This window comes from Citrobacter sp. Cf072, assembly GCF_030334485.1.
GTDB lineage: Bacteria > Pseudomonadota > Gammaproteobacteria > Enterobacterales > Enterobacteriaceae > Citrobacter > Citrobacter freundii.
On sequence record NZ_JAOWDX010000034.1, the window covers coordinates 56,993 to 114,663 of the forward strand.

Here is a 57,671-nt window from a genome sequence, read left to right on the forward strand (position 1 = left end):
GACGGCACGCTGCTCGACCTGGCATTCGATAACTATTTCTGGCAAAAACTGGTACCGGAAACCTATGGCGCGAAGCAGGGTATCTCTCCCCAGGAAGCCCAGGACTATATTCGTCAGCAGTATCATGCCGTGCAGCATACGCTAAACTGGTACTGCCTGGATTACTGGAGCGAGTGCCTGGATCTGGATATTTGCGCCATGACAACGGAACAGGGACCACGCGCCGTTTTGCGTGAAGATACCGTACCGTTTCTTGATGCCTTAAAAGCCAGCGGCAAGCGCCGTATTTTGCTCACCAACGCGCATCCGCATAATCTGGCGGTGAAGCTGGAGCATACCGGTCTGGCCTCACACCTTGATTTATTACTTTCCACCCACACATTTGGTTATCCCAAAGAGGATCAGCGGTTATGGCACGCTGTGGCTGAAGAAACGGGAATGAGTGCAGAGAAGACGCTGTTTATTGACGACAGCGAACCCATTCTCGACGCCGCTGCTCTGTACGGTATTCGTTACTGCCTCGGCGTAACCAATCCCGACTCCGGCATCGCCGAAAAGCAGTACGCACGCCATCCGTCACTGAATGACTACCGCCGACTGATCCCCTCACTGATGTGAAGGAGACGCCATGAAAGAAAAGCCCTCTGCTGAAGTCAGGCTGGATAAATGGCTGTGGGCTGCACGCTTTTACAAAACGCGTGCGCTAGCCCGCGAAATGGTTGAAGGCGGTAAGGTGCACTACAACGGCCAGCGCAGTAAGCCGAGCAAGATTGTCGAGCTGAACGCCACCCTCACCCTTCGCCAGGGAAATGACGAGCGAACGGTCATTATCAAGGCCATTACCGAGCAGCGTCGCCCGGCAACGGAAGCCGTTACGCTGTATGAAGAAACCGCGGAAAGCGTGGAAAAACGCGAAAAAATGGCGCTGGCGCGTAAACTTAACGCGTTAACCATGCCGCACCCGGACAGACGACCGGACAAGAAAGAGCGCCGCGACCTGTTACGATTTAAACATGGCGACAGCGAGTGACTGTCACCTGCAAGAGAGATGATTATGCCGCAACATGACCAATTACATCGTTATCTGTTTGAAAACTTTGCCGTGCGCGGCGAGCTGGTGACCGTTTCGGAAACCCTGCAACAGATCCTCGAAAATCATACTTATCCGCAGCCGGTCAAAAACGTACTGGCTGAGCTGCTGGTTGCCACCAGCCTGCTCACCGCTACGCTGAAGTTTGCCGGTGATATCACTGTGCAGTTGCAGGGTGATGGTCCGCTGAGCCTGGCCGTCATCAACGGCAACAACAATCAGCAGATGCGCGGCGTGGCCCGCATGCAGGGTGATATTCCTGAAGATGCCGATTTGAAAACCCTGGTGGGCAACGGCTACCTGGTGATCACCATTACCCCGGAAGAAGGCGAGCGTTATCAGGGCGTGGTCGGTCTGGAAGGTGACACGCTGGCAGCCTGTCTGGAAGACTACTTCATGCGTTCCGAACAGCTGCCGACACGCCTGTTCATCCGCACTGGCGATGTTGATGGCAAACCCGCTGCTGGCGGAATGCTGCTGCAAGTGATGCCGGCGCAAAACGCACAGGCAGATGATTTCGATCACCTGACCGCCCTGACCGAAACCATCAAGGCCGAAGAGCTGCTGACGCTGCCGGCCAACGAAGTGCTGTGGCGCCTATACCACGAAGAAGAGGTTACTCTCTACGATCCGCAGGACGTTGAGTTCAAATGCACCTGTTCACGCGAACGCTGCGCAGGCGCACTGAAAACGTTGCCGGACGAAGAAGTTGACAGCATTCTGACGGAAGAAGGCGAGATCGATATGCACTGCGATTACTGCGGTAGCCACTATCTGTTTAACGCCATGGATATTGCAGAGATCCGCAGCAACGCCTCCCCTGCCGATCCACAGGTGCATTAATCACCGTCTTGCCTGAAGGCGCGGCGCTTATCAGGCCTACGGAAAAACTGTCGTAGGCCGGATAAGGCGTTCGCGCTGCTATCCGGCAAAAACGCGGTCGGCAACACACTCACTCGGTGTAATAAGTCATCGGTAGTCTTTTGCCATCAATAGTGATATCCCGCCAGATTCTGGGGGCTGACCCCAGTTGCTGATTCGCCACCGCCTGCAGCAATTTATCCTGATTGAATCCTTCAGGTAGCCTGGCAACAGCTAACAAATCCCATTTGTTTTTCTGCATGCCGAAGACCAGACTCTCCCCATCGCCAAAAGCATATAGCACCTGCTCAGGATGACCATCCGCATTGAGGTCCTGACTCACCAATACGCACGCATTCTGCTCAGCACAAGAGGTGATGCGATACCCCTGTGCTTTGACAAACGTCCAGAACGCATCGTCTGGCTTCTCGCTCCCCGGAGCAATCACAACCTTCGATACTAACTGTGTTGCGGTTAGCTCTTTAACCGGATCCCGGCTCCCTTGCAGCAGAGAATTCAAGTCGCGTCTGCGCTTACTGTCTTGATTAAACGCCACATCTTTTTGTAATGCTTCCAACGCTGCGCGCCCCGGTTTTCCGCTGTGATCCAACATATACAGGCTGACCTGATCCGGTTTGATTTTCCCGCTGTGATACAGCCCCATATGGCTGTTAACGCTGATACGCCATGCATCAATAACCGGCGACGACAGCAGAACCAACAGCCCCAACGCCAGCAACGAAACGCCGAGAATGACCTTTCCCTGAATCTCAAGTGGGTTGTGTCCCCGGCGTAAAATGCTGGCCAGATAGCCAAACGACCATACCAGCAGTACCACGACCACCAGCACGCCATACAAACGCTCAGGCGTCCAACCGTACTGCTGTATTCGCACCCACAGTGACCAACCGGCAATCAGCATATAGATGGGCGCGACAACCAGAGAGCATTTGATCAGGTAGCGTAACGCGCCAGGATAGGGTAACGCCTCTTTTTGCGGTTCACGCACGATAGCCATCAACAGCAACAGGAGCAGCGTCAGCGTTGACATCAATCCGGCCGCAGACACGCGTTGCGAAATAGCCTCCAGTCCGGTGAAGGGCAAGGTCAGTATGAACATCAGCGCCAACAGCGCGACCAGAGGTAACAGACCGGTGGCAATAAACGTCAGTAATTTTTGTACCGCCGTGACCAGACGCGACTGTGTACGAGCCAGTACCACTGCCAGTGCGGTAATCAGACCAAAGGCCACATAGCCAAACCAGTCGGTATCAAAGAAGAGCGTGCTGAAGAAGGGAATACCGACCAGCTTAAACATCTCGCTCCATAGCAGGAGCACCAGCCAGAACAGACCGTTGGCGACAAAGACAATCAGCAACGTCAACGCATTAAGCCACAATTGCCGATAAAAATGCGGGTAACGCGCCTGCTCACGAGAGACATGAAGCGAGTACTGAATCCAGGGCAAGGCAAGCATCGCCATCAGCAGTAAGCGCCAACCGTAGAACATAAAAACTTCATGTTGCCGCCACTTATCACTGTCCTCGACTTGCCACTTTAGCCAGACGCTCATCGCCAGCACCACAACAAAGATCAGCGCCATCCAATACCACAGCGCGCGTTGTTTGAAAGAAACGACAGTAAGCAAAAGTGCCGAGGTGATCGCAATCGTCGCTGGCATGCCATAGAACAGCCAGCCGTCGTTATGGGGCACCAGATATGTCATCAGCAGGTAGCATAATGCCCCCTGCAGCAGGCCGATAAATATCATGCCCAAACGCGTCGTACGTGAAATTTCAGCACTATCCATGTCAGTTTCCAGAATGAAGGGAAAAGCTAATTATCGCATCAACTTCACAATTTTGAGCATTGGTAGGCTGATTTCAGACTAACGCGACGGGAAGTGAATCGATATTGTATATGTATGAGTTACGTTATTTTCTTACGTGAATGCGATTACACTCACAAGATTCCCGCCAAAAACACTCTTCATTAACGTTTTAAGAACATTTTCCACAACAAAAAAGGGTTTCCTGCCATAATATCCGCCTCTTTGTGACAGGAGTCGCAGCGTATTCGGTAACCCGTGATTTTCCCGGATGCGTAAATCTATGAGCCTTGTCGCGGTTAGCAATCCCTAAAAAACCTTACTATTCCAGGTAATACATATTGGCTAAGGAGCAGTGAAATGCGTGTGAACAACAGTTTAACCCCGCAAGATCTCAAGGCTTATGGTATCAATGACGTTCAGGATATCGTTTACAATCCAGACTACGACACGCTTTTCCAGGAAGAACTTGATCCAAACCTGGAAGGTTATGAACGTGGCGTGTTAACGAATCTGGGCGCCGTTGCCGTTGATACCGGTATCTTTACCGGACGTTCGCCAAAGGATAAGTACATTGTCCGTGACGACACCACGCGCGACACGCTCTGGTGGTCAGACAAAGGTAAAGGTAAGAACGACAACAAACCGCTCTCCCCGGAAACCTGGCAGCATCTGAAAGGATTAGTTACCCAGCAACTTTCCGGCAAGCGCCTGTTTATCATTGATGCATTCTGCGGCGCTAACGCCGATACCCGTCTTTCCGTGCGCTTCATTACCGAAGTTGCCTGGCAGGCGCATTTCGTCAAAAACATGTTCATCCGCCCAAGCGACGAAGAGCTGGTTGATTTTAAACCGGATTTCATCGTGATGAACGGCGCTAAGTGCACCAACCCACAATGGAAAGAGCAGGGTCTGAACTCTGAAAACTTCGTGGCTTTCAACCTGACTGAGCGTATCCAGCTGATTGGCGGCACCTGGTACGGCGGCGAAATGAAGAAAGGTATGTTCTCCGTGATGAACTACCTGCTGCCGCTGAAAGGCATTGCCTCCATGCACTGCTCGGCAAACGTCGGGGAAAAAGGTGATGTGGCAGTCTTCTTTGGCCTGTCCGGTACCGGTAAAACAACGCTGTCCACCGATCCGAAACGCCGCCTGATTGGCGATGACGAACACGGCTGGGATGACGACGGCGTGTTTAACTTCGAAGGCGGTTGCTACGCGAAGACCATCAAACTGTCTAAAGATGCCGAGCCGGAAATCTACAACGCGATCCGTCGTGACGCGCTGCTGGAAAACGTCACCGTGCGCGAAGATGGTTCCATCGACTTCGACGACGGTTCCAAAACTGAAAACACCCGCGTTTCCTACCCGATTTATCACATCGATAATATCGTTAAGCCAGTGTCAAAAGCGGGTCATGCGACCAAAGTGATCTTCCTGACTGCCGACGCATTTGGCGTGCTACCGCCGGTTTCTCGCCTGACAGCAGACCAAACTCAGTACCATTTCCTGTCTGGCTTCACCGCCAAACTGGCCGGTACCGAACGCGGCGTTACCGAACCGACCCCAACCTTCTCTGCCTGCTTCGGCGCAGCATTCCTGTCTCTGCACCCAACGCAGTATGCAGAAGTGCTGGTGAAACGTATGCAGGCGGCAGGTGCGCAGGCGTATCTGGTTAACACCGGCTGGAACGGTACTGGCAAACGTATCTCTATCAAAGATACCCGTGCGATTATTGACGCCATCCTGAACGGTTCGCTGGATGACGCAGAAACGTTCCGTCTGCCGATGTTTGACCTGGCTATCCCGACCGAGTTGCCGGGCGTGGATACGCGCATTCTCGATCCGCGTAATACCTACGCGTCTCCAGAGCAGTGGCAGGAAAAAGCCAATGCACTGGCGAAACTGTTTATCGAGAACTTCGAGAAATACACCGACACCCCTGCGGGTGAAGCGCTGGTTAGCGCCGGACCGAAGCTGTAACGAAAAATGCCGGATGGCGGTTGCCACATATCCGGCCTACAGCAACAAAAAGGGAGGCATTTCGCCTCCCTTTCTTATACGTCTTTCGTGATACCCTGCGCGCGAGTGAAAGGAACCGGAAGCCATGCACGAATCGACAACCCACCACGTTCACTGGTACCAATCTCCAGCATGCCGTTATGGTTATCGATAATACGTTGCACAATCGCCAGACCCAGCCCCGTGCCGCTGGTACTGCGCGCGCTGTCGCCGCGGACAAATGGCTGGAACAGGTGCTTACGCTGCTCCGGCTTGATGCCCGGACCATCATCTTCTACCTGGAACCAGGCGCGATGCGTCTCCGTACCGCTACTGACCTTAATCCAGCCGTTGCCGTAACGGGCGGCGTTAACCACCATATTGGCAACCGCACGCTTGATCGACAGCGGGTGCATCTTCACCTGAATGGCGCCAGGCTGCAGCGCAGTTTCGATTTCACGTTCGTAGCCGCTTTCTGCCGCAACCACTTCACCCAGCACCGAGTTCAGATCCGCCATCTCCATCGGCATCTCCTGACCGGTACGCAGGTAATCGATGAACTGCTCGATGATGGCGTTACACTCTTCGATGTCCTTATTGATGGACTCCGCAAGATAACCGTCCTCTTCGCCCATCATTTCCGTTGCCAGACGAATACGCGTCAGCGGAGTACGTAAATCGTGGCTCACGCCCGCCATTAACAGCGTACGGTCATCGGCCAACTGCTTCACACCTGCGGCCATATGGTTAAAGGCTCGGGTTACGGAGCGCACCTCTGAAGCGCCATACTCCCGCAACGGCGGTGGAATGATACCTTTCCCCACCTGCAGCGCCGCATGTTCAAGATCCACCAACGGTCGGTTCTGGATACGGATAAACAGCCACGCGCCACCGATAGCCAGCAGCATAATCGCCAGCGTATAGCGGAACAGCGGTGAGAAATCGCCTTGATGAATTTCCGTAAGCGGCACACGTACCCAGATGTTGGGCGACAGCCAGGTTTTCAGCCATACAACCGGCGAGCTTTTGTTTACCTCAACGCGGACTTCCGTTGGGCCACCCAACTGCTGCGCCATCTGATGGCTTAAGAATTCATAGTGTTGCGCCCAACGCAGTCCGGCTTCTTCAGCGGCCTCGTTGGAATAGAGGGAAATACCCAGCTCACGATAAATTTCCCGACGGAATGCGGGCGGCACCACCAGTTGCGTACCGTCCTCCAGCTGTAGTTTATCGGTCATCAGCATACGAACTTCGTAGGCCAGGACCTTATTAAACTGCTGGAGGCTCGGCAGAATCGCGAAGTTCAGCACTACCAGGTAAGTCGTCACCAGGCTGGCAAACAGCAAGGTGACGATGAGCAATAACGTGCGGGCAAACGAACTTCGTGGCGAGAAGCGCATTCGCCTCATGCTTTAGAACCGTCCGGAACAAAGACGTAGCCCAGACCCCATACGGTCTGAATGTAGCGTGGATGCGCCGGATCTTCTTCCACCATGCGACGCAGACGGGAAATCTGGACGTCGATAGAACGTTCCATCGCAGAATATTCACGACCACGGGCCAGGTTCATCAACTTGTCGCGGGACAGCGGCTCACGCGGATGGCTAACCAGTGCTTTCAGCACTGCAAACTCACCGCTGGTGAGCGGCATAGGCTCATCTTCACGGAACATTTCACGCGTACCGAGGTTCAGTTTGAACTTACCAAACGCAATGACCGCTTCTTCCTGAGAAGGCGCGCCCGGCAGTTCATTCGCCTGACGGCGCAGGACTGCGCGAATACGTGCCAGCAGTTCACGCGGGTTAAACGGTTTCGGAATGTAATCGTCAGCGCCGATTTCCAGTCCAACGATACGGTCCACTTCTTCGCCCTTCGCCGTAACCATAATGATCGGCATCGGGTTGCTTTGGCTGCGCAGGCGACGGCAAATAGACAGGCCATCTTCTCCCGGCAGCATTAAATCCAGCACCATCAGGTGGAAAGACTCACGGGTCAGCAGACGATCCATCTGCTCAGCGTTTGCGACGCTTCGAACCTGGAAGCCCTGCTCGGTCAGATAACGCTCCAGAAGCGCACGTAAGCGCATGTCGTCATCGACCACCAGAATCTTATAGTTCTCTTGCATTGTTATTACTCCCAAAGGTTCGCAACAATTAAGTGTATATTCTTAAGAAAGCTAACGTGAGTCACCAGCGAATTCTGGTATGAATTCCAGGCTAAATTGTTACAAAGCATATTAAACAGCAGCTTAAGTATACAATGTTTCTCGCAATACATTATTTATTCTGTTGATATGCTCACGTAATACTAATTGTGCGCATCATCACAGAGTCGAAGGTAAAACAATAAGATGAAAACGCCCCTGATAACCCGTGAAGGGTATGAAAAACTCAAACAAGAGCTGAATTATCTCTGGCGTGAAGAGCGCCCGGAAGTCACCAAAAAAGTTACCTGGGCCGCAAGTCTGGGTGACCGCAGCGAAAATGCCGACTACCAGTATAATAAAAAGCGCCTGCGTGAGATCGACCGCCGCGTCCGATATTTGACCAAGTGCATGGAGAATCTGAAAATCGTCGATTACTCCCCGCAGCAGGAGGGCAAAGTCTTCTTTGGCGCATGGGTTGAGATTGAAAATGACGATGGCGACATCCGCAAATTCCGTATTGTTGGCTACGATGAGATCTTCGGTCGTAAAGATTACATCTCTATCGACTCACCAATGGCGCGAGCGCTGCTGAAAAAAGAAGTCGGCGATCTCGCAGTAGTAAACACTCCTGGTGGCGAAGCCAGCTGGTACGTGAACGAGATTGAATACGTTAAGTGAGACCGGAACAATCCGAAGCCCCGGCAGATGGCTGGCATTTTTGTCAGTCAATCCGTATAACTATCCCCTGATTTTTTATCCTATAGACGAAGCTATCCATGATGAATGATTCTTTCTGCCGCATTATCGCAGGTGAAATTCAGGCTCGTGCTGAACAGGTAGAAGCTGCCGTTCGCCTGCTTGACGAAGGGAACACCGTGCCGTTTATCGCACGATATCGTAAGGAAATCACCGGCGGTCTGGACGATACGCAACTGCGTAATCTGGAAACCCGTCTGGGATATCTGCGTGAACTGGAAGACCGCCGTCAGGCAATCCTGAAATCTATCGGCGAGCAAGGCAAACTGACCGACGACCTGGCGAAAGCGATCAACGGCACGTTAAGTAAGACCGAACTCGAAGATCTCTATCTGCCGTACAAACCTAAGCGCCGTACCCGTGGACAGATCGCCATTGAAGCAGGCCTTGAGCCGCTGGCAGACCTGCTGTGGAACGAGCCGTCTCACGACCCGGAAACAGAAGCCGCTAAATATCTCAACGCCGACAACGGCGTGGCGGATACCAAAGCGGCCCTCGACGGCGCACGTTACATCCTGATGGAACGCTTCGCTGAAGATGCCGCGCTGCTGGCGAAAGTGCGTGACTATCTGTGGAAGAACGCGCATTTGGTTTCCACCGTGGTAAGCGGTAAAGAAGAGGAAGGCGCGAAATTCCGCGACTACTTCGATCACCACGAACCGATCTCTACCGTGCCATCCCACCGTGCGCTGGCCATGTTCCGTGGCCGTAACGAGGGCGTGCTTCAGCTTTCGCTGAATGCCGATCCGCAGTTCGATGAGCCACCGAAAGAGAGCCACGGCGAGCAAATCATTCAGGATCACCTTGGCCTGCGACTGAACAACGCACCGGCAGACAGCTGGCGTAAAGGCGTTGTAAGCTGGACATGGCGAATTAAGGTGCTGATGCACCTCGAAACCGAACTGATGGGCACCGTGCGCGAACGCGCGGAAGATGAAGCAATCAACGTCTTTGCCCGTAACCTGCATGACCTGCTAATGGCGGCTCCGGCCGGCCTGCGCGCCACCATGGGCCTCGATCCCGGCCTGCGTACCGGCGTGAAGGTGGCGGTTGTTGACGGTACCGGTAAGCTGGTCGCGACCGACACCATTTATCCACACACCGGTCAGGCCGCCAAAGCCGCCGTTGCCGTTGCGGCGCTGTGTGAAAAATACAACGTTGAGCTGGTGGCGATTGGTAACGGTACAGCGTCGCGCGAAACCGAGCGCTTCTTCCTCGACGTGCAGAAACAGTTCCCGAAAGTCACCGCGCAGAAAGTGATCGTCAGCGAAGCCGGGGCATCGGTTTACTCGGCTTCCGAGCTGGCGGCGCAAGAGTTCCCGGATCTCGACGTTTCATTGCGTGGCGCAGTGTCTATCGCCCGTCGTCTGCAGGATCCGCTGGCTGAGCTGGTGAAAATCGATCCGAAATCGATCGGTGTGGGCCAGTATCAACACGACGTTAGCCAGACACAACTGGCGCGTAAGCTGGACGCGGTGGTGGAAGACTGTGTGAACGCCGTCGGCGTCGATCTAAATACCGCTTCCGTTCCGCTGTTGACCCGCGTGGCCGGCCTGACACGCATGATGGCGCAAAACATCGTCGCCTGGCGCGATGAGAACGGTCAGTTCCAGAACCGTCAGCAACTGCTGAAAGTCAGCCGTCTGGGGCCAAAAGCCTTTGAACAGTGCGCAGGCTTCCTGCGCATCAACCATGGCGATAACCCACTGGATGCCTCCACCGTTCACCCGGAAGCCTATCCGATTGTGGAACGCATTCTGGCCGCTACCGAGCAATCGCTGCGTGACCTGATGGGCAACAGCAACGAACTGCGCAATCTGAAAGCCGCCGATTTTACTGACGAACGCTTCGGGGTGCCGACCGTCACCGACATCATCAAAGAGCTGGAAAAGCCGGGTCGCGATCCGCGTCCTGAATTTAAAACCGCGCAGTTTGCCGATGGTGTCGAAACCATGAACGATCTGCTGCCGGGAATGATCCTGGAAGGGGCGGTCACCAACGTCACCAATTTCGGCGCGTTTGTTGATATCGGCGTTCATCAGGATGGCCTGGTGCATATCTCTTCGCTGTCGAATAAGTTCGTCGACGATCCACACACCGTGGTGAAAGCGGGCGACATTGTGAAGGTGAAAGTGCTGGAAGTGGACCTGCAACGTAAGCGTATCGCGCTGACCATGCGTCTGGACGAGCAGCCGGGTGAAACCAATGCGCGTCGCGGCGGCGGGAATAACGATCGCACTCAGGGCAATCGCCCAGCGCCAAAAGCGGCGAAACCGCGTGGTCGTGACGCCCAGCCTGCGGGCAACAGCGCGATGATGGATGCGCTGGCGGCGGCAATGGGTAAAAAGCGCTAAGTTTAAACCGTGTGCCGGATGACGGAATCAATACCTTATCCGGCATATTTAATATATCCCCCGCTTTTCACCACAATATATTTATCACTTTATTAACAGATGAAACCTTAATTAAACATTAAGATTCTCAATAATTACCTCCGCGAACCATTCTTTCCCTACCAGAATAAATATTGAGGAATATCAAAATTGGCTCAAATTATTATCCAATTGTACATTCCGTCACATTTATTCTATTGATGATAGAAACCATTCTCATTATCATTGTTTTGTTGATTATTTACTCTTTCCTTACGTTGGCTAATCATCTGGTCTCATGCCGCCCTATCGCCCCATGAGGTAATCATCCAGTTAGCGAGATATAAGTAGGTCCCTATGCAATTCACTCCTGACAGTGCGTGGAAAATTACCGGCTTTGCCCGTGAAATCAGCCCGGCTTATCGTCAGAAACTGTTGTCACTTGGCATGCTGCCCGGCTCCTCCTTCAACGTGGTACGCGTCGCCCCGCTCGGCGATCCTATCCATATCGAAACGCGTCGCGTAAGTCTGGTATTGCGTAAAAAGGATTTGGCGTTATTAGAAGTGGAAGCGGTTTCCTGTTAATACAGTGAGTCTATAAAAATGAAAAAACTAACCATTGGTTTAATTGGTAATCCTAATTCCGGCAAGACAACCTTATTCAACCAACTCACCGGCGCGCGCCAGCGTGTAGGCAACTGGGCTGGCGTTACCGTGGAGCGTAAAGAAGGTCATTTCGCCACAACGGACCATCAGGTCACGCTGGTGGATTTACCCGACACCTATTCTCTGACGACAATCTCATCCCAGACCTCTCTCGATGAGCAGATTGCCTGCCACTATATTTTAAGCGGCGACGCGGATCTGTTGATCAACGTGGTCGATGCTTCAAACCTTGAACGCAACCTCTATCTGACGTTGCAACTGCTTGAGTTGGGCATCCCCTGCATCGTCGCGTTGAATATGCTGGATATCGCTGAAAAACAGCAAATCCGTATTGATATCGACGCCCTCTCAGCACGTCTTGGCTGCCCGGTGGTTCCGCTGGTTTCCACCCGCGCCCGCGGCATTGAAGCGCTGAAGCTGGCGATCGATCGCTACAAAGAAAACGACACTGTCGAGCTGGTCCATTATGCCCAGCCGTTGCTGCAGGAAGCGGATTCCCTCGCCGACGCGATGGCCAAAGATATGCCGCTCAAACAGCGCCGCTGGCTGGGCCTGCAGATGCTGGAAGGCGATATCTACAGCCGCGCATATGCGGGTGATGCCGCGCAAAATCTCGATGCCTCCATCGCACGCCTGAGCGAGACTATGGACGATCCGGCGCTGCACATCGCCGATGCGCGCTATCAGTGCATTGCCGCTATCTGCGATACCGTCAGCAATACTCTGACGGCAGAACCGAGCCGTTTCACCACCGCGGTAGATAAAATCGTTCTCAACCGCTTCCTCGGGCTGCCGATTTTCCTGTTCGTGATGTACCTGATGTTCCTGCTCGCCATTAACATCGGCGGCGCGCTGCAACCATTGTTTGACGTTGGCTCCGTAGCACTCTTTATCCATGGTATTCAGTGGATTGGCTACACGCTGCACTTCCCGGACTGGCTCACTATCTTCCTGGCCCAGGGCCTTGGCGGCGGGATTAACACCGTGCTGCCGCTGGTACCGCAAATCGGCATGATGTACCTGTTCCTCTCCTTCCTTGAAGACTCCGGCTACATGGCGCGCGCCGCGTTTGTGATGGACCGTCTGATGCAGGCGCTGGGACTGCCGGGCAAATCGTTCGTCCCGCTGATCGTCGGCTTTGGCTGTAACGTACCGTCCGTGATGGGCGCACGTACGCTGGACGCCCCGCGTGAGCGTCTGATGACCATCATGATGGCGCCGTTTATGTCCTGCGGCGCACGTCTGGCGATTTTCGCCGTCTTTGCCGCGGCGTTCTTTGGTCAGAACGGCGCACTGGCGGTCTTCTCGCTGTACGTACTGGGTATCGTGATGGCTGTGTTGACGGGCCTGATGCTCAAACACACCATCATGCGTGGTGAAGCAACACCGTTCGTGATGGAGCTGCCGGTATACCACGTGCCGCACATCAAGAGTCTGATCATTCAGACCTGGCAGCGCCTGAAAGGCTTCGTTCTGCGTGCAGGTAAAGTCATCATCATCGTCAGCATTTTCCTCAGCGCGTTTAACAGTTTCTCGCTGAGCGGGAAAATCGTCGATAACATCAACGACTCTGCTCTGGCCTCCGTTAGCCGTGTTATTACTCCTGTGTTTAAACCGATTGGCGTTCACGAAGATAACTGGCAGGCAACCGTAGGTTTGTTCACCGGCGCGATGGCGAAAGAAGTGGTGGTGGGTACGCTGAACACGCTCTATACCGCGGAAAACATTCAGGAAGAAGAGTTCAACCCGGCAGATTTCCACCTTGGTGACGAGCTGCTCGGCGCAGTGGATGAAACCTGGCAAAGCCTGAAAGACACCTTCAGCCTGAGCGTACTGGCTAACCCTATCGAAGCCAGCAAGGGCGACGGCGAAATGGCGACGGGCGCAATGGGCGTGATGGGCGAGAAATTTGGCAGCGCCGCCGCCGCGTACAGCTACCTGATCTTTGTTCTGCTGTATGTGCCGTGCATTTCAGTGATGGGCGCTATCGCACGTGAATCCAGCCGTGGCTGGATGAGTTTCTCGATTCTGTGGGGGCTGAATATCGCTTATTCACTGTCAACGCTGTTTTATCAGACGGTCAGCTACAAAGAGCACCCGACCTACAGCCTGGTGTGCATTTTAGCGGTCATCCTGTTTAACATCGTGTTGCTGGGCCTGCTGCGTCGAGCTCGCAGCCGCGTGGACCTCGCACTGCTGGCAACCAACAGAACGGCGAGTTCCTGCTGTTCCAGCACGACTGGCGATTGCCACTAAGGTTATCGACAATGGCATCACTTATTCAGGTTCGTGATTTATTGGCTTTGCGGGGGCGCATGGAGGCGACACAAATAAGCCACACGCTGCATACCCCGCAGCCCATGATTGACGCCATGCTGAATCAGTTAGAAAAGATGGGCAAAGCGGTGCGGATTCAGGAAGATGCCGACGGGTGTCTTTCCGGAAGCTGCAAAAGTTGCCCGGAAGGTAAAGCCTGCCTGCGCGAGTGGTGGGCTTTGCGCTAATCAGATGCTCTTTGCCGGATGGCGCTACGCTTATCCGGCCTACAAATGATGCAAACGTCCAGGCCGGATAATTCGTTTATGCAGATATCCGGCTTTTTTGCGTAATGGATTCCACATAGATTTCATTATTTCAGCAAAAAAGATCTATCCTCCAGCCAGCTACCCGCGAAGGTGATGGTTACATTTACACCATTATTGAACATCAAAGCAGCGCCGATGCTCACATGGCATTTCGGCTAATGCGCTATGCCATTGCCGTAATGCAGAGGCATCTGGACGCGGGCCATAAGAAACTACCGTTGGTGATCCCCCTACTTTTTTATCATGGTACCGTCAGCCCATATCCCTATTCACTTTGTTGGCTGGACGAGTTTGATGACCCGGAGTCCGCAAGACAACTTTATAGCACCGCGTTTCCACTGATCGATATCACCGTTGTGCCCGATGACGAGATTATGCAGCACCGCCGGATGGCGCTGCTGGAGCTCATCCAAAAACATATCCGTAAACGCGATTTGATGGGGTTAGTAGAAAAACTCGCCATCCTGCTTGTTAAAGGACACGCTAATGACAACCAGTTGAAAGCCCTGTTTAATTACCTGATGCAGGCCGGGGACACCGCGCGTTTTAGCGAATTTATTCACCAGGTCGCCGAACGTTTACCTCAACACAAGGAAAAGTTGATGACTATTGCCGAAAGATTACGTCAGGAAGGGCACCTTAATGGTCTTCAGGAAGGTCACAGGAAAGGGTTACAAGAGGGGTTACAAACGGGCAAACGAGAGGAAGCTTTGCGCATCGCGACGACCATGCTAGCGGATGGTATCGACAGATTAACAATACTCAGAATTACCGGGCTTAGCGCTGAAGACCTGCCAGCACAACCCCATTAATTTCATGCCCGGCAAGCGCGACGCTACCGGGCAAATCAACAGGGGCTATAGCTGGTGTTTTAACGCCACCAGCGCTGAGCAGAACTCCGCCGGATGCGAGATAAACGGCGCATGCGCCGCCTTAGCAAACACCAACGACTCGCTCTGCGGCCACAGGGCATCCAGCATCGGGACGACTTTGCGCGGCACCAGGCCATCAAGATGGCCGTATAGCCGCAGGAAAGGCATTTCCACCATGCACAGCGGTTCTCGCAGATCGACCGTTTTCAGGATCTCCAGCCCGCCATTAAGCACCTCGACGTCCGGCATGGGTAAAGCCAGCACCGTTTTCTTCAACGCTCGCGCATCCTGACGCGCGGTTTCCGTACCCATCGTTTGCAATGCCAGAAAACGCTCCACTGTACGCTGGAAATCTTCGCTCAGCTGCTGCTGGAAGCCTGCCAGCACCTCTGGCTTGATACCCGGCCACTCATCCCGCGCGCTAAAGCAAGGGGAAGACGCGACGGTCACCAGCGCCTGAACACGCTCAGGATGCGTTAGGGCTACCTGACTCGCGACCAGCCCGCCCAAACTCCAGCCGAGCCAGATAGCTTTCTCCGGTGCCTGTTTCAATACCCGCTCAGCCATCTCTTCCAGCGACATTGCACCGAAACCCTGGCTACGACCAAATCCCGGTAAGTCGACAAGATGCAGCGTAAAATGCGAACTCAGTTCCTCGCTTATGCAATGCCACACTTGCGCATTCAGTCCCCATCCGTGCAGCAGCACAAGATGGCAATTTCCCGAACCCTGGGTCTGCCACCAGATGTCATTCATCAGTTATTGTTCTCTTTTAGCCTGAAAGGATGCATCTATGCTAACAGTACCGGGATTGTGCTGGCTATGCCGAATGCCCCTGACGTTAGGGCATTGGGGGATCTGCTCAGTCTGTACGCGGGCAACGCGCCAACACGCCAGCCTATGCCCCCAATGTGGACTCCCTGCCGCTCATACCGTCATTCCCTGTGGGCGCTGCCTGCAAAAACCGCCGCCGTGGCAGCGGCTGGTCACCGTCAGCGACTATGTTCCGCCGTTGAGCGGGCTTATCCACCAGCTCAAGTTTTCGCGACGCAGCGAAACAGCCTCCGCTCTTTCGCGTTTGCTGTTGCTGGAGGTACTACAGGCCCGGCGCGTCAGCGCCCTTCCTCTGCCGGACAGGCTGGTCAGCGTCCCGCTCTGGCAACGTCGACACTGGCGCAGAGGGTTTAATCAGAGCGATTTACTGTGCCGTCCGCTTGCACGCTGGCTGGGTTGCGACTGGGACAGCCAGACCGTCTCGCGGGTTCGGGCAACCGCCACGCAGCACCATCTCAGCGCCCGATTACGTAAACGTAACCTGAAAAATGCCTTTCGCCTTGAATTGCCGGTGCAGGGACTCCATATGGTTATTGTGGATGATGTCGTCACTACCGGAAGTACCGTCGCGGAAATCGCGCAGCTGCTTTTACGCAACGGCGCGGCGACTGTCCAGGTATGGTGCCTGTGTCGAACCTTGTAGAGCCTCGATGATGGGCGTATTATAACCAAGTAAAATAGTCAACTATTAGGCCATTACTATGATCCATATTTCCGATGCTGCACAAGCGCACTTTGCCAAACTGCTGGCAAATCAGGAAGAAGGGACACAAATCCGCGTATTTGTGATTAATCCCGGCACGCCTAACGCTGAATGCGGCGTTTCTTATTGTCCGCCGGACGCCGTGGAAGCAACCGACACCGCCATTAAATTTGACCTGCTGACCGCATATGTTGATGAACTGAGCGCACCGTATCTGGAAGATGCAGAAATCGATTTCGTTACCGACCAGTTAGGCTCCCAGCTGACCCTGAAAGCACCAAACGCCAAAATGCGTAAAGTTGCCGATGATGCGCCGCTGATGGAACGCGTGGAGTACATGCTGCAATCGCAGATCAACCCACAGTTGGCTGGTCACGGTGGTCGCGTATCTCTGATGGAAATCACCGATGAAGGCTACGCCATTCTGCAGTTTGGCGGTGGCTGTAACGGCTGTTCAATGGTCGATGTGACGCTGAAAGAAGGTATCGAGAAGCAGCTGCTGGCTGAATTCCCTGAACTGAAAGGCGTTCGCGATTTAACCGAACACCAGCGCGGCGAGCACTCTTACTACTAACGACCAGACTTGTAGGCCCGGTAAGACGCATCCGCGTCGCCACCGGGCATCGATGCCGGATGGCAGCGTAAACGCTTTATCCGGCCTACGCCCTTACATTTCTCTGCACGCACCCTGTAATAATACCCCGCATAATTTGACCAGCCTCTCATAATTTAAATTTTGCCTGCCCAGGTGATTTTCAAGCGCTACATGTTACCCGTATCATTCGTATCAGCACCTAACACACACATAATAGTCCGCTAAACTGATTAGTTTTGCAGGCAACCAGCATTGGTGCTGAGAATACTCTGTTCCCGGTCGGGACAATCGGAATTTGTCATCTAAACACTGACGTTACCCATAACAAAGTTAAGGCCAGGTAAATCATGCCATTAGTCATCGTTGCTATCGGTGTAATCTTGTTACTCCTCCTGATGATCCGTTTCAAAATGAACGGCTTCATCGCTCTCGTCCTGGTGGCGCTTGCTGTCGGATTGATGCAAGGGATGCCACTGGATAAAGTCATCGGTTCAATTAAAGCCGGCGTCGGCGGAACCCTTGGCAGCCTCGCCCTGATTATGGGTTTTGGCGCCATGCTGGGCAAAATGCTGGCGGACTGCGGCGGCGCACAGCGCATCGCAACCACCCTGATTGCTAAATTCGGCAAAAAACATATTCAGTGGGCGGTGGTATTAACCGGCTTCACCGTTGGTTTTGCCCTGTTCTACGAAGTTGGTTTCGTACTGATGCTGCCGCTGGTGTTCACCATTGCCGCTGCTGCCAATATCCCGCTGCTGTACGTTGGCGTGCCAATGGCTGCGGCACTGTCCGTAACGCACGGCTTCCTGCCACCGCACCCGGGTCCAACCGCTATTGCCACCATTTTCCACGCAGATATGGGTAAAACCCTGCTGTTTGGTACGATTCTGGCAATCCCGACCGTTATTCTCGCCGGTCCGGTATACGCACGTTTCCTGAAAGGCATTGATAAGCCAATCCCAGAAGGTCTGTACAGCGCAAAAACCTTCACTGAAGAAGAGATGCCAGGCTTTGGCGTCAGCGTCTGGACCTCTCTGGTCCCGGTTATTCTGATGGCGATGCGCGCCGTGGCGGAGATGATTCTGCCGAAAGGTCATGCTTTCCTGACGGTTGCAGAATTCCTCGGTGACCCGGTCATGGCAACGCTGATTGCAGTGCTGATTGCGATGTTCACGTTTGGTCTGAACCGCGGACGTTCGATGGATCAGATTAACGACACACTGGTGTCTTCAATCAAAATCATCGCGATGATGCTGTTGATTATCGGCGGCGGCGGTGCCTTCAAACAGGTCCTGGTTGATAGCGGCGTGGACAAATACATCGCTTCAATGATGCATGGCTCTAACGTGTCTCCGCTGCTGATGGCATGGTCTATCGCTGCAGTACTGCGTATCGCATTGGGTTCCGCAACCGTTGCAGCGATCACCGCTGGTGGGATAGTGGCGCCGCTGATTGCAACAACCGGCGTAAGCCCTGAGCTGATGGTTATTGCGGTTGGTTCCGGTTCTGTCATCTTCTCCCACGTGAACGATCCAGGCTTCTGGCTGTTCAAGGAGTACTTCAACCTAACCATCGGTGAAACCATCAAGTCATGGTCAATGCTGGAAACCATTATCTCCGTCTGCGGTCTGGTAGGGTGTCTGCTGCTGGGTATGGTGGTTTAATCGAGACAGTTTGTAGGCCGGATAAGGTAAAGCCGCCATCCGGCAATGTGCGTCAGAATTACCTGATGGCGCTGCGCTTATCAGGCCTACGTGCTACGAACTATCACCATAAAAAAGCCGGGGAAATCCCCGGCTTTTTACTTCTTCTTCGCCGCCGCTTTTCGCCGCTTATCCAAATCCTTAATCAGCTTATTCACTCTCTCATCGGCAAACATCTGCTCCAGCGTGGCGGTGAGCTTACGCCGCCAGTTTTTGTACTGGTCGCTGGTCCCCGGAATGTTGACCGGTTCAGCCATATCCAGCCAGTCTTCCGGTTGTAGGCCCAGCAGCGCACTGTTGCTGTCAGCGATGTAGCGTTGCATGCCGCGATTAAGAATCGGCGTCATCGACATCAGGGATGCCTTGTGACCGGCACGTTTTGGCAGGCAGCCGTATTTGTGCAGCGCGTCCAGCAGCCCCTGTTTCGCCAGTTCTCGGTCCTGATACAACCCGCGCAGCACGACTTCATCCGGATACAGGCCCAGTGCTTTACCCAGCGTCAAATCGCCGCTATCCCAATAACCTTTAAGCGTAGGAAGGTCATGCGTCGCCGCGACTGCCATTGATTGTTCCGGGTACGCTTTCGGCGTACGGAAGTTTTTCTCATGGTCATTCTCGAAATAAAGCACTTTGTAGGAGTACACGCCGCTGTCACGCAGCTTGCTGACGATCTCCACTGGCACAGTACCCAGATCCTCACCAATTACCATGCAGTGATGACGTTTACTCTCCAGCGCCAGAATTGAAAGCAGGTCATCGACCGGATAGTGCACGTAAGCGCCGTGATCGGCAGTTTCACCGTAGGGGATCCACCACAGACGCAGCATCGACATAACATGGTCGATACGCAGCGCACCGCAGTTCTGCATATTGGCGCGCAGCAGTTCGATAAACGGTTCGTAGGCGCGTGCCGTAATGATGTGCGGATCCATCGGCGGCAGCCCCCAGTTTTGTCCGAGTGGACCGAGAATATCCGGCGGCGCACCAACCGAGGCTTTCAGGCAATACAGCTCGCGGTCACACCAGGTTTCCGCCCCACCTTCGGCCACGCCAACCGCCAGATCGCGATACAGTCCAATCGGCATCGCAAAACTCTGGCTGGTTTTCCAGCAGTCAGCAAACTGGGTATACGCCAGCCACTGTAACCACAGGTAGAAATCCACATCGTCACGATGTTCTTCGCAGAAGCGTTTTACCTCTGGCGAGTCCACTGACTGGAAAGCTTCCGGCCACACCGGCCATCCCCAGCGCAATGCGTCCTCTTTCACCTGATGCGCATGCAGCGCATCAAAGGCTGCCTGCCAGTAGAGGCTGTCCCCTTCCTGAGACACAAACTGGCGAAATGCCGCCATCTGCTCGTCATCACGTGCGGAGAAGCTTTTCCACGCCATACGTAGCGCCGTCATCTTCAGTGCAGTAACGGCAGAATAATCAACCCACTCGGCATCGCGCGCACGTTGCAGAGCTTGCTGAGTCGCGGGTTTCTGCCACCACGCCTGCGCCTCTTTACTCAGACGGAAATCGTCTACGGCGTTCACATCAATATAAATCACGTTCAACCAGCGGCGTGAAGACGGGCTGTACGGGCTGGCGCTCTCCGGGTTAGCCGGATACAGCGCGTGAATAGGATTAAGCCCGATAAACGCGCCGCCGCGTTGCGCCACATCTACCAGCATGGCGCGGAGATCGCCAAAGTCGCCAATCCCCCAGTTCTTTTCTGATCGCAGGGTGTAGAGCTGAACGCATGCGCCCCACAGCTTCTGCCCGGCTAACAGCGCCTGCGGTTCATAGCAGCGCTTTGGCGCCACGATGATACGACAATGGGTACGCAGCTCGCCCTGGGTCAGGGTCAACGTGTGATACCCCTCCGGCAGCTTCGCCGGAAGAGTGAAAGATTTACCGCCGACGGCATGCCCTTTGTGCTGCACGCCCTCTTCGGTGGTCAGCAGCCAGTTAAACTCTCCGCTTCCCTCAACCGCCAGCGGCATTTTCTTGCCAGCGGTGTAGACCATGACATTCGGCACCGGAGTTACCGCCACCTGAGTGGCAGCGGTGGTGCGATGCATGGCGTCAAGCAAACGCCGTTTGGTTTCGGCACCAATAGACTGCGGTTTACCGTGGGCATTAATGTAATTGGGGCTGATCCCCGCCGCCAGCGCGGCATTATCCAGACGTTTGCTTTCCATCGCGATTCCTTAACGTTTCGCCTGCCAGATACGAGCCTGATAATCGCGGATGGAGCGATCCGAGCTGAACATGCCGCAACGTGCGGTATTCAGAATCGCCGCCCGGGTCCAGGCTTCCTGGTCACGATACAACACGTCAACCTGCTTCTGAGCTTCAACGTAGGCCGCGAAGTCCGCCATCACCAGATACGGGTCGCCGCCCTGCTTGCCGATACTGTGCAGCATCTGGTCAAAGGCATGCTTGTCGCCGTCGCTGTATTTCCCGCTTTCCAGCTCTTTCAGGACAGCATCCAGCACTTTGTCTTTTTTACGCCATTTCACCGGGTCGTAGCCTTTGGCTTTGAGCACCTTCACCTCTTCCACGGTATGACCAAAGATAAAGATATTCTCGTCACCTACCTTCTCGGCGATTTCGACGTTTGCGCCATCCAGCGTACCAACGGTTAACGCACCGTTCAGCGCCAGCTTCATGTTACCGGTGCCGGAAGCCTCTTTCCCTGCGGTTGAAATCTGCTCAGAGATATCCGCCGCCGGGATCAGCATTTCCGCCGCCGAGACACAATAATCCGGCAGGAAGACGACCTTCAGCTTGTCGCCAACTTTCGGGTCGTTATTGATAGTTTGTGCAACCTGGTTGATGGCGAAGATGATATTTTTCGCCAGGTAGTAACCTGGAGCCGCTTTCGCACCAAACAGGAATACGCGCGGCACGCGATCTGCCTGCGGGTTGTCACGGATTTCTTTGTACAACGCCAGAATATGCAGCAGGTTGAGGTGCTGACGCTTGTACTCATGCAGACGTTTAATCTGAATATCAAAAATCGCGTTGGTCGTTATCTCAATACCGGTACGCGCTTTAATAAACTTCACCAGACGCTCTTTGTTCGCCAGCTTGATGTCGCGATACTGCTGACGGAACTTCGCGTCGTCGGCGTATTTTTCCAGGTTAATCAACTGGTCGAGGTCGTTGGCCCACTCTTTTTTCAGCGTGTTATCCAGCAGTGCGGCAAGCGCCGGGTTGCACTGCTTAATCCAGCGACGTGGGGTAATCCCATTGGTGACGTTATGGAATTTGTTCGGCCAGAGCTGGTGATATTCAGGGAACAGATCTTTCACCACCAGATCGGAGTGCAGCGCCGCCACACCGTTAACCGCAAAGCCGCTGACCACGCACATGTTAGCCATGCGCACCTGTTTGTTGTGCACCACCGCCAGCTTCGCCCAGACTTCAGCATCACCCGGCCAGGTTTTATCGACCAACGTCTTAAAGCGCTCGTTAATCTCTTTGATGATTTGCATATGGCGCGGCAGTAGCGCTTTCACCAGCTTCTCGTCCCAGCACTCCAGCGCCTCTGGCATAAGGGTGTGGTTGGTGTAAGCAAAGGTTTTGCTGGTAATGGCCCACGCATCGTCCCAGCTCATCTGGTGCTCATCAATCAGCACGCGCAGCAGTTCAGGAATGGCAATGGTCGGGTGAGTATCGTTGAGCTGAATAACTTCAAAATCCGCCAGCTCATGAAGTTTACGCCCTGCCAGATGATGGCGGCGCAGAATGTCAGCTACAGAACAGGCACACTGGAAGTACTGCTGCATCAGGCGCAGCTTTTTACCCGCGGTGTGGTTATCGTTCGGGTACAGCACTTTCGTCAGTTTTTCGGCGTCGATGCCCTGCTGCTCTGCGCGCAGGAAATCACCGTCGTTAAATTTGGTCAGGTTAAACGGATGCGCGTGGCTGGCCTGCCACAGACGCAGCGGTTGCGCTACGCCGTTACGGTAGCCGAGAACTGGCAGATCCCAGGCCTGACCGGTGATGGTAAAACCTGGCTCCCAGTGGCCTTCTTTGCTGACCTTACCGCCAATCCCAACCTGCACATCCAGCGCCTCGTTGTGACGGAACCACGGGTAGCTGCCACGATGCCAGTCATCCGGGGCTTCCATCTGTTGCCCATCGGCAAACGACTGACGGAACAGGCCGTACTGGTAGTTGAGGCCATAGCCCGTCGCCGACTGGCCGACAGTCGCCATCGAATCGAGGAAGCAGGCTGCCAGGCGTCCCAATCCACCGTTACCCAACGCCGGATCGGTCTCTTCTTCCAGCAGGTCGGTCAGGTTGACGTCATGTGCTTTCAGCTCATCGCTCACCTCCTGATACCAGCCGAGGTTGAGTAAGTTATTGCCGGTCAGACGGCCAATCAAAAACTCCATCGAGATGTAGTTAACGTGACGCTGATTTTTTGCCGGTTTCGCCGCAGGCTGGGCGCTGAGTAACTCAGCCAACGCCCCACTCACTGCCTGCCACCACTGGCGCGACGTCATTTCTTGAGCCGACAGTAAACCGAAGCGCTGCCACTGACGCGTCAGGGCAGCCTGAAATTGATCTTTGTTGAAAGTAGGCTGTGACATAGGGGTTCCAGATCCTTAGGTAATAAAACAACGTTATCGCTAGTTTGCCTGGCTCGTTGTTGACATTCCTCATCCTGGCACGGATTAGGGAGGGAGGAGGAGCGGGGATGAGCATAAAAGTGTGATCACCGCCACTTAAAGGGGGTGTAATCACCCGTAAATTCGCGCAAACCGTGCATAACGCCCTTTGGATGACGCATGAATAACAAAGGATTAATCGACAATCTCAAATAATGGAGTGACGATGAGAAACAAAATGTAAATAGAGAAATAGTTTCTAACCTGAAATATCTATGCCGGGTAAGATAATTCACATAAAAATTTTAAGTCGGCCACAAAATTCGTCGATTTTGATTAGTCGCCTGAGTAACTATATAAAAACAGAGGGATTTTTCGACACATTAAAAATTACAATGGATCCAGTCGCCACGCCTGTTGCGACTCTTTAAAACAATTATTGCAATAGATGTATAGATTTGTGACATAGTGCAAAATCAGACACACAAAAAGTCCGCTTAGCTTGCATAAAACACCAATCTGGCCGACCTTATATCTATTAATTACGAAGCGCAAAAAAAATCATTCTTCCCTATTTTCACACAGTGAAGTGACTAACTTATGTTGATTCCGTCTAAATTAAGTCGTCCGGTTCGACTCGACCATACGGTGGTTCGTGAGCGCCTGTTGGCTAAACTTTCCGGCGTGAACAATTTCAGGCTTGCCCTGATAACAAGTCCTGCTGGTTATGGAAAAACAACGCTGGTTTCACAATGGGCGGCGGGGAAGAACGACTTAGGCTGGTACTCTCTGGATGAAGGCGATAATCAACAAGAGCGCTTTGCCAGCTATCTGATCGCCGCCATCCAACAGGCAACGGGTGGACATTGCACCACCAGCGAAGCGATGGTGCAAAAGCGCCAGTACGCCAGTCTGACGTCACTGTTTGCCCAGCTATTTATCGAACTGGCCGAGTGGCACCGTCCGCTCTACCTGGTAGTGGATGATTATCATCTGATCTCCAATCCTGCTATTCACGAAGCGATGCGTTTCTTCCTGCGTCACCAACCTGAAAACCTCACGCTGGTCGTACTGTCGCGCAACCTGCCGCAGTTGGGTATTGCCAATCTACGGGTGCGCGATCAACTGCTGGAAATAGGCAGCCAACAGCTGGCCTTTAACCATCAGGAAGCCAAACAATTTTTCGACCGACGTTTGTCCTCTCCCATTGAAGCGGCAGAAAGCAGCCGGATGTGCGATGACGTTGCTGGCTGGGCCACAGCGTTACAGCTGATCGCCCTTTCCGCCCGCCAGAACAATAACTCTGCTCACCAGTCGGCACGACGCCTCGCCGGGATCAACGCCAGCCATTTGTCCGATTATCTGGTTGATGAAGTGCTGGACAGCGTCGACCTCGGCACCCGTCACTTCCTGCTGAAAAGCGCCATTCTGCGTTCCATGAACGATGCGCTGATCGTCCGCGTTACCGGGGAAGAAAATGGCCAGATGCGGCTGGAAGAAATTGAGCGCCAGGGGTTATTCCTGCAGCGGATGGATGACGTTGGCGAGTGGTTCAGCTATCACCCGCTGTTTGGCAGCTTTTTACGCCAGCGCTGCCAATGGGAGTTGGCGAACGAACTGCCCGAAATACACCGCGCCGCCGCCGAAAGCTGGATGGCGCAAGGCTTCCCCAGCGAAGCTATCCACCACGCGCTGGCGGCCGGTGACGCCCATATGCTGCGCGATATCCTGCTTAATCATGCGTGGGGACTGTTTAACCACAGCGAGCTGACGTTACTGGAAGAGTCGCTGAAAGCCCTGCCGTGGGAAAGCCTGCTGGAAAATCCGCGTCTGGTTCTGCTACAGGCCTGGCTGATGCAGAGCCAGCACCGCTACGGAGAGGTTAACACCCTGCTGGCGCGCGCAGAGCAGGAAATAAAAGGCGACATGGAGCCAACGCTGCACGCCGAATTCAACGCTTTACGGGCGCAGGTAGCGATTAACGATGGCAACCCTGACGAAGCCGAACGCCTGGCAAAACTGGCGCTGGATGAATTACCCATCGCCTGGTTCTATAGTCGTATCGTCGCCACCTCGGTGCACGGCGAAGTCCTGCACTGTAAGGGCGATCTCACGCGCTCTCTGGCGTTAATGCAGCAAACCGAGCAAATGGCACGTCATCATGACGTCTGGCATTACGCACTGTGGAGCCTTATCCAGCAAAGCGAAATTTTGTTTGCCCAAGGCTTTTTACAGGCCGCCTGGGAGACTCAGGAAAAAGCGTTCCAGCTGATCAAAGAGCAGCACCTGGAACAGCTGCCGATGCACGAGTTCCTGGTGCGCATTCGTGCGCAGCTACTGTGGGCATGGGCGCGTCTGGATGAATCAGAAGCCTCTGCCCGTAACGGTATTGAACTGCTTTCCACTTTCCAGCCGCAGCAGCAGCTACAGTGTCTGGCGCTGCTGGTTCAGTGTTCACTTGCGCGGGGCGATCTTGATAACGCTCGCAGCCTGCTCAACCGTCTGGAAAACCTGCTGGGCAACGGTCACTATCACAGCGACTGGATCTCCAACGCCGATAAGGTGCGGGTGATTTACTGGCAAATGGTGAGCGACAAAAACTCTGCCGCCAACTGGCTGCGCCACACGCCGAAACCAGAATTCGCCAATAACCACTTCCTGCAAAGCCAGTGGCGAAACATCGCTCGCGCGCAAATCCTGTTGGGTGAGTTTGAACCGGCTGAAATTGTGCTGGAAGAGTTGAATGAAAATGCACGCAATCTGCGCCTGATGAGCGATCTGAACCGTAACCTGCTGCTGCTTAATCAGCTCTACTGGCAGGCAGGGCGCAAAAATGACGCCCAGCGTGTGTTACTCGAGGCCCTACAGCTGGCGAACCGAACCGGGTTTATCAGCCACTTTGTTATCGAAGGCGAGGCCATGGCGCAACAACTGCGTCAGCTGATTCAGCTCAATACCTTACCGGAACTCGATCAGCACCGCGCCCAGCGCATTTTGCGTGAAATTAACCAGCATCATCGCCATAAATTCGCTCACTTCGATGAAGGGTTCGTTGAGCGTCTGCTGACTCACCCGGAAGTACCGGAGCTTATCCGCACCAGCCCGCTGACCCAGCGCGAATGGCAGGTTCTGGGACTAATTTATTCGGGCTACAGCAACGAGCAGATCGCCGCAGAGCTGGCCGTCGCGGCAACGACCATCAAGACGCACATCCGCAATTTGTACCAAAAGCTCGGCGTCGCACACCGCCAGGATGCGGTGCAACATGCGCAGAAGCTGCTGAAAATGATGGGATACGGCGTTTAGTTAATGCCTGATACGCGACGCTTATCAGGCCTGGAATTACCTTAGCACAGCTCTAACTGAATATGATGGTCAGCAATCACCTGCATCACACCAGCAGGCGGCAGCGTGTCGGTATACACCGCATCCACCATGCTGATGCTGCCCATATTCACCATCGCGTTACGCCCAAACTTCGAGTGGTCCACCACCAGCATCACATGACGTGAATTCTCAATGATCGCGCGTTTGGTGCGAACTTCGTGATAATCAAATTCCAGCAGCGAACCATCGCTGTCGATACCGCTGATGCCTAAGATGCCGAAGTCCAGACGGAACTGAGAAATAAAGTCGAGGGTCGCTTCGCCCATAATACCGCCGTCGCGGCTACGCAGTTCGCCACCGGCGAGGATTATGCGGAAATCCTCTTTCGCCATCAGCGTATTCGCCACATTGAGGTTGTTGGTCACAATGCGTAAATTGCTGTGATTGAGCAGCGCGTGAGCCACCGCTTCCGGCGTGGTTCCGATATCAATAAACAGCGTAGAACCGTTCGGGATCTGCGTGGCAACTTTGCGAGCAATGCGCTCTTTTTCCGCCGTCTGCGTTGCTTTACGGTCATGCCACGGGGTGTTAACTGAGCTGGATGGCAACGCCGCGCCGCCGTGATGGCGCAAAATCATGTTCTGATCGGCCAGATCGTTAAGATCGCGGCGAATCGTCTGCGGGCTGACGGAGAAATGCTCCACCAGCTCTTCAGTACTGACGTATCCCTGTTTTTTTACCAGCTCGATGATCGCGTCATGTCGTTGTGTTTGCTTCATTATTGTTCCCTGAAATTTTGCCGGATGCGCTGACGCTTATCCGGCCTACAAATTGGTCCAAACGCACACCGCCTTCCGGCACCACAAAACTTGAATCAAGTTCGTTTTCGTACATTTATAGTATCGGCAAACGCCATTGCCAAACCCACGGCCAACCCGGCGATATGAGCACCATTCGCCATCGACATGCCGAATAGATCAAACCAGCCGGCAACAATCCAGATCAAGGCAAAGATAATCAAACCACGCTGCAGGAAAATACCGCTCTGCGGATCGCGCTCGCCGCGCAACCACACGTAGCCCATCAGCGCATACACCACGCCAGACAATCCACCAAACCACGGGCCGCTAAATTTCTGCTGAACATAGCCGCTCAACAGGGCGCTGATCACGGTAATAACAATCAGTTTTCCACTGCCCAGACGCTTTTCAACCGCACCGCCGAGATACCACCACCACAGCAGGTTGAACAGAATATGCATCAGCGAGAAGTGCATAAAAGCGTGGGTGAAATAACGCCAGAATTCAAATTTCAGTGAAGGGTCAAACGGCCATGCCAGCCAGAGCATCACAGCCTGGTCGCCCAGCACGTTCATCGCGATAAACACCAACACACACGCGGCCATCACCAACAAGGTTACCGGACCTGCGCGTTCGCGCAATGTGGCCAGGAACGGATAACGTTGGTAGCGCAGACCGCTGTCGGTCTGACCCGACTGCCAGCTTGCTGCGAGGTAGCGCGGATCGCCCGGATTCTCCAGAAACCGCACCAGTTCAGCGTGCACGCGCTGAGCCTGGGACTCATCCGCCAGCCAGACATCCGTTTGCTGATGTTGTTGAATCGTCAGGATAACGCCCTGTGTCGCCATATAATCAACAAATGCCTGCGCCACGCGGGGGTTAGCAAAAGAGGTAATCATCAACATGGTTGCTGTCGCTTATTCCACACAAAAGAGGACAGTATATCTATCCTGCCCGTTTCAGGCTGCATCTTTGTTAGCTTACGAACCGTATGCCACTTCTGCCGGAAAATGTCGATGCCAGGCATCGAAGCCGCCGTCAACGCTGTAAACCGCGTCATAGCCCTGCTGCAGAAGATATTGCGCCGCGCCTTTACTGCTGTTGCCGTGATAACACATCACCAACACGGCGGTATCGAAATCATACTCACGCATAAATGATCCCAGCGTGTCGTTCGTCAAATGAAATGCCTGTGGGGCATGGCCCATTGCATAGCTTTGCGGGTCACGAATATCCACTAACACCGCCGCCCCCTGATGCAGCTTCTGATGCGCTTCTTCGACATTAATACATTCAAACTGATCCATTGCTCTCTCTTCTTTATATGGCAGGTGACGCTTTTCGGACATGTTACTGCTTAGTGTACGTCCCGACGGCAGTTAAACGCCATAATGTTATATGTATCACTGTAAATTGTTTATCCGATGTTACCAATGGCGCGATTCTTTGCTATTATGCTCGATAACGAACATTAATGAGCTATAACGAAAGTGCGAGAGGCCAGCATGGAAACCAAAGATCTGATTGTGATAGGTGGAGGCATCAACGGTGCCGGTATCGCGGCAGATGCCGCTGGACGCGGTTTATCCGTGCTGATGCTGGAAGCGCAGGATTTAGCCTGCGCCACCTCTTCCGCTAGCTCCAAACTCATCCACGGCGGCCTGCGCTACCTGGAACACTACGAATTTCGTCTGGTGAGCGAAGCGCTGGCCGAACGTGAAGTGCTGTTGAAAATGGCACCACACATCGCCTTCCCGATGCGCTTTCGTCTGCCCCACCGCCCGCACCTGCGTCCGGCGTGGATGATCCGGATTGGTTTGTTTATGTACGATCATCTGGGCAAACGCACCAGTTTGCCAAGTTCTACCGGTTTGCGTTTTGGCGCAGATTCTGTAATGAAACCTGAGATTGTGCGCGGTTTCGAATATTCTGACTGCTGGGTAGACGATGCACGACTGGTTTTGGCAAACGCCCAAATGGTCGTACGCAAAGGCGGAGAAGTATTAACCCGCACTCGCGCCACCTCTGCTCGCCGTGAAAACGGTTTGTGGATTGTTGAAGCTGAAGATATCGATACCGGCAAAAAACACACCTGGCAGGCGCGTGGCCTAGTCAACGCCACCGGTCCGTGGGTGAAAGAGTTCTTTGACGACGGTATGCACCTGCCATCGCCGTACGGTATTCGCCTGATTAAAGGCAGCCACATCGTGGTGCCGCGCGTCCATACCCAGAAGCAAGCTTATATTCTGCAAAACGAAGATAAACGCATTGTGTTTGTTATCCCATGGATGGACGAATTCTCGATCATCGGGACGACAGACGTTGAATACAAAGGCGATCCGAAAGCGGTGAAAATTGATGAAAGCGAGATCAATTACCTGCTGAAGGTTTACAACGCGCACTTTAAGAAGCAGCTGGGCCGTGATGATATCGTCTGGACTTACTCGGGCGTGCGTCCGCTGTGCGATGACGAGTCTGACTCACCGCAGGCAATCACCCGTGATTACACGCTGGATATCCACGACGAAAACGGCAAAGCGCCGCTGCTGTCGGTCTTTGGCGGTAAGCTGACGACCTATCGTAAGCTGGCTGAACACGCGATGGAAAAACTGGCATCGTACTATCAGGGAATTGGTCCGGCGTGGACCAAAGAGTGCATTCTGCCAGGCGGTGACATTGGCGGCGATCGCGAAGACTACGCGGCCAAACTGCGCCGTCGCTACCCGTTCCTGACCGAGTCGCTGGCGCGCCATTATTCTCGCACCTACGGCAGCAACACCGAATGGGTCATCGGCGAAGCCACCTCGCTTGCCGAGTTAGGTGAAGACTTTGGCCATGAGTTTTATGAAGCCGAGCTGAAATACCTGGTCGATCACGAATGGGTTCGTCGTGCGGAAGATGCGTTGTGGCGTCGCACGAAAGAAGGTATGTGGCTGAACGCTGAGCAGCAGTCGCGCATGACCCAGTGGCTGGCTGAATACATTGAGAAGCACCAGCTGTCGCTGGCGTCCTGATAAAAATGCCGGATGGCGGCGACGCCTTATCCGGCCTACAAAGGAGCATAAACGTAGGCCGGGCAAGCGCAGCGCCCCCGGCCTCGTGTTTTACAACCGCACCGAATCAATATGCCAGATGTTTTCGGCGTACTCTTTGATCGTCCTGTCCGACGAGAAGTAGCCCATGTTGGCGATATTAATCATCGACTTAGTAGTCCACTCTTCCGGATGACGATACAGTTCATCAACCTTATCCTGACAATCAACGTAACTACGATAATCCGCCAGCACCTGATAGTGGTCGCCAAAGTTGATCAATGAGTCCACCAGGTCGCGATAGCGTCCCGGCTCCTCTGGGCTGAATACGCCACTGCCGATCTGCGTCAGCACCTGGTGCAGTTCCTCGTCTTTCTCGTAATATTCACGCGGCTTATAGCCCTGACTACGCAAAGCCTCAACCTCTTCCGCCGTATTACCAAAGATAAAGATATTTTCTGCGCCCACATGTTCCAGCATCTCGACGTTGGCACCATCCAGCGTACCAATGGTCAACGCGCCATTCAGCGCAAATTTCATATTACTGGTCCCGGAGGCTTCGGTCCCGGCCAGTGAAATCTGCTCAGACAGGTCGGCAGCAGGAATTATCACCTGCGCCAGGCTGACGCTGTAATTGGGGATAAACACCACTTTCAGTTTGTCGCCAATTTGCGGATCGTTATTGATCACTTTCGCGACATCGTTGATCAGATGAATGATGTGCTTCGCCATGTAATAGGCCGAAGCCGCTTTACCGGCGAAGATATTCACACGCGGCACCCACTCGGCGTCAGGATCGGCCTTAATGCGGTTGTAGCGGGTGATCACATGCAGCACGTTCATCAGCTGACGTTTGTATTCGTGAATACGCTTGATCTGTACGTCAAACAGCGATTTCGGATTCACTACCACGTTAAGCTGCTGGGCAATGAGCGTGGCCAGACGTTTTTTGTTCTCCAGCTTCGCTCGGCGTACCGCCTGGTTCACCAACGGGAAATCGCAGTGCTGTTCAAGCTCGCTCAACTGGCTGAGATCGGTACGCCAGGTGCGGCCAATATTCTCATCCAGCACCTCAGAGAGCGGCGGGTTAGCCAGCGCCAGCCAGCGACGCGGCGTCACGCCGTTGGTCACGTTGCAGAAGCGAGTCGGGAAGATCTTCGCAAAGTCAGCAAATAGCGACTGCACCATCAGGTTGGAGTGCAGTTCAGACACACCATTAACCTTGTGGCTCACCACGACCGCCAGCCATGCCATACGCACCCGGCGGCCGTTAGATTCATCGATAATCGACGTCCGCCCCAGCAGACCGGTATCGTTCGGATACTGCTCCTGCAGCGTTTTCAGGAAGTAGTCGTTAATCTCAAAAATGATTTGCAGATGGCGCGGCAAAATTTTGCCCAGCATATCCACCGGCCAGGTCTCCAGCGCTTCGCTCATCAAAGTGTGGTTGGTATACGAGAAAACCTGACAGCACACTTCAAACGCATCATCCCAACTGAACTTGTGCTCATCAATCAACAGACGCATCAGCTCAGGGATCGACAGCACCGGATGGGTGTCGTTGAGGTGAATGGCGATTTTATCCGCCAGATTATCGTAGGTTTTGTGCAGTTGATAATGACGATTCAGAATGTCCTGCACCGTGGAGGAGACCAGGAAATACTCCTGGCGCAAGCGCAGCTCGCGTCCTGAATAGGTGGAGTCATCCGGATAGAGCACGCGGGAGACGTTCTCGGAGTGGTTTTTATCTTCCACCGCCGCAAAGTAGTCGCCCTGGTTAAATTTACCGAGGTTGATCTCGCTACTGGCCTGGGCATTCCACAGGCGCAGCGTGTTGGTGGCATCGGTGTCGTAACCGGGGATAATCTGGTCGTAGGCAACCGCGAGGATCTCTTCGGTTTCTATCCAGCGCGTTTTCTTGCCTTCCTGCTGTATACGCCCGCCAAAGCGCACTTTGTAGCGCGTATTGTGGCGTTTGAACTCCCATGGGTTACCGTATTCCAGCCAGTAGTCCGGCGACTCTTTCTGTCGGCCATCAACAATGTTTTGCTTGAACATGCCGTAGTCATAACGAATACCGTAGCCGCGTCCCGGCAGTCCCAGCGTTGCCAGTGAGTCCAGGAAGCAGGCCGCCAGGCGCCCGAGGCCGCCGTTGCCGAGACCCGGGTCATTTTCTTCATCGATCAGATCTTCAAGATCCAACCCCATACCTTCCAGCGCATTTTTGACATCGTCATAAATACCCAACGATAACAGTGCATTGGAAAGCGTGCGGCCAATCAAAAACTCCATTGACAGGTAATAGACCTGACGAGTTTCCTGGGATAATTGCGCACGGTTAGAACGCAGCCAGCGCTCCACGAGACGATCGCGCACCGCGAACAACGTGGCGTTCAGCCACTCATGTTTATTGGCAATGACCGGGTCCTTACCAATCGTGAACATCAGCTTGTAGGCGATAGAATGCTTAAGTGCCTCTACGCTGAGTGTGGGCGATGCATAAGTAAATGGAGCATTCATATAGGTGATTCCTGGATATCTATTTCAAGCGATAGTAAAGCTCACGGTATGACTTCGCCGCGACTTGCCAGCTAAAATCCATGGTCATGGCCTGACGTTGTACAAACCGCCACAGCGAAGGCCGGGACCACAATACGAAAGCACGCCGGATCGCACGTAGTAGCGACCAGGCATTACTATCTTCAAATACAAACCCACTGGCGATACCGTCCGCCAGGTTTTCCAGCGAACTGTCAGAGACCGTATCAGCCAGCCCACCGGTGCGCCGCACCAGCGGCAGCGTGCCGTACTTCAGTCCATACAACTGCGTTAAGCCACATGGCTCAAAACGGCTGGGAACCAATATCACATCGGCTCCACCCATGATGCGGTGCGAGAAGGCTTCGTGATAGCCAATCTGCACGCCCACTTGCCCCGGATGTTCCGCCGCCGCGGCGAGGAAACCTTCCTGCAACACCGGATCGCCCGCGCCAAGTAACGCCAGTTGCCCCCCCTGCTCTAACAGACCCGGCAGAGCCTCCAGCACCAGATCCAACCCTTTCTGACTGGTCAGACGGCTCACGACAGCAAACAGCGGCACTTTGTCGTTAACCTTAAGTCCCATCGCGATCTGCAGCTGACGTTTGTTCTCCGCCTTCTCTTCCAGCGTGTCACGCGTATAGCGCGACGCTAGCAGCAGGTCGGTTTCCGGGCTCCAGATTTTTTCATCCACGCCGTTCAGCACGCCGGAAAGCCGTCCTTCCCGATGACGCTGCTGCAACAGACCTTCCATACCATAGGCAAACTGCGGCTCGGTAATCTCCCGCGCGTAAGTTGGACTCACTGCCGTAATGTGGTCTGCGTAGTACAACCCGGCCTTCAGGAACGAAATCTGGCCGTTAAACTCCAGCCCGTGCACATTAAAGAACGACCATGGCAATTGGATGTCATCCATATGCTTTGCATAAAACATGCCTTGATAAGCCAGGTTGTGTACGGTGAACACCGATTTCGCCGGATGGCCGCGCGCCGCCAGATACGCCGGGGCCAGACCGGCATGCCAGTCGTGCGCATGCACCACATCCGGGCGCCAGAATGGGTCAAGGCCGCAGGCCATTTCACATCCGGCCCAGCCAAGCAACGCAAAACGCAGGACGTTATCGGTATAAGCGAACAGGTTGGTGTCGTGATACGGGCTACCGGGACGGTCGTAAAGATGCGGCGCGTCAATCAGGTAAATACCCACGCCGTTGAAATGCCCGAAAAGCAGCGTGATACGTCCAGCGAAGGTATCGCGACGCGTCACGACCTGTGCATCGGGAATGCCGCGACGAATATCTGGAAACGCCGGGAGCAACACGCGGGCATCCACGCCGTCCGCAATTTGCGCGGCAGGTAACGCCCCAATAACATCCGCCAGTCCCCCGGTTTTTAACAGGGGGAACATCTCTGAACAAACGTGTAAAACCTGCATTATCGCTCCTGTTTGATCTGCAGTTTGCGCAGCATTTCACGCGTGACCAGCACAATGCCTTCCTCTGAACGGTAGAAACGACGCGCATCTTCTTCCGCGTTTTCACCTATCACCATGCCTTCAGGAATAACGCAGGCGCGGTCGATAATGCAACGACGTAAGCGGCACGAACGTCCCACCCACACTTCAGGTAACAACACTGCCGAATCAATGTTACAGAATGAATTCACCCGCACGCGCGGGAACAGAACGGACTGCACCACCACCGAACCTGAAATTATGCATCCGCCAGAAACCAGCGAGTTCAGCGTCATTCCGTGGCTACCGGAACGGTCCTGCACAAATTTCGCCGGTGGCAGCGATTCCATGTGCGTTCGGATTGGCCAGTCCTGGTCGTACATATCCAGTTCAGGCGTCACCGAAGCCAGATCAAGGTTCGCCTTCCAGTAGGCTTCCAGCGTCCCCACATCGCGCCAGTACGGTTCGGATTCCGGGTCAGACTGCACGCAGGACAACGGGAATGGATGTGCATACGCCATGCCAGCTTCGGTGATTTTCGGGATAATGTCTTTGCCAAAATCGTGACTGGATTTTTCATCGAGATCATCTTCCGCCAGCAGTTCATACAGATAATCGGCGTTGAAAATGTAGATCCCCATACTGGCAAGAGATTTGGTCGGGTCGCCTGGCATGGCTGGCGGGTTGGCGGGTTTTTCAACGAACTCGATAATTTTATCGGTGTCGTCCACGTCCATCACGCCAAACGCGCTGGCCTCTTCAATAGGCACTGGCATACAGGCCACGGTGCAACGCGCGCCCTTCTCGACGTGGTCGATCAGCATGCGTGAGTAGTCCTGCTTATAAATATGATCGCCCGCGAGGATCACCACGTATTCCGCTTTATAGCGTCGAATGATGTCCAGGTTTTGGGTGACGGCATCCGCCGTTCCGCGATACCAGTTTTCACCCTGCATTCTCTGCTGGGCAGGCAGCAAATCGACAAACTCATTCATCTCTTCGCTAAAGAACGACCAGCCGCGCTGAATATGCTGCACCAGCGTATGGGACTGGTACTGGGTGATCACGCCAATACGGCGGATCCCGGAGTTAATACAGTTGGATAAGGCAAAATCGATAATGCGGAACTTACCGCCAAAGTGCACAGCAGGTTTGGCACGTTTGTTGGTCAAATCTTTTAAGCGGGTACCGCGGCCACCGGCCAGGATCAGGGCAACAGATTTTAATGGCAGCTGGCGCGCCAACATTACACGATCGTTCTTCTCTAAACTCACCATGACTAACTCCTTTTTTATCTTCTCTGGAACACACACAGTCCGTGCGCAGGTCCCTGCCAGACAGCCGTAAGCACCGGATTATCCTCTCCGGCAAATGGGGGAATGGCATGCCATTCCCCTTCAGGTAAAACGATATCTGTCACCTCAAGCGTGGCGTTTATTGCAATCAGAAAACGGTCTGAAAGCTGGATTTGCATCTGCCTCGGGCCGTTTTGCCACTCATCCGCACTTAAGGGTTGTGCGTACTTATTCAGCCAACGAACATTGCCATCGCCCTCTTCCCACCAACAATCCCCTGTTAATGCTGGGATTTGCCGGCGCAGATGAATCAGCGCGGCGGTAAATGTGGTTAGCCCACTGTTTGCCTGTTGCCAGTCCAGCCACGTTAAGGCGTTATCCTGACAATAAGCGTTATTGTTGCCGTGCTGGCTATGACCATGCTCATCGCCCGCCAGCAACATCGGCGTCCCCTGGGAGAGCAACAGCGTAGTTAACAGCGCATGAATGCTGTCGCGCCGCCGCTCAATCAGGTCCAGCGTGCCGCCTAATCCTTCTTTACCATGATTGTCGCTGTAGTTATTGCTAGTGCCGTCGCGATTTTCCTCACCATTCGCTTCATTGTGCTTATTTGTGAAGCACACACAGTCGCGTAGCGTAAAACCGTCGTGCGCGGTCACCAGATTGACCGTGGCGCTGGGTTTGCGGCCCTGGCGTTTAAACACATCGCTGGATGCGGCAAAACGCCCGGCAAACTCGCCCAACGAGAGATTACGCTGGAGCCAAAAGCGCCGCGTCGCATCGCGGAAATGGTCATTCCACTCGGCAAACGGAGGGGGGAAATTCCCCACCTGATACCCGCCTTCACCAATATCCCACGGTTCCGCAATCAGCTTCACGCGTGAGAGCAGCGGACAGGTTTGGATCGCGGTAAACAGCGGCGCATCCTGACGAAACGCAGGTGTACGCCCCATGACGGAAGCCAAATCAAAACGAAAACCATCTACATGGCAGGTTTCAACCCAATAGCGCAGGCATTCACATGCGTATTCCACAACGCCGGGATGGCTCAAATTGAGGGTGTTCCCACAACCGGTCCAGTTGTAGTAATCACCATCGTCCCTGATCCAATAATAGCTACGGTTATCAATTCCGCGCAGCGAGAAGACAGGCCCTTCGAGATCCAGCTCGGCGCTGTGGTTCAAAACGATATCGAGAATGACCTCAATCCCCGCTTTGTGCAGCGCTTTTACCGCGTCGCGAAACTCATCAAGCGCACTCTCCGGCGAACAGGCATAGGCCGGATGCAGCGCGAACATGGCCACCGGGTTGTAGCCCCAGTAATTCGACAGGCCCAGCCGCTGAAGTCGTGGTTCGCTGGCAAAATGCGCCACCGGCAGCAGCTCCAGCGCGGTAATGCCGAGACGCTTGAAATAGTCGATCATCACCGGATGACCCAGCGCTTTGTAGGTTCCGCGAATCTCTTCCGGCAGGTCAGGATGCAAATACGTCAACCCTTTGACATGCGCTTCGTAAATCACGGTATTGCCCCACGGCGTGCGCGGCGGGGCATCATCCTCCCAGTCATAATGGTCGGACACCACCACGCCCTTCAGCGCGATGGTGGCATTATCATGGTGATCCGGTTCATTTAGCCCGCCGTGCAGCAGCGGGTTATCTTTTAACTCGCCCTCGACCCGACGGGCGCAAGGGTCGAGCAGCAGCTTGGCTGGGTTAAACCGGTGGCCCTGCTGCGGTTGCCATGGGCCATGGACGCGATAACCATAGCGCAGACCGGGCCGGGCGTTGGCCAGATAGCCGTGCCAGACATCGCCGCTACGCCCCGGCAGGTCGTAGCGGAGTTCGCAACCGTCCTCGTCAAATACGCATAATTCAACGCGTTCAGCGTGGGCTGAGAAGAGAGTAAAATTAACGCCATGGCCGTCATACGTTGCACCATGGGGGGTGGCGTTGCCGGTTGCCAGTTGCGTCATTCCCCCTCCCGAACCAGCCAGATCGTTGCCAACGGCGGCAACGTGAGGCTCAGTGAATGCTGACGACCATGACTGGCGATTTCATCACTGTGCACCGCACCGCCGTTGCCAGTATTGCTGCCGTGGTAATGCATCGAATCGGTATTGAGGATCTCACGCCATTTCCCCGGCTGATTGATACCGAAGCGATAGCCGTGGCGGGGCACAGGCGTAAAGTTACTGACCACGATGATTTCATTGCCGACCTTGTCACGACGCACGAAAGCCAGCACCGAACGTTCTTTGTCATCCACCACCAGCCACTCAAAGCCATAGGCGTCAAAGTCGAGCTCGTGCAGCGCTTTGTGATGACGATAGGTGAGGTTCAGATCGCGCACCAGACGCTGTACGCCGTGATGCCAGTTATCACCGCCTTCCAGCAGGTGCCAGTCGAGGCTGGCGTCGTGGTTCCATTCACGTCCCTGCGCAAACTCGTTGCCCATAAACAGCAGTTTCTTGCCTGGGAAGGCCCACATCCAGCCGTAGTAGGCGCGCAGGTTGGCAAACTTCTGCCACGCATCGCCCGGCATGCGGTCGAGAATCGATTTCTTGCCGTGCACCACTTCATCGTGCGACAACGGCAGGACAAAGTTCTCGGTGTAGTTGTACAGCATGCCGAAGGTCAGCTTATCGTGGTGATGTTGGCGATAAACCGGATCCAGCTTCATGTAGTCCAGCGTGTCGTGCATCCAGCCGAGGTTCCACTTATACCAGAACCCTAAACCGCCCATGTCCTGCGGTCTTGAAACGCCAGCAAAATCAGTGGACTCTTCCGCCATGCTCACCGCACCAGGCACCTGTTCGCCAAGAATACGGTTGGTATTGCGTAAAAACTCAATGGCTTCGAGGTTTTCACGACCGCCAAATTCATTTGGGATCCATTCACCTTCTTTACGGCTGTAGTCGCGATAAATCATCGATGCCACGGCATCCACGCGCAGCGCGTCGATACCAAAGCGCTCAATCCAGTACAGGGCGTTGCCCACCAGATAGTTGCTGACTTCACGGCGACCGTAGTTGTAGATCAGCGTGTTCCAGTCCTGGTGATACCCTTCTCGCGGGTCGCTGTGCTCATACAGCCTGGTGCCATCAAACTCTGCCAGACCAAAGTCGTCCGACGGGAAATGGCCCGGCACCCAGTCAAGAATGACGTTCAGCCCCGCCTGATGCGCGGCATTCACAAAATAGCGGAAGTCATCGCGCGTACCAAATCGACGGGTCGGCGCATACATGCCGGTAGGTTGGTAACCCCAGCTACCGTCGAACGGATGCTCGTTAATCGGCAACAGTTCAAGGTGGGTAAAGCCCATCCACTTGGCGTAAGGCACCAGTTGATCCGCCAGCTCGCGGTAGCTCAGCCAGAAGTTGTTATCGGTATGACGACGCCATGACCCCAGGTGCACTTCATAGATAGAGATTGGCGCATCAAACTGGTTGGCTTTTTTACGCTCCTCGCTTTGCACCACTTTTTCCGGCAGACCACAGATAAGCGACGCGGTTTCCGGGCGCATTTGCGCTTCGAAGGCGTAAGGGTCCGCTTTGATTCGCAGCTTACCGTTGGCATCGATCATCTCATATTTATACAGCTGACCATGCTGCGCACCGGGGATAAACAGCTCCCAGATACCGCTTTCTTTGCGCAGGCGCATCGGGTGGCGACGGCCATCCCAGTAGTTGAACTGCCCAACCACTGACACGCGTTGCGCGTTAGGCGCCCAGACGGAGAAGCGCGTGCCGGTTACGCCATCCATGGTATCCGCATGCGCGCCCAGCGTTTCGTAAGGTCGCAGGTGCGTACCTTCAGATAACAGCCAGGCATCCATATCCTGGATCAGCGGGCCAAAACGATAAGGGTCATCAATCAGATTCTGCTGTCCATGCCAGACAACGGCCAACTGATAGCGAAAGAAATTTTTACGGCGGGGAAGTACTGCACAGAAAAAACCGCGAGAGTCGAGGCAATCCAGCTTGCCGACTTTACGTCCGGTTTTGGGTTCGATCACCCACACTTCGGTGGCGTCAGGTAATAGGGCGCGGACTTCAAGTCCAGCGTCAGTTTGGTGCATACCGAGTACGGAAAAAGGATCCGCAAAATGGCCTGCAATTAGCGCATTAATCACGTCTCTATCGATACGAACGGACATGGTTGTCATCCTGTTTTATGGTGTCACCCCTTCCAACTGATTTTCGACATCAGGTAGCGACACTTTTTTTGACCTGAACGGCGCAGCACAATTGTGCATCCTCTCTGCGTCGTCCCACCTTCAGGCAACAACTTAATACCTCCGGTACTAAGTCACCCTTAAAGAATAGCCAATGCTTTATCTTACTCCTGGTAAAAAATGAAACATCTGCGCTTACTCCTGTATTACGCAAAAAAAAGGGTGACTCAGCACCCTTTGATCATTAACAAACCATTACGCCAGTTGACGTAACATGCGGCGCAATGGCTCCGCAGCACCCCAAAGCAGCTGGTCACCTACGGTAAAGGCTGACAGGAACTCCGGTCCCATATTCAGCTTACGCAGACGACCTACTGGCGTGGTCAACGTGCCGGTAACGGCCGCCGGGGTTAACTCACGCATTGTGATTTCACGATCGTTTGGTACTACTTTCGCCCACGGGTTGTGCGCCGCCAGCAGTTCTTCCACGGTCGGAATAGACACATCTTTTTTCAGTTTGATGGTGAACGCCTGGCTGTGGCAGCGCAGCGCGCCGACGCGCACGCACAGACCATCAACCGGGATCACGGAAGACGTGTTGAGAATTTTGTTGGTTTCCGCCTGTCCCTTCCACTCTTCACGGCTCTGACCGTTATCGAGCTGTTTGTCGATCCACGGAATCAGGCTACCGGCCAGCGGTACGCCAAAGTTATCAACCGGCAGTTCACCGCTACGGGACAGGGTCGTCACTTTACGTTCGATGTCGAGAATAGCAGAGGATGGGGTCGCCAGCTCCTCGGCCACATGGCCATACAGATGGCCCATCTGAGACAACAGCTCGCGCATGTGACGCGCGCCGCCGCCGGAAGCCGCCTGATAGGTCGCCACGGAGACCCAATCGACCAGGTCGTTGGCAAACAGGCCACCGAGGGACATCAGCATCAGGCTAACGGTGCAGTTACCGCCGACAAAGGTCTTAATACCTTTATTCAGGCCATCGGTGATGACATCCTGGTTAACCGGATCGAGAATAATGATGGCGTCGTCTTTCATACGCAGCGAAGAGGCCGCGTCAATCCAGTAACCCTGCCAACCGCTTTCACGAAGCTTTGGATAGATTTCGTTGGTATAATCGCCGCCCTGACAGGTCACGATGATATCGAGCGCCTTCAGCGCATCCAGATCAAAAGCGTCCTGAAGCGTGCCGGTCGCGGTTCCACCGAATGTCGGTGCCGCCTGCCCGAGCTGGGAAGTAGAAAAGAAAACAGGGCGAATGGCGTCGAAGTCACGCTCCTCAACCATGCGTTGCATGAGAACAGAGCCGACCATACCGCGCCAGCCGATAAAACCAACATTTTTCATAGCGTTTTTTTCCTGCAGAGATGTGTGCTGTGTATGTATGCCAGTGTCCTGGTGGCATATCCTTCACCATACAAAATGCAGCCAAAGTCGCAAGTGAAATTAATCAATGATAGCGAAGCCATCAGTAATGCGACTTATCCCGCTGCGCAAGCAAGCAGAAAGTCCGTGGTAATTATCAGGGAATTTGAGTTATGAATGAAATCATTTCAGCGGCAGTTTTATTGATCCTGATTATGGATCCACTCGGAAATCTGCCCATTTTCATGTCCGTATTGAAACATACCGAACCAAAACGCCGCCGCGCGATTATGATTCGCGAGCTGTTCATTGCGCTGTTGGTGATGCTGATATTCCTGTTTGCGGGCGAGAAAATTCTGGCATTTCTTAACCTGCGCGCGGAAACCGTTTCTATCTCCGGGGGCATCATTTTGTTCCTGATCGCCATTAAGATGATTTTCCCCAGCGCCACCGGGAATAGCACCGGGCTTCCGGCGGGTGAAGAGCCGTTTATCGTGCCGCTGGCGATCCCGCTGGTAGCCGGTCCGACAATCCTGGCTTCATTAATGCTGTTGTCGCATCAGTATCCTAATCAGATGGGGCATCTGGTAATCGCCCTGCTGATCGCCTGGGGCGGTACGTTTGTGATTCTGTTGCAGTCGTCGCTGTTTTTGCGTCTGCTGGGGGAGAAAGGGGTGAACGCGCTGGAGCGCCTGATGGGGCTGATTCTGGTGATGATGGCCACCCAGATGTTCCTCGACGGCGTACGGATGTGGATGAAGGGGTGATGTACTCGTTTCACGCCGGGTGGCGGCTTCGCCTTACCCGGCCTACGATGTGGATGTGTGCTCATTTGTAGGCCCGGTAAGCATAGCGCCACCGAGCAATGGTGTTGAAACTGGAAGAACATGGCATTTCAGAGAACGGTTCCGTTCACGTTATGTTCGTTGCTTCTCTGGAGTTTCTTCATCGGTGAACGTGTTAAGGGGGCTACGCAGCCCCCTTAACAATCCCGGCTCTCCGGCAGGAAAATTGTTGCTGCGCAATACCCTCCGCTTATTCCTCCAGGCTACCGGGCCGGGCGCGAGGAAACGTCCCTGTAAAACGCGCCCTGAGCCAGCATCCATGCTGGCTCCCCCGGCCTTACGGAAACACGTCGGCAATTTTCAGCCGGGCCAGCCCACACCTGACCATCTGCGTTTTTATTTGAACAGGTTTGGACAGCAAAACAAATTTAACTGGAAGTCAGAGCGTTGAAGCGATGACACCGGTCCGGCTGAAAATCGATGAGGCGTTGACGGCTGACCGGGTCTGCCCGCAGGGATGCGGGCAGAGGGGACGGCCTGCAGGGACGCAGGCTCGGCCCCGACCCGACAGGCAGACGGAATAAGACGAATAACTCGCGCAGCGACGATTTTCCCGCCGGGAGCCTGGGTTGCAAGGGAGGCGGCGGTGAGCCTCCCTTGCACGTTCACGGGTATCAGCGCTTCAAAGAAATGACACCACTGAGGTGAACGGAAACCTGAGCAATAATCACATGTTCACCCTACATGCTTAACTGAACGGCATTGCGCTGTAATTTCAGGTATTCCTTATGCTTTTAAGTCGCTGATATAACGTATTTTCATTTCTGCGAAGCGCCTTCCGGAATGCCCTCTTGTCAGCATCGTGGATTAGCCTTATCTTCTCGCTGCACCTGCAAAATCAGGTGTCAGGATTGGTCCCCTGATTACCTCATTCGCGATAAAATTCACTTTTGTCGTGCGACCAGCTACACCTCTATGGTGGGCTGGACGGTGGCGTCGTAAGACGCACCGGTATCCAATGAGGCCGGTAGGACCAACTCCGTTCAGCCCGCCACCAAAAGGTTGGTCCCTTAGGTGGCGGTAAAATTTGACTCATTGGAGGCTGCCCTATGGCGACTACCCCTCTCTTTTCACACTCTTTATTTACCCTGCCCTTTAGCCATGCCACGGACTTCACCGAACTGGCGGATAACTGCGAGCGTTTTGTCGAAGGACTGGTTGAATGCCATGACCCGGTTGAAAAACTGGCGATTTGTGCACGTCTGTCGGCCTGTCTCGCGTTATTGCAACCGACCTTAACGGAGCCTGTACCGCAGCATCTGCAGGCCAGTCTGACGGTAGAAACATTCCCGACCCGTTTTCCCCTTTTCGAGCCTGAGACAGACCAGATGGGGCGTTACTGCCAGCTTTTGACGCATTTACTGATGAGCAAAACGCTTTCTGATGATATGGAGCGAGTAGCGGGTGATTTGCTGCAGGATTTGGTGGGTTATTTCGCCGACACGCTGAAAGCGCCGCGTTGGTTGAAAACCGAGGATGGGGTGATGGTGCTGTAAAAAAGCCGGGTGACGCTTGCGCTTACCCGGCCTACGATGTGGATGTGAGCTCGTTTCCAGGCCCGGTAAGCGCAAGCGCCACCGGGCAACAAGACTCAGCTCAACAGCTGGAAGGCAATCATACCGACAATTGCGCCGACCGTACCGAGGATGGTTTCCATCATCGTCCAGGTCTTCAGCGTTTGTGCTTCCGTTGCGCCGGTAAATTTACCGAACAACCAGAAACCGGCGTCGTTAACGTGGCTGACCACGATCGAGCCGCCTGCGATACAAATAGACAGTGCCGCCATCTGTGCGCCGGAGAAGTTTAGCTGTTCAATCACCGGCATCACCAGACCGACCGCCGTTAAGCACGCCACGGTCGCAGAACCCTGAATGATACGCACCGCTGCCGCCAGCACGAAGCAGGTAATGGCAATCGGCAGACCCATTCCGGTTAACGCTTCGCCCAGCGCCGGACCGACGCCGGAATCAACCAGCACTTGTTTAAACACGCCACCTGCACCGATCACCAGCAGGATAATCCCCGCCGGTTGCAGCGCATGACCGCAGATCTCCATCACTTTGTCTTTTGGCATACCCTGGCGAATCGCCAGACCGTAAATCGCCACCAGACAGGCAACCAGAATCGCGGTAAACGGGTGACCGATAAACTCAAACCATTCGTAAGTTGAAGAACCAACCGGCACAAAGCGCGCGGCGATGGTTTTCAGACCAACCAATACCAGCGGCAGCAGGATCAGCGACAAGCTAAAACCGAAGGACGGCATTTTACCTTCGCCCAGATGCGGCTCGGTAATGTCATCAGGAATGTTCAGCTCAACGTAACGGCTGATGAAATTACCCCACAGCGGCCCGGCGATAATCATGCCCGGAATCGCGGCACACAGGCCAATCAGGATCATCCAGCCAAAGTCAGCGTGCATCTGCGAAGCCAGCAACATCGGCGCTGGCCCCGGCAGTAAAAACGCCGCAGCCGCCGCTACGCCTGCAAACAACGGAATGACTAATTTAACCAGGTTGGTACCGGTGTGACGCGCCATCGAGAACGCTACGCTAATCAGCAGCACAATCGCTACCTCAAAGAACAGCGGTAGCGCGCAAATCAGACCGGCCAGGCCAATCGCGTAATGTGCGCGGCTGTGGCCGAAGGATTTCAGCATTTTGACGGCAATTTGATCGACTGCGCCGGTCTCATGCAAAATCTTGCCAAACATCGCCCCCAACGCCACAACAATCGCCAGGAAACCGAGCGTGCCTCCCATCCCTTTTTCCATAGTCGCGGCGATTTTATCGAGCGGCATACCGGAAAAGAGACCTGCACCAATAGACACCACCATCAAAGCAAGGAAGGCGTGCATACGCGCCTTCATCACTAAAAACAGCAGTAATAAAACGGACCCTACTGCTGTTAAAACAAGCGTTAATGTACTCACTACTTACTGCCCTGGTTAATAACCTCAATGGTGCTGGCGACCACACCGTCCAGTGGTTGATCGATATCGACCACCAGTACATCGTTTTCATTCGCACCTGGTTCTTCCAGCGCTTCAAACTGGGTCACCAGCATCTGCGTTTTGAAGAAGTGGCCTTTACGCGCTTTTAGACGACTTTCGATAACGTCAAAATCCCCTTTCAGATAGATGAAAGAGAGGTTCGGGTTACCGTCGCGCAGCTGGTCGCGATAGACTTTTTTCAGAGCGGAACAGACGATCAGCGAAACCTTGTTGGTACGCTGCATCGCAAAGGCGGCGTCATTCAGCGCCTGTAACCACGGTTTACGGTCATCATCGTTGAGTGGCTCACCGGAAGCCATTTTCATGATGTTGCTGCGCGGATGGAGAAAATCGCCATCAAGAAACGCGGCCTGCAGTTGATGCGCCACTTCGCTGGCGACAGCAGATTTACCGCTGCCCGATACGCCCATCAGAACGTAAACGTGGTGATCATGATTAGTCGTGCTCAAAGCGTTGCCCCCACTGGTACAAGAATCTGGAAATTGTTACGGGTAACTGTTATCGGTAACATTGTCCAGCCGGATAAATAGAGAAGCAATATCCATTCGTGCTCGAAGTGTATAAGTGTGAGCTACTTCAAACTTGTTGGCTTAAATAGATCCGCCCGGTGACAAGGTGAAACCTAAATCTAACATTTTAGGTGTGACTGCTTCACCACGGATGCGCGCCAGCAGGCGTTCAGCACCAATGCTGCCCATGCGTTCACGCGGCGTGAGCACGCTCGCCAGACGCGGCTCCATCACCTGTCCGATGTCGTGACCGTGGAATCCAGCAATCGCCATGTCATCCGGGATTTTCAGCCCTAAACGCTGGCATTCGAAGGCCGCCCCTACCGCCAGGTCATCGTTGGTACAGAAAATGCCGTCGAGCTGCGGGTATTCGCGCCGCGCCTGACGGATGAGTTCAATACCGGAGGAGTAGGAAGAAGACTGTTCCACCATCACGCTGTACGGCACCAGGTTGGCATCGCGCATTGCCTGCTCGTAGCCCCTCTGTTTGATGATAGTACGTTCATCAAGACGTGCGCCAAGATAGGCAACATGACGGTGCCCGCGGGCGATGATAGCGGCAGTCATCTGGCGCGCGGCTTCAAAGTTGTCGAAACCGACGGCGATATCCAGACACGGGGACTGGCTGTCCATCAGCTCAACCACCGGGATACCGGCGACCTCAATCATTTTCAGCGTACGAGGCGTATGGCTACGTTCGGTGAGGATCAGGCCATCGATATTCCACGACAGCATCGATTCCAGGCGCTCTTGTTCCATTTCGGGCTTATAGCCGTAGTGCGCGAGCATAGTTTGATAACCATGGGCGTCGGTGACGGCCTCAATGCCGCGTAACACTTCAGCAAAAACCTGGTTAGTGAGAGACGGTAACAACACGCCGATAGCGCGACTGGTGGCGTTAGAAAGGATATCAGGAGCGCGATTGGGAATATAACCCAGCTCATCAAGTGCAGCGGCAATTTTGCCCCGCAGCGCCACGGAGACCTGCTCCGGGTTACGCAAAAAGCGACTGACCGTCATTTTGGTCACGCCCACGCGGTCGGCTACATCCTGAAGTACGGGTCTTTTCTTTTTCATCGTCCTGAAGCGTTAAAAAGGGATAGATTCCCCCAGTTTACCACGGACGCACGGAATTAATGACAAACGATGAAAAGCCGGATGGCAACGCTTTCGCGTCTTATCCGGCCTACATCAGGTTACAGCACGTTAGACTGGCGGCAGATCAAACAATAACACTTCGCTGTCGCTGTCGGCATGAATAGAAATTGCCTGTTCATCCCAGATTGCCAGACCGTCGCTGGTGGTCGCTTTGGTTCCGTTAATGGTGACGTTGCCTTTAACGACCTGGATCCAGACGCGACGTTCAGCGGCAATCTGATGTACCGACTGCTCATCTTTGACCAGCGCCCAACGGTACAGCTCCATATCCTGGTACACTTTCAGTGAGCCATCGCGGGCATCAGGCGACAGCACCAGTTGTTTACCCTGAGCGGCATCGAAACGGCGCTGTTCATAGCGCGGCGTAATACCGTTTTCCTGCGGCATGATCCAGATCTGATACAGATGCAGCTTCTCAGTATTACTCGGGTTGTACTCCGAGTGACGGATCCCCGTCCCGGCGCTCATAATCTGAAACTCTCCGGCCGGAACCTGCTCTTTGTTGCCCATGCTGTCCTGATGTTCCACCGCGCCTTCCAGCACGTAGGTCAGGATTTCCATGTCTTTATGGGGGTGAGTGCCAAAGCCCTGGCCTGCGTCAATCACGTCATCGTTAATCACGCGCAGTGCCGAGAACCCCATAAAGTTCGGGTCATAGTAGTTGGCAAAAGAGAAGGTATGCCAGGAATCGAGCCAGCCATGATTCGCATGGCCGCGGTCGTTAGCTTTGCGTAAATAGATCATTGTGTTCACCCCCAGATGTTTTCGATGGAGTAAGTGTGGACTCAATCCGCCTGGGATCATAGAGGGTGAAAATTGACTCCTCTGTTCAAAAAATATGAACAAGCCCAGAGGAGTCGGTAAAGGCTATTTGGCGAGGGTTATCGTCGCGGGAGAGGCCTGTTCGAAGGCGCGTTCGAGAATCTCCAGGTTGGTAAGAACTTCAGATTCCTTGACGTAATTAGGCGTACCGGCGGTCAGCGTCTGGTACAGCGCATCATAGACGCGACCGTAATCCCCCACCTCCGGCTTCACCTCTTCTTTTACTGTGATGCCGTCATCGTTGACATACTCCAGCATTCCGATGGAATCATCAGCAGCGAAACCTGGCTCACCCGGCATGATATTGGCCTTCAGACTGGTTTCCTGCTGGTCGATGCCGTACTTCACAAACGAGCCTTTGGTGCCATGGACGATAAACTTCGGATAGTCGATTTTCACCAGATGACTGGTTTTAACAATGGCTTTCAGGTCGCCGTAAAACAGCTGCGCTTCAAAGGTATCGTCCGGGTTCGCTTTATTACGCAGGCTGCGGATGTCATAGGCCACATGATCGGGGCGTCCGAACAGCGAGATAATCTGATCCATTGTATGTACGCCCAGGCCATAAAATGCGCCATCCTGTGGCAATCCCGGCTTAGTTTCCGCCTCGGGACGGTAGTAATCGAAATGGCTTTCAACCTCAACAATTTCGCCGAGCTTGCCGCTCTCAATCGCTTTTTTAGCAGTGAGAAAGCAGGAGTCAAAACGGCGATTCTGATACGGCGTAACGGTCAGCCCTTTGCTTTGCGCCAGTTCGAACAGCACTTTTGCTTCTGCCAGCGTCGGCGTGAACGGTTTCTCAACCAGCACGTTTTTACCCGCCTCAAGCGCACGTTTGGCGTAGTCAAAATGGCTGTCAGCATGGGTACAAACGATCACTAACTTCACCTGCGGATCGTTTAAGATCTCGTCGAGGTCGCTGGTGAAGTGAATATGTGAATACTGCGGCGCCTGCTCTTCCGGCCTGGCGTTACGGCGGAAAATATGCGCGACATGCCAGCTATTTTTGCGGTTGAGGACGTACGGCAAATGGTAGCGAGTGGTACTTTTACCAAAACCAATAAATGCGCAGTGTAAGGTCATGAGACAGTCCTTTTGAAGGTGATTGTCTACACCATAGCGCAAAGCGGCTGGAGACTGAATGTTGGATTCTTTGCCGGTTGCGGCGTTGCCTTATCCGGCCTACAAAACCCAGGTCTCAGCCGTAGGCCGGATAAGCGCAAGCGCCATCCGGCATCATCCCGGGGACAAAATGACAAGTAAGCCAGGCTGAAACAAAACCCCAAAAAAAAAGCCAGCAAAAGCTGGCTAAAGTAATACTGGAAGCAATGTGAGCAATGTCGTGCTTTCAGGTTCTCCGTAGGGGTTCCCCTGAACGCAGAGCAATAATAATCATTCTCATTCGCACTTGTCTACTTCTTTTTGCAAAAAAATGCAGTTGACGGAATTTTCTTTCTCAGCGAGGGTAAAGACTCAATTAACCCTGAAGGAGATAAGGAATGAGTGAGATAGTGATACGCCACGCTGAACCGAAAGATTACGACGCAATTCGTCAGATCCATGCCCAGCCAGAGGTGTATCACAACACGCTACAGGTTCCTCATCCTTCCATGGAGATGTGGCAAGAGCGACTAACCGAACGGGTCGGAATCAAACAACTGGTCGCGTGCATTGATGATATCGTCGTCGGACATCTCTGTATTGAGGTCGCGCAGCGCCCGCGCCGCAGCCATGTCGCCGATTTTGGTATCTGCGTTGATGCCCGCTGGCAGAATCGCGGCGTTGCCAGCGCGCTTCTCCGTACGATGATCGACATGTGCGACAACTGGCTGCGCGTCGACCGTATCGAGTTAACAGTGTTTGTGGATAACGAACCTGCGGTTGCGGTCTATAAAAAGCATGGCTTTGAGATCGAAGGGACAGGTAAGAAATACGGCCTGCGCAACGGCGAGTACGTGGATGCATATTTTATGGCACGCGTGAAATAAATTTAAGGGCGAGTCTTATCGCCCTGCTTATTGAAAGGACGCAATAGTGAAAAAGTTTGTTCCCCTGGTTTTACTGGCCTCGCTCTCCCCAGCTTTTGCCACTACCGTACAAAATCTCGATGCCGTACCCGGCGTTATTCAACATACTGAAGGTAAACAGATTTTTGCTGAGCAAATGGCAGGGGCAACACCTGCGAAAGGATTTGGTGAACTTCCACAGGGATTATCAGAGAACCAGTGGATTGGCTGGGTTGCGCCGAACGAAAATCCTAATAATCTGATCCTCACCGGCGCCAAAGCCTGGGGAAAAGAGGGTAAATATATTGGCATTGCCTGTTTTGCTGACAATCAGGCCGATGCCGGGCAGGCAAAAAAGTACGCGGATAACACCTGTCCGGAAAACTACAACAACGGACGCGCCAATAAATTATATCTCGGCGTTTTCTCCTGGCAGAACCAACAGCTGCAGCCGATTGCCCGCTCGGAAAAACCATTAAACCAGATTTCAGCGTGGAATAAAGCTGCCGAGAAAGAGAGCGATGATGAGTCCGTCAGACCGCTGGCTTATTATACAAAATTGGATCTGGCACCGTACCGGATCGCTCCCGATACTCTGGCGTTCGGGGTGCGCGGTGGCTACTCCGATGCCTACTCCGGCGGCGGGGCGTTTTATGAAGTGCTGGAACTCTACACCATCAAAGACAGCAAGATAATCAACGTGTTTTCTGACCTTGTTTATTACTATTCGGATATCGCCGGAGACTGGAATAAAGACGGCACAAGGCAGCACGACATCAGCGAGAGTAAGTACATCCTGAAATTGCGGTCGGCAAAGACGCAGGGATTTTATGATTTAGAGGTCGTGAACCTGCAGGATAAAAGCAGCCAAATATTTCACTGGTCTGAATCACTGCAACAGTATGTTCCTTAAGGAACTAATAAGACCTGCAACGTTCAGAACGATGCAGGCCATCAATATGGAATAAAAAATATCAACACATATTCAATTAATAATTCACAGTTATTAAATATACAAACACTTGCCCCACACATTATTTATATTCAGATTACCCTCAAAAAAAAATCCAATTAAAATGAAACGTTTTGTTTCTGCTATATACGAACACCATCAAAAAGCGTAATTAAAAATGGAAGAATAAAAACCTCCGTTTTACAATAACACATAATAAAGGATAAGGATATCATGAGTGATATCGTCTATCTGATGGTTTCAGGGCAGCAACAAGGCGCCATTTCTGACGGATGTGGAACCCTTGCATCTGTGGGTAATCGCTGGCAAATCGGACACGAGGACGAAATCTTTGCCTTTTCGCTCGCTAATAGTATAACCAGTACCGGCAAAGGCTCTCAGTTGCACGGACTACGCTTTTGTAAGCTGATCGATAAAAGCACGCCGTTGTTTATTAATGCGATTAACAACAACGAGCAATTGTATATGGAGTTTTATTTCTACCGCATCAATAGATTTGGTAGATGGGAGAAATATTATTATATTCAACTACGAGGAGCATTCTTATCCGGTATTCAGCAGCAGTTCAGTGAAAATAGTTTAGATACAGAAACAATAACCATCAGCTATGAATATATCCTCTGCAAACATCTTATTGCCAACACTGAGTTCAGTTACCTGGCGTTTCCCGAGAATTACAACCGCCTGTTTATCCCCCCTCCAAAAACTCCCGCAAACAACGGCCTCAAAACGTTAAACAGCAAAGGGATTGGCAGACTGCTTGCCGCCGGAGGGATCTACAACGGGAATATCGACGGCTTTAGGGAAACGGCGGAGAAGCTGGGAGGCGATGCGCCTGCGGGTTACGAGCAGGTCATGGATAACAAAGGATTACTCATTCTTGGCGCTTCAGTAGTTGCTGGATTAACCATGGGCAGAATGAAATTTCCTGAATTAGAAGAACTGGAGCATTTTGGAGCTAGGGGAGCCGTATCAGGACGAACATTCAATCCCGAGCTTGCAGGGGGGCCAATAGAGAACCTGACAACTGGTGGTGTTACCATTAACAAAGAAGGCATTACTACAGTTGAAAAACATATTTCCAGATTTATTCACGACCCTGCAAATGACGTTATGATTAGCAGGCTTAAAGACATAGAAAAGGGTAAAATGCCACCAGAGCAGGTAGATCTAAATTACTACACTCATGAATGTCGAGAGTATCAACGCTATTGTAATTTAGGCTGGGAAACTGGGCAGCCTGACGGTGATGCAGGATATGACCTTTGGAATCATGCCCACACAGCCACGCTAGAAGATTATAAACTTAAAGGATCGCTTGACGATTTATTCCACCCGGACGCACTTAACTATGATAACTGAAATTGAACTTAACGTACTGAAAGTTATGGCTGAAAAAGATATTAACTGGAACTGGATGAATCTGGATCGCGCACTGTCCTTTAAAGGAATACCTGGTTTCAGCAATGTTGTTAATATTGTCAATAAATTGGCCAGTGAGGGATTGGTAAATATTGAAGATAGCGGACATAAATCCATGCCTTACTACCGCGTTTCAGAGCAAGGATACAAGCTACTGAAAAAATAACTCTGATCGAGGCTCAGCGCAGAAACAGCAAGCCCTCTTCCACCGAAGAGGGCCTCTCAAATCAGTATCCCGCCGTTAAATCATCCACGGAACGCGGGTCGGATGCGCCATACAGTGCGCCATCCGGTCCTACCATAATGCTCTGCGTGCTGCCCATCGCTTCCTTCAGTGCGACTTTCTGCCCTTTCTGCTCCAGCAGCTTAATGGTGTCCGGGCTAAACCCTTTCTCAACGCGCAGTTCATCGGGCAACCACTGATGATGGAAGCGCGGCGCGTTGGTCGCTTCGGCGACGTTCATTCCAAAATCAATGCTGTTGACTACCATTTGCAGCACGGTGGTGATGATTCGGCTCCCGCCAGGGCTGCCGGTAACCAGCCAGGTTTTCCCGTCTTTTACCACGATAGTCGGCGACATTGATGACAGCGGACGCTTCTTCGGCCCAACCGCGTTAGCATCGCCACCCACCAGCCCATAAACGTTTGGCACGCCCGGCTTGGCGGAGAAATCGTCCATTTCGTTATTAAGCAGAATGCCGGTGTTACCCGCCACAATCCCAGTGCCGAAGGTGGTGTTCAGCGTATACGTCACCGCCACGGCATTACCGTCTTTATCCACCACCGAGAAATGGGTGGTCTGATTGCTTTCATACGGCGCGAGCTTGCCAGGTTTGATCTGGCTGGAAGGCTTAGCCTTGTTGATATCAATTTGATCGGCAAGCGATTTGGCATAGGCTTTATTGGTCAGCGCCTGCCACGGTACTTTCACAAAATCCGGGTCGCCCAGATACTCCGAGCGGTCGGCGTAGGCATATTTCTCCGCTTCAGCCATTACCTGCATGGCATCAGCGCTGCCAAACCCGTACTTCTTCATATCGAAGTTTTCGAGAATATTGAGGATCTGTACGATGTGAATACCGCCAGAGGACGGCGGTGGCATGGAGAAGACCTGATATCCGCGATAGTCGCCGCTAATCGGCGTACGCTCCACGGCTTTATAGCTGGCTAAATCCTCTTTGGTCATCAACCCGCCGTTTTTCTGCATTTCCTCCGCAATCTGATCGGCAATTGCCCCTTTATAAAACGCATCCGGACCGTTCTCGGCAATCATCTCCAGGCTTTTCGCCAGGTTCGTTTGCACCAGCTTGTCGCCCTTTTTCAGCGGCTCGCCGTCTTTCCAGAAAATGGCTTTGCTGTTCTCGTGATTAGGGAGCACTTCGCTGCCATAGGTTTTCAGATCGTCAGCCAGCGCGTCGTTAACCACAAAGCCTTCTTCCGCTAGCTTCATTGCCGGGCGCACGACTTTGTTCAGCGGCATCGTGCCGTATTTCTCCAGCGCCAGCGAGAAACCCGCCACGGTACCCGGCGTACCGGATGCCAGATGTGAGGTTAGCGACTTTTTCGCATCGGCGTTGCCCTGTTCATCGAGGAACATGTCGCGGGTCGCGCCAGCGGGAGCCATTTCACGAAAATCGATCGCCGTGGTGTTACCGTCTTTGGTACGCAGCAGCATAAACCCGCCGCCGCCCAGATTGCCCGCCTGCGGATGCGTCACCGCCAGCGCGTAGCCAACGGCTACAGCGGCATCAACGGCATTCCCTCCCTGTTTCAGAATATCCACCCCAACCTGGGTGGCTAAAGCATCTACGGAAGCCACCATCCCCTGTTGCGCGCGAACGGGATGGAACACATCTTCCTCGACACCGTAGGATACCGGCGGTGGCGCAGCCGGCGCGGCAGCCACGCTAAAACAACTTCCTGAGAGCAGAGCAGCAATGGCTACCCGGCGTAAAAACGTCGGTTTTATCATCGTTATTCTCCAGATGTACGGGGGTCGGCCCCCACTAAGCCTGGTGCATAACTCTGAAATAATCATCGTAACGGCGAGAAAGGAGTAAACTTAAATGATCCCCGAGAGGAGAAAAGCGATGAAACGACTCTTACTTTTAGCCATGCTCTTGCCGTTTGCAGGCTTTGCACAGCCCATCAACACCATGAATAACCCGAATCAACCCGGTTATCAGATCCCGAGCCAGCAGCGTATGCAAACCCAAATGCAATCACAGCAGATTCAGCAGAAAGGGATGCTCAACCAGCAGTTGCAAACGCAGACGCGCATGCAGCAACAGCATATGGAAAACCAAATCAACACCAACACCCAGCGCGTGCTGCAGTCTCAGCCGGGCGAGTTGAATCCTGGACAGCAGCAAATGCTGCCTAACAGTAACGGTGGGATGTTGAGTGGAACCCGTAATCCGGACAGCTCGCTCAATAAGCAACATATGCTGTCGGAGAAAAAGAACGGCGACATGCTGAAGCCCTCCAGCACGCCGCAACCTAACGTTCCGTTAAAAACGATTGGGCCTTAACTGGGCTGGAAATCCGGACCAATGGTATCAATGGCATCGGTACAGATGCTGTCTACGCCCCAGCGCAGCAGTTCTGCCGCGCGCTGGGGTCGGTTGACGGTATAAACCAGAATACGTAGCCCAGCATCGCGCAGCGCATCCACGCGCGCCTCATCCAGCAGCTTATGATTAAGATGAATAGAGACGCAGCCAAGCCGCGTGGTCAGTTCACGCCAGTCCTCGCGCCATTCATCCAGCAGCAAACCTCTCGGCAGTTCAGGCACCGCCTGCTGCGCCGCTTCTAGCGCATCAATTTCAAAGGATGACAACAGTGGTGGCGTCATTCCCGCCCACAATTCACGCGCGGCCAGCGCCACGACCTTCCCGGTGAGCGCCCCCGTCCCGGTGGTGGGTTTGATCTCAATATTTGCCATCATGCCGTGCTGGCGACAGCGCTCAGCAACTTGCGAGAGCAGCGGCAACGGTTCGCCTTTAAACTCACCGCTAAACCAGCTGCCGGCGTCAACACGCAATAGATCCTGCCAGTTCAATTCGCCAGCCACGCCCCAGCCGTTGCTGGTGCGTTCCAGGTTGTCGTCATGCAGTAAGAAGATCTCACCGTCTTTCGACAATTTAGCGTCAAACTCGATCATGGTATGCCCATATTGCGCCCCCATGTCGATTGCCGCCAGGGTGTTTTCCGGGGCTAACTTACCGCCGCCGCGATGGGCGACAATATGGGGGTAAGGCCAGTTATTCATACGCGTTGTCCTGTTTCGCCATCAAAAAGATGCAGATGATGTTCTGGCAGATGCAGCCACAGCGTACTGCCTGCCGTCGGGCGATGCTGATGCGCCAACCGCACCACCAGCTTTTGCTCACCCCAACGTCCATGTGCCAGATTATCCGCACCTAGCATTTCCAGCGTGTCGACGACCAGCGGCACGCCGCCTTCGGCCTGCGAGCTTAGCGCAATATGCTCCGGGCGGATACCCAGCGTCATGTTACGCCCAATACACTCCCTGGCGCTTCTGCCGATGGGTAACGTCATGCCGCCCTCCAGCTCAAAATGGGTACCCGTAGCGCTGATGCGCCCATCGAGCAGATTCATCGCCGGGCTGCCGATAAAGCTCGCCACAAAGCGGCTGGCGGGTTTTTCATACACCTCAACTGGGGTGCCGATTTGCTCGGCAATACCTTTGTTCATTACCATTACCCGTTGGGCGAGGGTCATCGCTTCAACCTGATCGTGCGTCACGTACAGCGAGGTGGTTTTCAGTCGGCGATGCAGATGTTGTAACTCCAGACGCATCTGTACGCGCAGCTTGGCATCAAGGTTAGAAAGCGGCTCATCGAACAGGAATACCGCCGGGTCACGTACAATCGCTCGTCCCATCGCTACGCGCTGGCGCTGGCCGCCGGAAAGTTCGCGCGGACGACGTTTGAGCAGCTCACCCAGCTCGAGAATACGTGCCGCCTCTTTTACCCGCTCAGCAATATGCTCCTTGCCCATCCCGCGGATTTTCAGCCCCCAGGCCATGTTTTCTTCCACGCTCATATGCGGGTAGAGAGCATAGTTTTGAAAGACCATCGCAATGCCGCGATCCTTCGGCTCCATCTCGGTGACGCGTTTATTATCAATCCAGATATCGCCGCCGCTTACCCGTTCAAGCCCGGCCACCATCCGCAGCAGCGTAGACTTACCGCAGCCGGATGGCCCAACCATCACAATAAATTCCCCGTCCGCGACGTCCAGCGTCAGCGGTTTAATCACCTGGGTTTTACCGTCCCAGCTTTTGGTTACTGCCTGTAGTTTTAAACCAGCCATTTTTATTTCTCACTGTCCACTAAACCACGCACAAACGCGCGCTGCATGGCTAACACGATGATTACCGGAGGGATGAGCGTCAGCAGCATGGCGGCCATTACCTGGTTCCACTGCGTGGTGCCTTCACCGGTGGCAATCATGCCTTTGATACCCGCCACCGCAGTGCCCAAATTGACGTCGGTAATAATTAACAACGGCCACAGATACTGGTTCCAGCCGTAGATAAAGGTGATCACGAATAGCGCCGCCAGATTGGTTTTTGACAGCGGTAGTACGATATCGCGGAAAAAACGCATTGGTGACGCGCCGTCAATACGCGCCGCCTCAACCAGTTCATCCGGCAGGGTCATAAAGAACTGACGGAACAGGAAAGTCGCTGTCGCAGATGCCATCAACGGCAGCGTCAGACCCGCATAGCTGTCGAGCATCTTCAGATTGGCGATCACTTCTACCGTCGGGAAAATACGCACCTCAACCGGTAGCATCAGGGTGATAAAAATCATCCAGAAGAACAGGTTGCGCAGCGGAAAGCGAAACCAGACGATGGCGAATGCGGAGAGCATAGAGGCGGTAATTTTCCCTACCGTAATGCTGAACGCCATGATGAAACTGTTGAGCATCATCAGCCAGAACGGCGCGCTGTTAACGCCCACGCCGTTGATCCAGATGTATTTCATGTTTTCCAGCAGCTGTGTGCCGGGAACCAGCGTCATCGGCGTCTCAAACACCGCTTTGTTGTCCAGCGTCGCCGCGACAAACGCGACGTACAACGGAAACAGGATCACCATGATCCCCATAATCAACATGGCATGGCTGAATATTGTCAGCCCACGACGGTTCTCAATCATTGGTAACGCACCTTACTTTCCACATAGCGGAACTGCACCACCGTCAAAATAATGACCAGGAACATCAGCACCACCGATTGTGCAGCGGAAGAAGCCAGATCCAGCCCGACAAAACCTT

47 protein-coding genes and 1 pseudogene (2 of these 48 running past the window's edge) are annotated in these 57,671 nt (G+C 53.6%); 23 read left to right on the forward strand and 25 right to left on the reverse strand.

Annotated elements, in window-relative coordinates:
- The 3 genes in view from yrfG to hslO are tightly spaced (at most 24 nt apart) and all read left to right on the forward strand, a layout consistent with a single transcriptional unit that may run on beyond the window.
- Positions 1-618, forward strand: the 3' portion of a protein-coding gene (yrfG, locus tag OGX66_RS03150) for a GMP/IMP nucleotidase (protein ID WP_003023533.1). The gene continues 51 nt to the left of window position 1, outside the view; 618 of the gene's 669 nt are visible here — the last part of the coding sequence; its start codon lies beyond the left edge, outside the window; the stop codon is at positions 616-618.
- 10 nt (positions 619-628) lie between these two features.
- Entirely contained in the window at positions 629-1,030 is a 402-nt protein-coding gene (hslR, locus tag OGX66_RS03155) for a ribosome-associated heat shock protein Hsp15 (protein WP_003837900.1), read from the forward strand.
- Positions 1,031-1,054: 24 nt separating this feature from the next.
- Positions 1,055-1,933: an Hsp33 family molecular chaperone HslO gene (gene hslO, locus OGX66_RS03160; protein ID WP_286510885.1), complete on the forward strand. Its 879-nt coding sequence runs from the start codon at positions 1,055-1,057 to the stop codon at positions 1,931-1,933.
- Between the two features lie 109 nt (positions 1,934-2,042).
- On the opposite strand, the gene OGX66_RS03165 is transcribed toward hslO, so the two are convergent.
- Positions 2,043-3,761: a DUF4153 domain-containing protein gene (locus OGX66_RS03165; protein WP_286510887.1), complete on the reverse strand. Its 1,719-nt coding sequence runs from the start codon at positions 3,759-3,761 to the stop codon at positions 2,043-2,045.
- Between the two features lie 378 nt (positions 3,762-4,139).
- On the opposite strand from OGX66_RS03165, the gene pckA reads away from it, so the two are divergent.
- Positions 4,140-5,762, forward strand: a complete 1,623-nt coding sequence (gene pckA / locus OGX66_RS03170; RefSeq protein ID WP_003023529.1) for a phosphoenolpyruvate carboxykinase (ATP) — start codon at positions 4,140-4,142, stop codon at positions 5,760-5,762.
- Between the two features lie 74 nt (positions 5,763-5,836).
- On the opposite strand, the gene envZ is transcribed toward pckA, so the two are convergent.
- Positions 5,837-7,189: a two-component system sensor histidine kinase EnvZ gene (gene envZ, locus OGX66_RS03175; RefSeq protein WP_003837891.1), complete on the reverse strand. Its 1,353-nt coding sequence runs from the start codon at positions 7,187-7,189 to the stop codon at positions 5,837-5,839.
- On the reverse strand, positions 7,186-7,905 hold the full coding sequence (gene ompR, locus OGX66_RS03180) for an osmolarity response regulator transcription factor OmpR (protein WP_001157751.1): 720 nt from the start codon (positions 7,903-7,905) through the stop codon (positions 7,186-7,188). Before ompR ends, envZ begins: the two co-directional genes overlap by 4 nt.
- A 225-nt stretch (positions 7,906-8,130) precedes the next feature.
- Here ompR and greB point away from each other — a divergent pair, with 225 nt between their 5' ends.
- The 6 genes and pseudogenes from greB to OGX66_RS03210 form a co-directional block, all read left to right on the forward strand.
- Entirely contained in the window at positions 8,131-8,604 is a 474-nt protein-coding gene (greB, locus tag OGX66_RS03185; RefSeq protein ID WP_003023524.1) for a transcription elongation factor GreB, read from the forward strand.
- A gap of 98 nt (positions 8,605-8,702) precedes the next feature.
- Complete coding sequence (locus OGX66_RS03190; protein ID WP_003023521.1) at positions 8,703-11,036, forward strand: Tex family protein; 2,334 nt, start codon at positions 8,703-8,705, stop codon at positions 11,034-11,036.
- A 375-nt stretch (positions 11,037-11,411) separates the two neighbouring features.
- Positions 11,412-11,639, forward strand: coding sequence for a ferrous iron transporter A (gene feoA / locus OGX66_RS03195; RefSeq protein ID WP_003023519.1), 228 nt, complete (start codon positions 11,412-11,414; stop codon positions 11,637-11,639).
- Between the two features lie 18 nt (positions 11,640-11,657).
- Entirely contained in the window at positions 11,658-13,976 is a 2,319-nt protein-coding gene (feoB, locus tag OGX66_RS03200) for a Fe(2+) transporter permease subunit FeoB (RefSeq protein WP_286510889.1), read from the forward strand.
- Between the two features lie 11 nt (positions 13,977-13,987).
- Complete coding sequence (gene feoC / locus OGX66_RS03205; protein ID WP_003023516.1) at positions 13,988-14,224, forward strand: [Fe-S]-dependent transcriptional repressor FeoC; 237 nt, start codon at positions 13,988-13,990, stop codon at positions 14,222-14,224.
- Between the two features lie 161 nt (positions 14,225-14,385).
- Positions 14,386-15,117 (forward strand): annotated as a pseudogene (locus OGX66_RS03210) (Rpn family recombination-promoting nuclease/putative transposase); the annotation flags it as partial.
- Positions 15,118-15,162: 45 nt separating this feature from the next.
- Here OGX66_RS03210 and bioH read toward each other — a convergent pair.
- Positions 15,163-15,933 (reverse strand): pimeloyl-ACP methyl ester esterase BioH, encoded by a 771-nt coding sequence (bioH, locus tag OGX66_RS03215; RefSeq protein WP_286510890.1) that lies wholly within the window; start codon positions 15,931-15,933, stop codon positions 15,163-15,165.
- A 37-nt stretch (positions 15,934-15,970) separates the two neighbouring features.
- Here bioH and gntX point away from each other — a divergent pair, with 37 nt between their 5' ends.
- The 3 genes from gntX to gntT all read left to right on the forward strand — a co-directional run bounded on the left by gntX (position 15,971) and on the right by gntT (position 18,973).
- Positions 15,971-16,654 (forward strand): DNA utilization protein GntX, encoded by a 684-nt coding sequence (gntX, locus tag OGX66_RS03220; protein WP_003023511.1) that lies wholly within the window; start codon positions 15,971-15,973, stop codon positions 16,652-16,654.
- A gap of 58 nt (positions 16,655-16,712) precedes the next feature.
- Positions 16,713-17,288 (forward strand): Fe-S biogenesis protein NfuA, encoded by a 576-nt coding sequence (gene nfuA, locus OGX66_RS03225; protein WP_003023509.1) that lies wholly within the window; start codon positions 16,713-16,715, stop codon positions 17,286-17,288.
- Positions 17,289-17,656: 368 nt separating this feature from the next.
- A complete protein-coding gene (gntT, locus tag OGX66_RS03230) occupies positions 17,657-18,973 on the forward strand; it encodes a gluconate transporter (protein ID WP_003023507.1) in 1,317 nt (438 codons plus the stop codon).
- A 137-nt stretch (positions 18,974-19,110) separates the two neighbouring features.
- On the opposite strand, the gene malQ is transcribed toward gntT, so the two are convergent.
- Entirely contained in the window at positions 19,111-21,198 is a 2,088-nt protein-coding gene (gene malQ / locus OGX66_RS03235; RefSeq protein ID WP_032937252.1) for a 4-alpha-glucanotransferase, read from the reverse strand.
- A gap of 9 nt (positions 21,199-21,207) precedes the next feature.
- Complete coding sequence (gene malP, locus OGX66_RS03240; protein ID WP_044713881.1) at positions 21,208-23,601, reverse strand: maltodextrin phosphorylase; 2,394 nt, start codon at positions 23,599-23,601, stop codon at positions 21,208-21,210.
- A gap of 618 nt (positions 23,602-24,219) precedes the next feature.
- Here malP and malT point away from each other — a divergent pair.
- Positions 24,220-26,925: an HTH-type transcriptional regulator MalT gene (malT, locus tag OGX66_RS03245; protein WP_088902997.1), complete on the forward strand. Its 2,706-nt coding sequence runs from the start codon at positions 24,220-24,222 to the stop codon at positions 26,923-26,925.
- Positions 26,926-26,966: 41 nt separating this feature from the next.
- On the opposite strand, the gene OGX66_RS03250 is transcribed toward malT, so the two are convergent.
- The 3 genes from OGX66_RS03250 to glpE form a co-directional block, all read right to left on the reverse strand.
- A complete protein-coding gene (locus OGX66_RS03250) occupies positions 26,967-27,725 on the reverse strand; it encodes a DeoR/GlpR family transcriptional regulator (RefSeq protein ID WP_003023499.1) in 759 nt (252 codons plus the stop codon).
- 95 nt (positions 27,726-27,820) lie between these two features.
- Entirely contained in the window at positions 27,821-28,651 is an 831-nt protein-coding gene (gene glpG, locus OGX66_RS03255) for a rhomboid family intramembrane serine protease GlpG (RefSeq protein ID WP_088902996.1), read from the reverse strand.
- A 75-nt stretch (positions 28,652-28,726) separates the two neighbouring features.
- Positions 28,727-29,053 (reverse strand): thiosulfate sulfurtransferase GlpE, encoded by a 327-nt coding sequence (glpE, locus tag OGX66_RS03260; protein WP_049003361.1) that lies wholly within the window; start codon positions 29,051-29,053, stop codon positions 28,727-28,729.
- Positions 29,054-29,251: 198 nt separating this feature from the next.
- Here glpE and glpD point away from each other — a divergent pair, with 198 nt between their 5' ends.
- A complete protein-coding gene (gene glpD, locus OGX66_RS03265; RefSeq protein ID WP_003023494.1) occupies positions 29,252-30,760 on the forward strand; it encodes a glycerol-3-phosphate dehydrogenase in 1,509 nt (502 codons plus the stop codon).
- Positions 30,761-30,850: 90 nt separating this feature from the next.
- On the opposite strand, the gene glgP is transcribed toward glpD, so the two are convergent.
- The 6 genes from glgP to asd form a co-directional block, all read right to left on the reverse strand.
- A complete protein-coding gene (glgP, locus tag OGX66_RS03270) occupies positions 30,851-33,298 on the reverse strand; it encodes a glycogen phosphorylase (protein WP_003023492.1) in 2,448 nt (815 codons plus the stop codon).
- Positions 33,299-33,317: 19 nt separating this feature from the next.
- Positions 33,318-34,751: a glycogen synthase GlgA gene (gene glgA / locus OGX66_RS03275; protein WP_003023490.1), complete on the reverse strand. Its 1,434-nt coding sequence runs from the start codon at positions 34,749-34,751 to the stop codon at positions 33,318-33,320.
- A complete protein-coding gene (glgC, locus tag OGX66_RS03280) occupies positions 34,751-36,046 on the reverse strand; it encodes a glucose-1-phosphate adenylyltransferase (RefSeq protein WP_003023489.1) in 1,296 nt (431 codons plus the stop codon). Before glgC ends, glgA begins: the two co-directional genes overlap by 1 nt.
- Positions 36,047-36,060: 14 nt before the next feature.
- Positions 36,061-38,037, reverse strand: a complete 1,977-nt coding sequence (glgX, locus tag OGX66_RS03285; RefSeq protein ID WP_003023487.1) for a glycogen debranching protein GlgX — start codon at positions 38,035-38,037, stop codon at positions 36,061-36,063.
- A complete protein-coding gene (gene glgB / locus OGX66_RS03290; protein WP_016151109.1) occupies positions 38,034-40,220 on the reverse strand; it encodes a 1,4-alpha-glucan branching enzyme in 2,187 nt (728 codons plus the stop codon). Before glgB ends, glgX begins: the two co-directional genes overlap by 4 nt.
- 273 nt (positions 40,221-40,493) lie before the next feature.
- Positions 40,494-41,600, reverse strand: a complete 1,107-nt coding sequence (asd, locus tag OGX66_RS03295; protein WP_003837862.1) for an aspartate-semialdehyde dehydrogenase — start codon at positions 41,598-41,600, stop codon at positions 40,494-40,496.
- Between the two features lie 191 nt (positions 41,601-41,791).
- Here asd and yhgN point away from each other — a divergent pair, with 191 nt between their 5' ends.
- Together yhgN and OGX66_RS03305 are read left to right on the forward strand one after the other, a co-directional pair.
- A complete protein-coding gene (gene yhgN / locus OGX66_RS03300) occupies positions 41,792-42,385 on the forward strand; it encodes an NAAT family transporter YhgN (RefSeq protein ID WP_003023480.1) in 594 nt (197 codons plus the stop codon).
- A 1,127-nt stretch (positions 42,386-43,512) separates the two neighbouring features.
- Positions 43,513-43,959, forward strand: a complete 447-nt coding sequence (locus tag OGX66_RS03305) for a lipoate--protein ligase family protein (protein WP_003023478.1) — start codon at positions 43,513-43,515, stop codon at positions 43,957-43,959.
- A 95-nt stretch (positions 43,960-44,054) separates the two neighbouring features.
- Here the strand turns inward: OGX66_RS03305 and gntU are convergent, their stop codons facing one another.
- The 5 genes from gntU to OGX66_RS03330 all read right to left on the reverse strand — a co-directional run bounded on the left by gntU (position 44,055) and on the right by OGX66_RS03330 (position 49,048).
- Entirely contained in the window at positions 44,055-45,395 is a 1,341-nt protein-coding gene (gntU, locus tag OGX66_RS03310; RefSeq protein WP_003023477.1) for a gluconate transporter, read from the reverse strand.
- Positions 45,395-45,925, reverse strand: coding sequence for a gluconokinase (gntK, locus tag OGX66_RS03315; protein WP_003023475.1), 531 nt, complete (start codon positions 45,923-45,925; stop codon positions 45,395-45,397). The genes gntU and gntK overlap by 1 nt, the downstream gene beginning before the upstream one ends.
- 141 nt (positions 45,926-46,066) lie before the next feature.
- Positions 46,067-47,062 carry a gluconate operon transcriptional repressor GntR gene (gene gntR, locus OGX66_RS03320; protein WP_003023473.1) on the reverse strand — a complete coding sequence of 332 codons (996 nt, stop codon included), beginning with the start codon at positions 47,060-47,062 and terminating at the stop codon, positions 46,067-46,069.
- Between the two features lie 129 nt (positions 47,063-47,191).
- Positions 47,192-47,887 carry a quercetin 2,3-dioxygenase gene (gene yhhW, locus OGX66_RS03325; RefSeq protein ID WP_003023472.1) on the reverse strand — a complete coding sequence of 232 codons (696 nt, stop codon included), beginning with the start codon at positions 47,885-47,887 and terminating at the stop codon, positions 47,192-47,194.
- Between the two features lie 123 nt (positions 47,888-48,010).
- Entirely contained in the window at positions 48,011-49,048 is a 1,038-nt protein-coding gene (locus OGX66_RS03330) for an oxidoreductase (RefSeq protein ID WP_003837856.1), read from the reverse strand.
- A 58-nt stretch (positions 49,049-49,106) separates the two neighbouring features.
- Between OGX66_RS03330 and OGX66_RS03335 the strand changes: the two genes are divergently transcribed.
- From OGX66_RS03335 to OGX66_RS03355, 5 genes are all read left to right on the forward strand, one after another.
- On the forward strand, positions 49,107-49,238 hold the full coding sequence (locus OGX66_RS03335; RefSeq protein ID WP_256258890.1) for a hypothetical protein: 132 nt from the start codon (positions 49,107-49,109) through the stop codon (positions 49,236-49,238).
- A 226-nt stretch (positions 49,239-49,464) separates the two neighbouring features.
- The gene (gene yhhY, locus OGX66_RS03340) at positions 49,465-49,953 is read left to right on the forward strand and encodes an N-acetyltransferase (protein WP_003023469.1); all 489 of its coding nucleotides are present in this window, start codon (positions 49,465-49,467) and stop codon (positions 49,951-49,953) included.
- Between the two features lie 46 nt (positions 49,954-49,999).
- Positions 50,000-50,884, forward strand: a complete 885-nt coding sequence (locus OGX66_RS03345; protein WP_032937247.1) for a hypothetical protein — start codon at positions 50,000-50,002, stop codon at positions 50,882-50,884.
- A 273-nt stretch (positions 50,885-51,157) separates the two neighbouring features.
- The gene (gene tssD, locus OGX66_RS03350; RefSeq protein ID WP_136345932.1) at positions 51,158-52,306 is read left to right on the forward strand and encodes a type VI secretion system tube protein TssD; all 1,149 of its coding nucleotides are present in this window, start codon (positions 51,158-51,160) and stop codon (positions 52,304-52,306) included.
- The gene (locus tag OGX66_RS03355; RefSeq protein ID WP_044713905.1) at positions 52,296-52,532 is read left to right on the forward strand and encodes a hypothetical protein; all 237 of its coding nucleotides are present in this window, start codon (positions 52,296-52,298) and stop codon (positions 52,530-52,532) included. Before tssD ends, OGX66_RS03355 begins: the two co-directional genes overlap by 11 nt.
- A 61-nt stretch (positions 52,533-52,593) precedes the next feature.
- On the opposite strand, the gene ggt is transcribed toward OGX66_RS03355, so the two are convergent.
- Complete coding sequence (ggt, locus tag OGX66_RS03360; protein WP_048218792.1) at positions 52,594-54,339, reverse strand: gamma-glutamyltransferase; 1,746 nt, start codon at positions 54,337-54,339, stop codon at positions 52,594-52,596.
- Between the two features lie 118 nt (positions 54,340-54,457).
- Here ggt and OGX66_RS03365 point away from each other — a divergent pair, with 118 nt between their 5' ends.
- Positions 54,458-54,898 (forward strand): DUF2756 family protein, encoded by a 441-nt coding sequence (locus OGX66_RS03365; RefSeq protein ID WP_003023456.1) that lies wholly within the window; start codon positions 54,458-54,460, stop codon positions 54,896-54,898.
- Here OGX66_RS03365 and ugpQ read toward each other — a convergent pair.
- The 4 genes in view from ugpQ to ugpA are tightly spaced (at most 2 nt apart) and all read right to left on the reverse strand, a layout consistent with a single transcriptional unit that may run on beyond the window.
- The gene (ugpQ, locus tag OGX66_RS03370; protein WP_049003511.1) at positions 54,895-55,638 is read right to left on the reverse strand and encodes a glycerophosphodiester phosphodiesterase; all 744 of its coding nucleotides are present in this window, start codon (positions 55,636-55,638) and stop codon (positions 54,895-54,897) included. The two genes, OGX66_RS03365 and ugpQ, sit on opposite strands and share 4 nt — an antisense overlap.
- On the reverse strand, positions 55,635-56,705 hold the full coding sequence (locus tag OGX66_RS03375; RefSeq protein WP_003837845.1) for a sn-glycerol-3-phosphate import ATP-binding protein UgpC: 1,071 nt from the start codon (positions 56,703-56,705) through the stop codon (positions 55,635-55,637). The genes ugpQ and OGX66_RS03375 overlap by 4 nt, the downstream gene beginning before the upstream one ends.
- Before the next feature lie 2 nt (positions 56,706-56,707).
- A complete protein-coding gene (gene ugpE / locus OGX66_RS03380) occupies positions 56,708-57,553 on the reverse strand; it encodes a sn-glycerol-3-phosphate ABC transporter permease UgpE (RefSeq protein ID WP_270932817.1) in 846 nt (281 codons plus the stop codon).
- Positions 57,550-57,671, reverse strand: the final stretch of a protein-coding gene (ugpA, locus tag OGX66_RS03385; protein WP_003837841.1) for a sn-glycerol-3-phosphate ABC transporter permease UgpA. The gene runs 766 nt beyond the window's last position; the window shows 122 of its 888 coding nt (coding positions 767-888); its start codon lies beyond the right edge, outside the window; it ends in the stop codon at positions 57,550-57,552. The genes ugpE and ugpA overlap by 4 nt, the downstream gene beginning before the upstream one ends.

Coding starts and splice junctions, on each gene's coding strand:
- hslR (WP_003837900.1), top strand. CDS start 629: ATGAAAGAAAAGCCCTCTGCTGAAGTCAGGCTGGATAAATGGCTGTGG.
- hslO (WP_286510885.1), top strand. CDS start 1,055: ATGCCGCAACATGACCAATTACATCGTTATCTGTTTGAAAACTTTGCC.
- OGX66_RS03165 (WP_286510887.1), bottom strand. CDS start 3,761: ATGGATAGTGCTGAAATTTCACGTACGACGCGTTTGGGCATGATATTT.
- pckA (WP_003023529.1), top strand. CDS start 4,140: ATGCGTGTGAACAACAGTTTAACCCCGCAAGATCTCAAGGCTTATGGT.
- envZ (WP_003837891.1), bottom strand. CDS start 7,189: ATGAGGCGAATGCGCTTCTCGCCACGAAGTTCGTTTGCCCGCACGTTA.
- ompR (WP_001157751.1), bottom strand. CDS start 7,905: ATGCAAGAGAACTATAAGATTCTGGTGGTCGATGACGACATGCGCTTA.
- greB (WP_003023524.1), top strand. CDS start 8,131: ATGAAAACGCCCCTGATAACCCGTGAAGGGTATGAAAAACTCAAACAA.
- OGX66_RS03190 (WP_003023521.1), top strand. CDS start 8,703: ATGATGAATGATTCTTTCTGCCGCATTATCGCAGGTGAAATTCAGGCT.
- feoA (WP_003023519.1), top strand. CDS start 11,412: ATGCAATTCACTCCTGACAGTGCGTGGAAAATTACCGGCTTTGCCCGT.
- feoB (WP_286510889.1), top strand. CDS start 11,658: ATGAAAAAACTAACCATTGGTTTAATTGGTAATCCTAATTCCGGCAAG.
- feoC (WP_003023516.1), top strand. CDS start 13,988: ATGGCATCACTTATTCAGGTTCGTGATTTATTGGCTTTGCGGGGGCGC.
- bioH (WP_286510890.1), bottom strand. CDS start 15,933: ATGAATGACATCTGGTGGCAGACCCAGGGTTCGGGAAATTGCCATCTT.
- gntX (WP_003023511.1), top strand. CDS start 15,971: ATGCTAACAGTACCGGGATTGTGCTGGCTATGCCGAATGCCCCTGACG.
- nfuA (WP_003023509.1), top strand. CDS start 16,713: ATGATCCATATTTCCGATGCTGCACAAGCGCACTTTGCCAAACTGCTG.
- gntT (WP_003023507.1), top strand. CDS start 17,657: ATGCCATTAGTCATCGTTGCTATCGGTGTAATCTTGTTACTCCTCCTG.
- malQ (WP_032937252.1), bottom strand. CDS start 21,198: ATGGAAAGCAAACGTCTGGATAATGCCGCGCTGGCGGCGGGGATCAGC.
- malP (WP_044713881.1), bottom strand. CDS start 23,601: ATGTCACAGCCTACTTTCAACAAAGATCAATTTCAGGCTGCCCTGACG.
- malT (WP_088902997.1), top strand. CDS start 24,220: ATGTTGATTCCGTCTAAATTAAGTCGTCCGGTTCGACTCGACCATACG.
- OGX66_RS03250 (WP_003023499.1), bottom strand. CDS start 27,725: ATGAAGCAAACACAACGACATGACGCGATCATCGAGCTGGTAAAAAAA.
- glpG (WP_088902996.1), bottom strand. CDS start 28,651: ATGTTGATGATTACCTCTTTTGCTAACCCCCGCGTGGCGCAGGCATTT.
- glpE (WP_049003361.1), bottom strand. CDS start 29,053: ATGGATCAGTTTGAATGTATTAATGTCGAAGAAGCGCATCAGAAGCTG.
- glpD (WP_003023494.1), top strand. CDS start 29,252: ATGGAAACCAAAGATCTGATTGTGATAGGTGGAGGCATCAACGGTGCC.
- glgP (WP_003023492.1), bottom strand. CDS start 33,298: ATGAATGCTCCATTTACTTATGCATCGCCCACACTCAGCGTAGAGGCA.
- glgA (WP_003023490.1), bottom strand. CDS start 34,751: ATGCAGGTTTTACACGTTTGTTCAGAGATGTTCCCCCTGTTAAAAACC.
- glgC (WP_003023489.1), bottom strand. CDS start 36,046: ATGGTGAGTTTAGAGAAGAACGATCGTGTAATGTTGGCGCGCCAGCTG.
- glgX (WP_003023487.1), bottom strand. CDS start 38,037: ATGACGCAACTGGCAACCGGCAACGCCACCCCCCATGGTGCAACGTAT.
- glgB (WP_016151109.1), bottom strand. CDS start 40,220: ATGTCCGTTCGTATCGATAGAGACGTGATTAATGCGCTAATTGCAGGC.
- asd (WP_003837862.1), bottom strand. CDS start 41,600: ATGAAAAATGTTGGTTTTATCGGCTGGCGCGGTATGGTCGGCTCTGTT.
- yhgN (WP_003023480.1), top strand. CDS start 41,792: ATGAATGAAATCATTTCAGCGGCAGTTTTATTGATCCTGATTATGGAT.
- OGX66_RS03305 (WP_003023478.1), top strand. CDS start 43,513: ATGGCGACTACCCCTCTCTTTTCACACTCTTTATTTACCCTGCCCTTT.
- gntR (WP_003023473.1), bottom strand. CDS start 47,062: ATGAAAAAGAAAAGACCCGTACTTCAGGATGTAGCCGACCGCGTGGGC.
- yhhW (WP_003023472.1), bottom strand. CDS start 47,887: ATGATCTATTTACGCAAAGCTAACGACCGCGGCCATGCGAATCATGGC.
- OGX66_RS03330 (WP_003837856.1), bottom strand. CDS start 49,048: ATGACCTTACACTGCGCATTTATTGGTTTTGGTAAAAGTACCACTCGC.
- OGX66_RS03335 (WP_256258890.1), top strand. CDS start 49,107: ATGTTGGATTCTTTGCCGGTTGCGGCGTTGCCTTATCCGGCCTACAAA.
- yhhY (WP_003023469.1), top strand. CDS start 49,465: ATGAGTGAGATAGTGATACGCCACGCTGAACCGAAAGATTACGACGCA.
- tssD (WP_136345932.1), top strand. CDS start 51,158: ATGAGTGATATCGTCTATCTGATGGTTTCAGGGCAGCAACAAGGCGCC.
- OGX66_RS03355 (WP_044713905.1), top strand. CDS start 52,296: ATGATAACTGAAATTGAACTTAACGTACTGAAAGTTATGGCTGAAAAA.
- ggt (WP_048218792.1), bottom strand. CDS start 54,339: ATGATAAAACCGACGTTTTTACGCCGGGTAGCCATTGCTGCTCTGCTC.
- OGX66_RS03365 (WP_003023456.1), top strand. CDS start 54,458: ATGAAACGACTCTTACTTTTAGCCATGCTCTTGCCGTTTGCAGGCTTT.
- ugpQ (WP_049003511.1), bottom strand. CDS start 55,638: ATGAATAACTGGCCTTACCCCCATATTGTCGCCCATCGCGGCGGCGGT.
- OGX66_RS03375 (WP_003837845.1), bottom strand. CDS start 56,705: ATGGCTGGTTTAAAACTACAGGCAGTAACCAAAAGCTGGGACGGTAAA.
- ugpE (WP_270932817.1), bottom strand. CDS start 57,553: ATGATTGAGAACCGTCGTGGGCTGACAATATTCAGCCATGCCATGTTG.